Consider the following 48,876-nt stretch of genomic DNA (forward strand, 5'->3'; position numbering starts at 1 on the left):
CTGTCCCCCTGTCTCTGCTGTCTCATTAAGATTTCTTTACAATTACATGAAGATGCTCTGTAGCATCTCTATACTGAGGCAGTTCACAAAATTCTGCAGCTTTTTTTAAATAGTTTTCATACACTTCAGGCATATACAAATATAGATTTTTCACCTGAGTACTGAGTCCTGCCAAAAAACTTTCTGCACCGGCATAAGATACTATTTCAAATCCAGATTTCTTGATTTCTTCTAAAGCTAAAGGAGGTGTAGTAAAATATGTAGAAGTAAAGCTTTCCTCTGGAGAAAACTTTAGATCTCCATTTTTATACCTGTCAAAATGCCCTACATCTTTAAAGACGTCTGGAAATTCCCCTACACTTGCCTTGAGTGCTCCCCATGTGTTGATATATGATATGAGCGCAATACCATTGTTTTTTAATATCCTATAAGTATCACTTAATACCTTAATCCTATCTTCATGACTATGCAAATGATATAGTGGGCCCATTACTAAAACTCCATCAAAAGACTCAGCCTCTAAAAACTCAAGCTCTAATGCACTTTTACAATAGTAGTTTTCTGCAGTTAAATTAGCTTCTTCAATCTTCCGTTTTGCAATGTCTAGCTCATTTTTTGATAAATCCAAAAGGCTAACCCTATATCCCCTTTTGAGTAACTCTAAAGAGTATCTTCCCGGACCTGAACCAATATCAATGATTTTACCACTTTTAGGAAAGTGCTTTTTAATTAGATACATTGTAGAACAAAATTCTACCCTTGAATATGGATTATTTAATCGCTGCCACTCAAGTTCTGCATTCTCGTCATAATATTTTCTTACTTCACTTGTCATAAAAATTCCCCCTGTTATTATTATAAAAAAACCTACAGAATCAGCATTATGGTGACTCCGCAGGCTTTATTATCCGCGTGTAGGATTTCTCCCTGTATCGCTCACAATTACTAAGTATTTGCTTAGATACACTCACTATATACGAATATAATTCACTATATATGAATTTTTATATATTATATTTACTTTCATATCTTTTGTCAATATTGAAGATACTCTACTTTCCCTACTAGCAATAAATCCTTACACTCTAATTTTATAGGCATTATAATTTTTCCTTTAACTAAATCCTTTCTATAGTATAGCTATCTTGCATTAGCTAGGTAATAGGTTTTCTTTCAAATCATAGAATTAGCAACATATCTAGCTAACAAGTAAAGGAGTAGCCATGCTACTCCTTTACTTAGTAAGTTGCTATTGGTCCATTAGGACTATTAATAATTTCTATTTTTGTTTCAAAAATATCTGTCAGTATTTTTGAGTCCATAATCTCTTCAACTGTTCCAAAAGCAGCTATTTTCCCATTCTTCATGGCACATATTCTATCGGAATATTTCGCTGCAAAATTTATATCATGCAAAACAGTCAAAATTGTTCTCCCAAACTTATCAGCGGCGTACCTTAAATGTTCCATCATCTGAACAGAACGTGCCACATCAAGATTGTTCAAAGGTTCATCCAATAATACATATTCTGTTTCTTGACACAATACCATGGCAACATAGGCCCTTTGCCTTTGACCTCCAGAAAGCTCATCTAGATATCTATTTTCTAAGTCAGTCAGGCCTAAAAAGTCAATATATTTAGAAATTATATCCTCATCCTTATCTGTTAGCCTTCCCTTAGAATATGGAAAACGCCCAAAACCAACTAATTGTCTAACCGTAAGCCTTGTAACAAAATGATTTTCTTGTCGTAAGATAGTCAATATTTTCGCCAAATCTTCTGACTTAGAGGCAGTAACATCCATATTTGCCACCTTAATCTGACCTTCATCCATATTCAACAATCTTCCAATCATCAAAAGAGTCGTTGATTTCCCAGCACCATTTGGACCAATTAAAGAAGTAATCCCAGCTTTTGGTATCGTAATACTCAAAGGCCCTATCGCTACCTCATCAGTATAAACCTTTTTTACATTATCTATATTTATCATAAAGTCCCCTTCCTCAACAATACTATTAAGAATGTAATACCACCAAACATTTCGATAATTATTGAAACTACACCCTGTGCATTGAAAACATGATACATAAAGAAATATGAAGTAGTTATTATCAAGAATCCTATGGCAAGGGACATTGGAAAAATATATCTATGGTCATATGTTGACGCTACTTGATAAGTCAAAGTCGCAACTAAGAACCCATAAAAAGTAAGGGGTCCAACTAAGGCTGTTGAAATTGACATTAGTATAGATACTAGTACTAGTCCTAATATTACACCTATTTGATGCTTAACACCCAAGGCTGTAGAAACATGTTTTCCAAGGGACAATACATTTAGCTTTTTAGAATATCTAATAAGAATTATGGCAGTAATTATTACAATTGGAATTGCAATAGGAAAATATGAAGGATCTGCATTATTAACAGAGCCAAATAATCTTGCTTGTAAAATATCAAACTCAGATGGAGCAAGTAGCCTTCTCATAAAAGTTGACAAAGATCTCAAGCCAGTTCCAATAATAACTCCTACTAATAACATTAGCTGTAAATCTCCATACTTCCCTGAAAGTAGCCACCCGTAAAGTATTAAACACATTAAAACCATAGCAATAACTTGAAATAAAAACGATCCAACACCACTAAAACTTATAAAAGCACTAACTCCAAAGAAAAACATTGTACTTGTCTGAATTGTAGAATAAAGTGCTTCAAAACCCAATAGGGAAGGTGTTATAACCCTATTACCCGTAATTGATTGAAAAGCAACAGTGGATAAACTCTGACAAATTGCAGCTATGACCATAGAAATAATAGCTACCATCCTTCTTTTAACTACTGGGATAAAAGAAGGTGAGCTGACTGGAACTGGATTGTTATAAACCAGAAGTCCATAAGATGCCAAAAGTCCCAAGGCAATAAATGTTATAAGTAAGAACCAATAACGTTTTTCTTCTTTCTTAGAACGAAAAGCTCTAGCAGATCTATTTTTAGTATTTAGTCCTGAGTCTATTTTTGTACTTTCTTTATTTCTATATACGAGTTCGCTCATCTTGACCTCCTTTGTCTCAATAAAACTACTATAAATACCACCGAGCCCAGTGTTCCAAGTATCATTGAGACAGGTACTTCAAAGGGCATTATAATAGTTCGAGAAATTATATCACAAACAGTTATAGTTCCCATTCCTATAACACATACCCAAGGCAAATTACTCCTAAGATCATCGCCTCTATACATGGAAACAATATTTGGAACAATTAACCCTAAAAAAGGTAAATTCCCAATAACAGCTGCAACAATTCCTACAGCAAGAGCAATAAGACCAGTACCCAAAAGAACTATATTATTATAGTTCAATCCGAGACTTGTTGTCATATCTTGTCCTAGTCCAGCTAAAGTAAATCTGTCAGCATAGATAAAAATAAAGAAAGTAACTATAACAATTAACCATAAGTATTCATATCTACCAACTTGAACTGGTGCAAAGGATCCCACAAACCATGTTTCAATATTTTGTGTCATCTGAAATACAAGTCCAATAAAAGTAGAGAATGCAGAAATCACCGCACCAAGCATCATCCCAATAATAGGTACTATTAAAGACGAACGGAGTTTTACTCTTCTTAAAAAGAAAAAGAAAATCATAGTTCCAGCAAAAGAAAAGATAATAGCACCAGTCATTCTTTGAACTAAGGTTGGTGCAGGAAATAATAGATAGACAATTGTAAGTCCCAAGCCTGCCCACTCAATAGTTCCAGTTGTAGTAGATTCAACTAAACGATTCTGTGTAATAAGTTGCATTACTAGTCCTGACATAGACATTGCAGCACCAGTAAGCATTAGTGCAATAGTTCTTGGAACACGAGTTATGAAAAACATTCTCATTCCATCTTCTTGTCCTCGTATATCGTAAACTCCTGTAAACAGTGATATAATGCCCAAAATCACAACAAGCAAAATCGCTAAAATAAAAGGTTTCGTCCATATTCTATTGTTATTACAGCGTTTGGGCTGAGAACTCTCAGCCCTTGCCATTGTTTGAATTGTATTTTTTTGCACTTAATATACCCCTTTACTACTTAGCTAGAGCATTTGCAATATCTTGAAATAATTCTAGATAAGTTTGAATTGATTCATTAGTGTAAGTATCTGCTGGTGCATAAACTATATTTCCTTCTCTTACTGCTTTTGTGTTTTGAAGAGCAGGTGAATTATCTATCACATCTTGTGCAGGAACTGCATCAGTTGTAGAAGATACTGCAGCATCACGATCTAGCACGAATATCCAATCAGGATTACTTTGAGCAATAGCTTCAACAGAAATTTCATCCCCTTGATGATCTGAAGTAGCACTATTGATATCTAAGGCTGGAACCCATCCAAAGATTTCATACATTGGCCCCCAAACACGTCCAGAATGAGGTGCTGAGAAGCCAATATTTCCAGCAGAAACTATGACACTCATGATTTTATCTGTTCCGTTATATGAAGTCTTCACATCTTCTATAGCTTTGTCAAATTCAGCTACTAATTTTTCAGCCTCTTCATTTTTATCAAAGATTTTTCCTAATGCGATTGTAGAATCCTTTAGTCCACTTACTAAGTTTTCACCAGGCGTAGCAGCAGTCTCAGAAACATCAAAATTTAAATCAATAACTACTGCATTGGGAACTAGTGCCTTTATGTCTTCATAGAAGCTTGCAAATCTTTGACCGATAATTACAAGTTCAGGTTCTACAGCAGCTATAATTTCAAGATTTGGTTCGCGGTGATTTCCAACATCTAGTACTGACTCATCAGCCACATATGGTGAATCTGCTGGCATTACTCCCTTAGGAACTGCTGCTAATTTAATTCCCCAATCAGATAATGTTTCAAATGTCCTATTGTCTAATGCAACTACGTTCTTAGGATTTACAGGAACAGTAACAGTTCCATGAACATCTGTAATTTCTACTGTTGTAGGTTCAGATACTGTTGGTTGCTCATTGCTTGTTTGCTCGTTAGCTACAGGTTGAGTAGTTTCATTACTTGAGCTTGAACAAGCTGTAATCATTAAAGCAAAAACTGTAATGACAGAAATAAGTATAAATAACTTTGATTTTTTCATAATTTCTCTCCTTTTGTATATTCTGATTATGTAGCAATTATTGAAATGATGAACTAATATCAAGGCAATATTTATATGCTATAGTAAGCTAATCATTTTCCATTAAAATCTCGTATATATAACACGGGGTTATTTGATAATAATTCTCATTGTCAATAACTTATTTTAATATAACAAATCCAATATAAACTGTCAACTCTTTTTCTATATCATTTTCTTTCCATATAAAAAGTGGACCTAGAAAAAAATATTCTAAGTCCACCTACCTTGCAATTTAAACAACTACCTTGAAAAGTTACAATGCATCTAAAAATATTGTCATTATTCGCCATTATCTTTTAATAGTAATATGAGCCTAGCATCTTGAAGTTGGTCATAATTATAGTTCAAATATCTGGTACTATTGCCCAATTACGTTTCCTTCTTTAAAAAAACATATGTGTTTTTATTCGATAAATGCTCTTTAAAAACATAATTTAGTCTATCAAAGCTTTTAATATCCTCTATATATTCAATCTTATTTTCTGCCATAAACCTTACCATTTCTCCTCTTGCCATCTTTACTAGTGTGCCTTTTTCTATTATCTTTTCATCAATCATTTCACCAAAGACACAAGTAACAAATCTTATATTTTCATTTAAATATTTAGATATACATTTGCTGTATTCTTTAGATGCCAAGTTTACAATACAATTACTCTCTGAAAAAAGCTTATTTGCTATCTTACTATTCCAAAATTCGTAAAGCGTGCTTAAGTTATATCCTTTTAACTTTGCCTGCATTTCCAACCTGTATGTCACCACCCCATCAAATGGACGCAGCATACCATAAAAACCTGAAAGAATACGAAGATGTTCCTCAATATATTCATATTCTTCGGTTTGAAACACCACTGGAGCCATATATTGATACTGAATACCTTCAAATGAAAGAATTGCTGGAGTCAAATTACGGTACAAATTCATACTCTGTATTCTTTCATAATTAAGAGTAGCTATTTTATCATTGCAATCCCAAATTGATTTCAAATCTTCATAACTTAATCCTTTTAAATATTCCATCAGTATCTTAGTGTCATCTATAAAATAAGGAAGTTGATTATAATTTAAAGTATCTGTATCTACTTTCATCTTCTTTGCAGGTGAAATAATAATTCTCATAATTACCTCCACGAGACAAGGGGACGCTTCATCTGTCTCGAGACAAGGGGACGCTTCATCTGTCTTATCTCGCGAGACAAGGGGACGCTTCATCTGTCTTATCTTGCATTCATCTCGATTACTCTCCTCGTTTTTAATACCTTACTTAGTTTTCATATACTAATACCCGTCTCATAATTAAATTTACTTGATTATCACATTTTTTACATTGAAAAACTTTGTTATATCAGCTAAATTATACTGTTTGCTAATTTTTTCAATTGGTAACATCATAATGTTTTTTCATCTATCTCTACTTTCTAGACATTGATAATATTCATGCGACTACAAAACCTATTATTAATGTCCTGATTAATTATGTATCAACAAAAAAGCCATACCTACGATATTAAAGCAAATATTACTGAGTATTCCTACTCCATATTTAATTTTCTAGTTGGAGCATTTTCTCAACTTAAACTGGATTTTGATAAAAGCATCTTAATATTTTTATTAAATAATCTTCTATCTCAACTGCTTCGCTCTTATACCTGTTCTAATACAAATGGCCTAGCCTTTCATTCTTATTGTTATTCCAACTAGCATATTTTACTGTCCTACGTTTATAATTACTACTAATTTTTCATTTTTCTTAACTAATATATAGAGAATTTATCCATAAGACAAAAACATATATTTCAAATTCCCCAGTTTTTTTCACTTTTATAGTTGCTTTTCTAAACTAATCTTCATATTATATCCACAAGACATTTGAAACGTCCCCCTGTCTTCGAGACATTTGAAACGTCCCCCTGTCTTCCCGTCCCCCTGTCTTCCTTAGACTTAATGAAGCTTAGGCAGGAACTATAGGTTCAATCTGATTTAAATTTCTCTTTAGACATTTATGTGGGTATAAAGTTAGACTTGAAATTATATATAAACTAAGGCTCTGCTTAACAAATCATAGCTAGAAACTAAATTTTATTAAAACTTCTAACCATATATAGTACACAATGACTTAGTTTTAGGCCATAACTCTCATTGGAGATTTTGTTAAATATTTTTAGCGTAAATATACTGGCTAAAATTCATCTATAGGAAAAGTGTTTTTGTACTATCTAACGAACAAAAAGGGGAAAATTGTTAAAAACACTTGGTTTCACCCAAGTGTTATATTTCCTTTTATCCTTATCAAATTATGCAGCTCACTAATTCATCTATAGTCACCATATGGAAAAAGTCAGCAGCTCTAATTTCGTCAAGTTTAGCTCTTATGCCCTCTTCTTTATAAGGGCAACCTATTAATGAATCAGCAACTATTCTAACATCACCCTTACTAAAGAAGTCCCCAAATATTGTACATTGCTCTATATATCCATTTTTCACATTAAGCTTAAATTCTACTTTACCACCACTAAACCTCTTGCTTTTTGTGATATTGAACTCAGGTGATTTACCATAATTCCACTCCCAAGTTCTAAATTTGCTATCCGCTATTTCTTTAACTCTTAAAATATCTTTTTCATTTAATTTATAGGTTCCTTTAGCATCCTTAAGTAAATAGCTCACCATCAAGTCTCTAAATTCTATTGTACTGATCTTTTTATCCAAGTTATCTGCTACATTAGTAACTCTTTCACGTACTGATTTTATCCCCTTTGAAACAATTTTTTCATCAGATACAGTTATTGATCTGACTAGCTCATCTAAGTCAGTATTAAATAAAATGGAACCATGATGTAAAAGGCAATTATTATTGCTATATTGGGCATTGCCAGAGATTTTCTTTCCATTTATTAATATATCGTTTCTACCGCTTAGCTCTGCCTTTACACCTAATTCATTCAAGGCTTTAATAACTGGAGTTGTATAAGTGCTAAAATCAATATCACGAGATTGTTTATTTTTTACAATAAAGCTAAATTGCCACCCATTAGGGTCCGTATATATAGTTCCTCCCCCACTGATACGTCTAACAACATGAATGTTTTTCTCTTTTACATAATCTTTATTGATTTCTTCTAAGGTATTTTGGTGTTTTCCAATCATCAGTGTAGGTTCTGTTCGCCAGAACATGAAATATTCATCACTTATATCCAGCTCATTTATCAAATAACATTCAAGGGCAAAATTAAAAAATGGATCTAAAGAGTTATTTTCAACATATATCATATGATTATAGCCCCCTAATCCTCTTAATCGCTTCTAGGGCATTATATGAGCTTCTTACTAGTGGCGAGCTTGCTACATATTTTATTCCTTTTTCTTCACCAATTCTCTTGTATTCTTCAAAGGTCTCTGGGGTTACATATTCTTTTACTTCTATATGTTTTGATGAAGGTCTTAGATATTGTCCTAATGTAAAAATATCACAATCTATTTTAACTAAATCATCCATTAGTTTAAGTACTTCTTCTTTTTCTTCACCTAATCCTAACATTATTCCTGTTTTAGTCAATATGTCGGGGGACTTTTCCTTTACATATTTTAAGACATTAAGTGATCTACTATAAATAGCACCTGGTCTAACAGTTGAATAAAGAGATGGAACTGTTTCAACATTATGATTTATAACATCTGGTTTTGCATCTATAACTATATCTAGACTCTCTTTTACTCCCTTCAAATCAGGTATCAACACTTCTACAGTAGAATCTGGTATAGCTCTTTTAATAGCACGAATTGTTTTTGCAAAATGTACCGCCCCACCATCTTCTAAGTCGTCTCTAGTTACAGAAGTTACAACTATATGCTTTAAGCCTAACTTTTTTGATGCTAGAGCCACATTTTCTGGCTCATTTGGATCTAAAGGAAATATCTCTCCTTTTGTAACATCACAAAATTTACAATGTCTTGTACAGTTTGGACCCATAATCATAAAAGTTGCTGTGTTTTTCTTGAAGCACTCACCCATATTAGGACAACTAGCTTCTTTACATACAGTATTTAATGATAGATCTTTAAGCATTATATTCATTTCTCTAATAGCTTCTTTAGCTTCTCTATCCTGTACTGTTTTTAGCCATTCCGGTTTTCTCATATTCATAATTATCACCTTATCCTTCCTGTTAGCTTTCAAAGTTGAATAAAAACATTAAGTTTTTCTCACCACATTTTTATAGTTATTCAATTACACTCTTAAAATATAACATTCACTAATAAAATTATCAAATTAGTTATTTTATTGTCAAAAAAGTTGCCAAGTATATCTGGCAGCTATGCAACTTCTATGTAATTAGCGCTTAGCATCGTCTTGTACTAGGAAATTAGAAAATCAGCTCCCTTGGTGTATAGATTTTTTACTTAAGAATAATCTATTATGATACACTTGGACGTAAAGCTATTATGTGATAAGATATCTAGTGTATATTTAACTTAATATATACATATGAAAGGTAGTGCATCAGAATGGATAGTTTCTTTAAATCAAGATTCAAATACGAAGAAGATGATTATGATAAACTAAAACGTATAAGTAAAAGTAAAAATAAATACAAAGCTTTTACTAATAAATCTACTATGAAAAAAACAGAGTTCGATTATGAAGAAGACCCCTATGAACCTGAAAAATGCTAAAGGAGATTATTACCCAAGTCCTCTATTGTTATGTTTGATATGTATTTTTAGGGTATATCAAATATAGTTTTGGCACCGGTATGTCCTTCTTTACTAAATCTGTAAATCCCCCTTGCATAAACCATTAGTATACTAGCAATAAATTCAGAATTGCTATCGCTATCCAGCTTTAGAGAAAATTCTGATTTTATTATTCAATAGATTCACTCCCAAATCTAATATTTAATATTATAGTAAATATATTCAAACTCGAAGTTAAAAATAAAAATCTCAATAAAAATACTCTCCTTTTAGTATCAGATTCTTATTCCATAATTTACCTACCTTAAGGAGAGTAAACTTATTTCTTAACATTTAATTATTTCTAGTACATTAACTTATTAATATTAATTTGCTTAATAGCAGGACATTTTTTCTTCTCTTTAGGTCTATAAAATTCAATTAAAACTTTTCTTTCATCTTTTTTATCTTCTGTTTTTTTGTCCTCTATTATGTCACTTATAGCTTCATTGCATGTTCCACAAAGCTTGTCCGTAGGTACACGATATAAAATGTACTCCTCATTTGCTAATCTTATAAGCTTAGCATCATCTTTATTTGCTATAAACATCATTTTTAATCCCCCTAATATCAATAATATCTTTACTGAATTTCTATGTATGCCAAATATGCTATCCTGTTTATAAGTAAGCCAATTTACCTCAATAATATTATAACTCAATAAAAAAATATTGTAAACCTCTTTACATTTATTTTTATATGTGATATTCTAATCTAAAGTAAAATTAATTATATTTAGGTTGAAAGGTTGATTGTTTTGGAAGAGCATTTTGAAGTTACTGTAGGTCAAAATCTAAAAAGAATAAGAAAAGATCTAGGTCTAAGGCAGCATCAGATTGCTGGTGAGGATATTACTAGAAACCTGATTAGTCTTATTGAAAATGATAAGGCTACATTATATGACACTGCAGCTAATATAATGGCTAGAAATATTAATAAAATTATGAGTGAAAAAAACTTAAACATTTTCATTAAACCAGAAGATTTGCTTAACCCTAAAAGATACAATGCAAGAAAAAAAGCTGATACATATATTGAAAGATTAGAAGATGACTTAATCAATAAAAAATTTGACATTAAATCGAACGAGCTTAATGAAATTGAAGCTTTTTTAAATGAATGGGATTTAACTGATAAGAAGGTAAAGATATATGAGCTATTAGGAGACATTTTTTATGCTTCTAATAATTCAAACAAGGAATACTACTATTATTTTAAAGCTTTAGAATCCTCTTATGATTTTCCGAATATGAAGGGCCGCTATAAGATTGCACTTAAATTAGTTTTTAATTGCATAGTCACAGGCAAATGCGATGAAGCCATTAATTTATGTAAATATATGTTACTCAGTCAAAATGACATACCAGATATGTATAAAGGTGTGTTTTATTATAACAGTGCTTTAGCTTACAAAAAATTAAAAGAATATGATAATTGCTTAAATAATTTAGATATTGCCAAAAAATACATTGATGATACTAGTGATAATTTTAAAAAAATATTAATGCTAGAAGGCATTTCTTATTATGAAACTAAAAACTACAATAAAGCCTTAGTAAGCTATGAGAAATTTTTAGAAATACTCGGTGAAACAAATCGTTTTGACGAAATTTGTGCAACATACATAAATATAGTTCAAATTCATATAAAGAGAAACGATAAAGAAAGTATTCTGAAATACTTTGATAAAATTATGACTACTCTTCCATACATAGATGATGATTCATTTTATCTTACCGAAATATACTATGAAATATCAAATGTTTTTTTATACTTAAATAATTATGAAGAGTCTGAGAAGTATTTAAATACGGCTTTAGCCTCATCAAAAAAATTTGGAATGCATAATCTCTATAAAAAGTTTCTAGGTAAACTAATGGAGCTATATATTAATACAAACAGCTTAGATAAATTATCTGATCTGTTAAAAACAATAGATGATGAGATTATTAATATTAGATTCAAAGAAGATTTTATATTAGTACTCAAACTTTTACTATATTTCATAAAGCAAAATAACTATAAAGAAGCAGAAAACTTAATAATAGATTTATTACAAAAAAAGGAGGTATAATTAATGAAAAAGAAAATTCTTGTTCTATTATCAGTTTTAACTCTTATTACAACTCTAAGCAATATAGCCTTTGCAGGTACAGTAGATCCACCACCTATTAGAGAACTATCTATTAGAATTTCTGACAACATCATAAAATTATCAGAGTAATGAATACCAAAAGCATTACACCTATTGATAAAACCTGAAAAATTAGATGAACTTCACAGCCCACTTTTATGTAGGTAAAAAACAAGCTTTTCACAAAAAATAAGCCTTAGGACTCTAAGGCTTATTTTTTTCATAGTTATTTTTTTATCTATTTTTAACCTTCTATAATATCAATTTTTATGGTACAATATCACGAGGATTGAATTTAAATAAAGGATGGTAGTTAGATGATTAATGTAACAAATTTAAGCTTGCAATTTGGTGGGCGTAAGCTCTTTTCAGATGTAAATATAAAATTTACTCCGGGAAACTGCTACGGGGTTATCGGAGCAAATGGTGCAGGAAAAAGTACTTTCTTAAAGATTTTATCTGGAGAGATAGAGCCAACTACAGGTGAAGTAAGCATAGCACCAAATGTTCGTATGTCAGTTTTAAAGCAGGACCACTTCCAATATGATGAGCATCAGGTATTGGAAACTGTCATCATGGGTAATGCAAGACTGTATGAAATCATGAAAGAAAAAGATGCTCTTTATGCAAAGGAAGATTTTACAGATGAAGATGGAATAAAAGCCTCTGAGCTTGAGTGTGAGTTTGCAGAGCTAGATGGTTGGGAAGCAGAATCTGAAGCCTCTTCTCTACTCCAAGGATTAGGTATAGGCACAGAATTACATGATAAAAAAGTAAAAGAACTTTCAGGAAATGATAAAATCAAGGTTCTACTAGCCCAAGCCCTATTTGGGAAGCCTGGAATCTTGATACTTGACGAGCCTACTAACCACTTAGATATCAAGGCTATATCATGGCTAGAGGAGTTTTTAATAGAGTTTGAGGGTACTGTCATAGTAGTATCTCACGATAGATACTTCTTAAATAAGGTATGTACACATATGGCTGACATAGACTTTGGAAAGATTAAACTATATGTGGGCAACTACGACTTTTGGTACGAATCAAGTCAATTAGCTCTTCAAATGATGAAAGACCAAAATAAGAAAAAAGAAGAGAAAATTAAAGAGCTTCAAGACTTTATTGCTAGGTTCAGTGCAAATGCTTCTAAGTCTAGGCAAGCAACTTCTCGTAAAAAGCTTCTTGAAAAAATTACTTTAGATGATATACAGCCTTCTAGTAGAAGATACCCATATGTAGGCTTTAAGCCTGAGAGAGAAGTTGGAAACAATATATTATCTGTTGAAGGATTGTCAAAAACCATAGATGGAATAAAGGTATTAGATAATATTAGCTTTACTGTAGCTAAAGATGATAAGATAGCCTTTGTAGGTGAAAATGAAATAGCTAATACTACATTATTTAAAATACTAATGGGTAAAATGGAACCTGATAGTGGCGAGTTTAAATGGGGTGTTACTATAACTACAGCTTATTTCCCTAAGGACAACTCTGAGTTCTTTAATGATGTGGAACTAAATCTAGTAGATTGGATGCGTCAGTTCTCTGAAGAAAAATCTGAAAGCTATTTAAGAGGATTTTTAGGTAGGATGCTCTTCTCAGGTGAAGAAGCTCTAAAACAAGCAAAGGTGCTTTCAGGTGGAGAGAGAGTAAGATGTATGCTCGCTAAGATGATGCTAAGTACAGCAAATGTTTTAGTTTTAGACCAACCTACTAACCACTTAGACTTAGAGTCTATTACAGCCCTAAATAATGGTCTTAGAGATTATAAAAGCAATATATTGTTTACTTCTCACGACCATCAGTTTATACAAACTATAGCTAATAGAATTATTGAAATCACTCCTTCTGGACTAATAGACAAAAGAATGACCTATGACGAATATCTTGAGACAAAAGGACAATGAATATAGTCAGGGATATGCATATAAGCTGCATATCCCTTTTCTTTTCACATATATTAACTTGATTGCTTAAACAGCTTTGACAATATTCCACTACTATGCTTTACCTCTATTTTATGGACTTCATCTATTTCGATATGCTGTTCTAAGCATGTTTTTAAGATTTCATCTTTAAGCTCACATGGAAATTGTGCTGCTGTTCCACAACTTGAGCTAACCTGTCTAGGCACAGGCATTAGTTTCACATCTACTTTATTTTCTTTCATAACTTTTTCAAAGGTAAGAGCATGATTAGTAGTATGAAATGTAACTATACAATAATAATTTTCCACGATTTCACCTATTTTCTTATACTAAGAGTAAATTCATCATCATTTTCCTCAACATTAACTGTGTAGCCTTGGCTTGTTGCAAATCTTTTTATATTCTCAACTGCTACCTTTGCGTCTACAAGCACTTCAAAGTTCGTATTGCCACTATCTATAGCATTTTTAGTCATTATAACTGGCTCTGGGCAAGATCTACCTCTTGCATCAACTATATTAGCCATCTTATTGACCTCCTTCTTTCAAAGCAACTTTCTTCTTATTTTTATTTGCACTGACTACTATTGAAACTGCTATAACTATAGTTACTACAAGTCCAATTATCACAGCTATTCTTCCATTTGGAGTAGTTCCAGCTGCGCTAGATGCTAGCCCAAAGTTGTGAGCAAATGCTGCACCAACTATTAGTCCCAATATAGTAACAGCTGCATCTGTGTCTCCTTCTCCTGCTAAAATAGTTTGTCTAAGTGGACAGCCTCCAAGTAATACTGCTGTCAAACCTACTAATGCCATACCTAAGAAATTCCACACATGATCATTATGTGCTATTGGTTGTTCTATAAAACCAACTTTAAATGCAGCAGGATTAAATATTAAATTTCCAATAAGAGCAAATACAAATACTCCTATTATCCCCCATAGGAAATGAAAATCTTTGATTAAAAATGCATCTCTAAACCCACCTGCTGTACAAAGTCTAGTTCTTTGAAGCATTAAACCTACTATAAGTCCTGCTCCTAATGACATTAAAATAGGTGCTGTTTTAGAGCCAGGTCCCTCAGCACTGAAGAATATAAACGCAGGTGCAACTACTAGTAGTATCAATAATACTACAGCTATAACAGGCATTATATATCCTGATGCTGTAGGTTGTCTTGTACTCTTTCCTAAAGTAAAGCCTTTCTTTAAGAATTGAATTCCTATTAAAATACCAACTATGTAACCAACTAAGCCTACTAGTGAATTTAAATCACCATTTGCCAATCTCAAAATCATTCTAAGTGGGCATCCTAAGAATACTAGAGCTCCTACCATCATAAAAAATCCAAATACAAAGCGTAAAATCGGTGAGGAGCCACCCCTTGCCTTAAATTCACCTTTGGCCTTTGCAAATATAAATGATCCAAGTATAAATCCGACTATTTCAGGCCTTATATATTGCACTACTGCTGCTCTGTGAAGACCTAGAGCTCCTGCAATGTCTCTATAGAAGCAAGCTACACATATACCCATATTAACTGGATTTCCAAACTTTACAAGAAGTGCCGCCAGTACTCCTAACACTGCTCCCGAGCCTATTATCTTCCATTTTGCATTTTTCACGTTATCACTCCTCCATATTTATTTGCTTCCATATATAATTATATAAAGCTTGTCAGTTTATTAACAATAATTTTTTTCTATAACTCAAGCCTGTACTATCGATTTCCCAAATATGTACATACTGGGCGATATTTGTTTTTACTGTGTATTCACCTTTTGCGAATTCATTCATATTATATAATGATAGGTTTTTTTACTTCACTTACATAATTTGGAGGGATAAATTATATGAATGAAAATATCCAAGAAAAAATTAGAGAAGGAATTAGGAAATATAGGTATGCTAAATTCCTACGTAATGGAAGAAGTCTTGAAGAAGGCATTGATTGTCTTGGATTTATAAAGCTTTTTTATAAGGATTTTGGAATAGACATCCCTGGTGATGATGGAAAACCAATAGAAGAAGAATGGTATAGAGCTGATCCTGAAAGGTATATTAGGGGAATAAAAAGCTTAGGCTGCAGAAATGTCGGAATTGACGAACTACAACCCCTTGACTTAGCCTATTTTGTTGTTAATCATGATGTAATCACACATGCAGGAATTATGATAAGTAATAGAGAGTTTGTCCATATGTCTCCAAAAAGTGGTCTCCTTATCAGCAAGCTTGAGCGACATTGGAGAAGACGGTTTAGGGGTGCTATACGACTTATAGAATAGTATCACTGTCTGCCATACTGAGCGAAGCGAATGCATCTCTCCACGAGATACTTCACTACGTTCAGGATGACGAAAAATACCTAGTCAAATTCTTAAGTAGCTATTTCGTAAACTCATATGCAGCTATCCCCACTGCGATGGAAAGATTTAAAGAGTCTATTTCATTGCTATGGGGAATTATTATGCTAGTACCTATATCAGTAAACTCATCTCCTAGCCCACTTCCTTCATTACCAAATACTAATGAAAATGGTCTACTTGTGTTTACTTCAACTTCAGGTAGGCTCTTCTTTGCATTTAGCATAAATGTATATATATCATTACTGTATGTAGTCTGGTAGTTGTTGAAATCCTCAAAGTATTGGAATGATATCCTAAACACAGCCCCCATTGATGCCCTTATAGCTTTAGGGTCAAATATATCAACTCCTGGCCTTATAATTGCTAAATTTTTTATTCCAAAACCTAGAATAGTTCTTATGATAGTTCCCAAGTTTCCCATATCACTTGGATTTACTAATACAACATGATTGTTCTGTTCTTCTAGCCTTTGCTCATACTTTTTAAATACTCCTATGGCATAGCTGTTTTCTTTTTTTGATATTCTATTAATGGCCTTATCATTTATCTGAACTTGAATCTTATGCTCATTACATATATCTATTATCTTTTTTACCCCTTCATTTTCCTGTCCATCGGAACTTAGTAAAACCATTAGCACCTCTTCTTTTTTGTATTTAAGCAGTTCTAGTGTTGGAAATACTCCTATTGCATATGAATATTGAAAGTCCTTCTTATAGGATTTTAACTGGATATCCATGACTTACCTCCTGTTTATTAATGCTGTATAAAGACGACTCTAACACTATTATACTATTATTCGTGTAGCAAAGCATAGATATGTATTTTTTCATTCCCTATATTTTTTCTATATGTTATAATTGAGTAAAATAATGTGGGGGTGAGCGTCATTATAAAGAAAAAAAACTATTTTCATTTGTTGCCTATAATCATTATATCTATACTAATATTTAGGTTTTTTACAGTACCACGCTCATTTGCATCAATTACTAAATTGTTGCAACCTTTTATATGGGCTTTTTCAATTGCATATTTATTAAATCCACTACTTATTAAAGTCGAAGAAAAATTTAAGCTCAAGAGAATATGGAGTATATTAATTGTTTATGCTATTCTAATTATCTGTATAATAATTATAATAACTATTTTTACTCCTAAAATCGGTCTAGGCTTAAGCAATCTAGTTAAAGAATTTCCTAAATTTGTTGAGATTACAGAAAATTATATTAACACTCATACTCTTAATTTAGGTATTCTAGACAGACTTGGAGTCACAAATTATTTATATGAAAACCTTACAAATATCATTAGTCAAATAACAGCTTCATTAAACCCAATATTTAATAAAACAATAACTCAGCTTATAGGTTTTACATCTGCTGTTACCTCTACTCTAACAAATTTTGCTCTAGGCTTGATCATATCTGTATACATGCTAAAGGATAAGGAGTCCTTTAAAAAGCAAGCTAAGGCTCTAATGTATGCGATTTTTACGCCTGAAAGGGCAGAAAAAATAATTGATATAGGTAGAGAGTGTAATATACAGTTTTCCAGCTTCTTAATTGGTAAAATGATTGATTCTGCTATAATTGGAGTATTGTGTTTTATTGGATTATCTTTGTTAAAAACGCCTTATGCGTTAATTTTAAGTACTATAGTAGGTATAACTAATATGATACCTTACTTCGGACCTTTTATAGGTATGATACCAGCTACTATTATTACTTTGTTCTATAGCCCAATTAAAGCTTTATGGGTACTTATATTTATATTTCTATTGCAACAATTTGATGGATTGTATTTAGGCCCCAAAATACTCGGTATGCATGTAGGCCTGACTCCATTTTGGATAATAACATCTGTAACCATTGGAGGAGGAGTTGCTGGAGTTATGGGAATGCTTTTAGCTGTCCCTATTGCAGCAGTTATCAAAACAATGATTCAAAAATATGTAAATACAAAATTAGATGAAAAAAATATAACTCTATGATAGAATTATCCTTCAGAAAAGCTTTTATCTAAACATTACAAAAAATAAGCACTCTTCTTGAGCCACTGTAGAAAAGACTTTTAGAAAATTAGAGATTTCAATAATCTGCTTTAAACATGGTTAATCCTTTATATTAAAAATATATAATATAACTTTCATATACATCATAAAAGCTGCTAATTGACTAATTTAGCAGCTTTTATATGCCCTTTTATGCACACACTCAACACCTAATATGCAAATATATAACCAGATAAAGCCTGCACAAAAGCCCCCTATTATATCCGTAGGCCAATGTACCCCTAGATATATTCTACTAAAGCCCATAAGGCCTATAAAAATAATAGTAATTAGCCAAATAAGTATCTTTCTAGCATCTAACTTCTTGTTCCTTAAATAAAGATATGCAGCCATTCCATAAAAGCTAAGAGTATTCATTGAGTGTCCACTAGGAAAACTAAACCCACCTTGTTCTACTAAAAAATATTCATATGGTCTAATTCTTGCAAAAGATATTTTTAGCAAATGATTTATCATAACACTACCTAATATAGCTATTGCTAATACACAAAGCTCTTTACAATGTTTCTTTCTTATTAAATACCATATTAAAAATGGAGCAATTATGAAATAAAACTTAGCTGAGCCTATAAAACTTATTACTATCATAAATTTCATTATGCCGTGGTTTATATTTTCATGAATAGAAGAAATAATCTTTTGATCAAAATATACTCCGCCATCTGCTGTGGATATCTCAATAGCTAAAAATATAAATATTAACAATGATATTAGAGCTATTATAGCACCTATTACAATAGGTTTATTTCTCATCTTTTAAGCTACCACCTTTTAGTTTAATTTACTATTGAACTTCATGTTTTTACTGCTTATTCCATATTCATATTCTAATATATAGTTTTATATTTTCATAGTCTTATTTCCAAAATACTATCTTAAATCTAAACATTTAAAATAACTAGTATCTTTGTCCTAAATGTTTCAGTTGATATAGATTATCAATTTTCTATCCACCTTATCCACATTATCCACAATTAATAGTGGATAACTTATGTAAACAAATACATTTGCTAAATTATAAGATATGTAGAGTTATACTTTACATAATTGAAGTTTTTCCACAATTATTAAAGTTATCCACAGACTATTATTCACATATTTCTAATGTAGTAAACTATGATACTCATTATCGATTGATACAATTATTAAAAATTTTATTTATATTCATTTATCAATTTCGTTGAAATACCTCATCACTCCAATGTAGATTCCCCAAGCTATTTTTTGCTGATACTTAGGATCATTTAGCCTTCTTTCCTCTTCTAAATTTGACAAAAATCCACATTCAATTAAGACTGCTGGAGCTTCTGACTCCTTTATTACATAAATATCATCTCTTGGCTGGGGCAATCTTTTATTATTTTTGTCTAACACATTTTTAAACTCCTCTTGAATTATTAATGCTAAGTTCTTGCTTTTTTCACATCCTGCTTTATAGAAGGTTTGTGCACCATAGTATTGAGACTGAGTGAAGCTATTTAGATGAATTGATAATAGTACATCTGGTTGACCCTTATTTACTTCTATTCTTCTATTTCTAAGGTCTTCATTCTTTTTCTCTCTAATAGTTTTTGACTTTTCAGTATATAAACCTTCCCCGTCATTTCTAGTAAGTATGACTACTCCACCGTTTTCTTCTATTAATTTTCTAAGCTTTAAGGCTATTTGAAGGTTTACTTCATCTTCTCTTACTCCTTGTTTACCAACAGCTCCTGGATCAATTCCTCCATGTCCTGCATCAATGGCTATTACTTTGTCAGTAATAGGCAAATACATGGTAGGAACTGTTTCATTTCTTTCTACAAATACAAAAACTAATCCTAATACAAGTAAAGGTAATACTAGCAATACTTCTTTTCTAATAACTATAAGCTTCATTTAACTAACACTCCCTAATATGAAAAATAGTCATACTTAATACTATTTTTATATTAGGGGTGATATTACTAATATGTTAAGAGAATATTACCAATCATTCCATTCATCAAAGCCTTTTCTTACCCCTGTATAGAAAAATTCTGTATGCCTGCACCTAGGACATACATATACATCAAAAATCAGATGCTCTTCAATATCAAATAATGCTCCAAATATTCCTCTATTATTATCCTGTGAATCAAAACGATATTCTTTAAGATACTTCATCTGCCCTTTGCATCTTAAGCACTCAAACTGTTTTGCCATTTAAAAACCTCCTTCAATACATTAACCTATATAAAATGAATTTGTAGCCTATATAATGTATCATATAATATTAACGTCATTACTTCCATAGTCTTACAGTGTTATCTCTGCAATACTAAATCTCTGCAGAGCGTTTCCTAGATATGTCATAATACAACAAAAAACCTCGTGTAGGCTATAAGGATTTCTCCTTTATTAGCCCACGAGGCTTAACCAAACTTTATTATATTTAGACAAATTATTTCCCAGGCAATGTCGTACTTACTCAACTGTTACACTTTTTGCAAGATTTTTTGGCTTATCTATATCGCATCCTCTTTTATATGCTACATAATATGACAATAGCTGCAATGGGACTATACTTGGGACTGGTGTGATTTCATCTATTACATCTGGAATATAGATAACTTTATCAGCAGATTTTTGTATTTCACTATTCCCTTCTTTCGCTATTGCTATGACATATGCTCCTCTTGCTTTTACTTCTTTTATATTACTTAAGGTCTTATCATATAACCTATCTTGTGTAACTAGTGCTATGACTGGAGTCCCTTCTTCTATTAATGCTAGTGTACCATGCTTTAATTCTCCTGCTGCGATTGCTTCTGAATGTATATAGGATATTTCCTTTAGCTTAAGTGAACCTTCCCTAGCTACATCATAATCAATACCTCTACCAATATAAAACATGCTTTGTGATCTATATATTTCTTCAGCTATGCTATTTATATTCTCTACATTAGACAATATCTCTTCAACTTTACTAGGGAGGTGTGTTAAATTCTCTATAATACACTCTTTATCTTCATGGGCTATACTTTCATTTTTTGTAGCCATATCTAAGGCTAATAAGGTCAATGCTAATATCTGTGTAGTGTAAGCTTTTGTAGATGCTACAGCTATCTCAGGTCCTGCCCATGTATATAGTACATCGTCTGATTCTCTAGCAATAGAGCTACCTACTACATTAGTTATAGCTAAAGCCCTAGCTCCTTTTTCTTTAGATAGTCTTAATGCAGCTAATGTATCTGCTGTCTCTCCAGATTGGCTTACTACTATGACTAGTGTGTTTTGGTCTATAAATGGGTATCCATATCTAAATTCTGATGCTATATCTACTATTGTTGGAATCCTTACATATCTTTCTAAAATGTCTTTTCCAATAAGTCCAGCATGATATGCAGTTCCACAAGCTACTATATAAATTCTTCTGAGGTTTTTCATATACTCCTTTGATATGTTTATAGAATCCATCTTAATATCTACACCGTTACTTAGTCTAGGTAATAATGTGTCCCTAATAGCCTTTGGCTGTTCATAAATTTCTTTTAGCATAAAATGTTCATATCCGCCTTTTTCTGCTGCTTCTACATCCCATGTTACATTGAATACTTCTTTAGTTATTGGAGTACCATCTGTTTTCATTAAGCTTATACTATCTTTCTTTACTATGGCCATTTCATGGTTTTCAAGTATATATACTTTTCTTGTATATTTCAAAACAGCTGGTATATCTGAAGCTATAAAATTCTCTCCCTCTCCTATACCTACTATTAGTGGACTATCTTTTTTTACAGCTATAAGCATATCTGGATTATCTGCATGGATTATTCCTAGTCCATATGCTCCCTCAATCTTATTTATTGCTTTTTTTACTGCTTCTAAAATATCTCCATTATAATAATATTCTAATAAGTGTGCAATTACCTCTGTATCGGTATCAGATAAAAATTTGTATCCAAAACTCTTAAGCTCTTCTTTTATCTCCATATAGTTTTCGATTATTCCATTATGAACTACTACTATTTTACCATCACTGCTTTTATGTGGATGAGAGTTTACATCAGAGGGCTCTCCATGGGTTGCCCATCTAGTATGCCCTATTCCCATGTTACCTTCTATTGGATTTTCTTCTACATCTAATTTTAATATAGACAGCTTCCCTTTGAACTTTCTAACTTGAATCTTCCCTTCGTCTAATATTGCAACTCCTGCAGAATCATATCCTCTATATTCTAGTTTTTCTAATCCCTCAATTAATATTGGTGAAGCTTTTTTAGCTCCTATATATCCCATTATTCCACACATCTTTATCACTTCCTTATATTTATATGGATGTCTTTCTATTAAAATGCTAATTCTGACATTATATTATTCATATAAATATGTTTTAAAGCACGACAAACAAGCTCATTTTTTAATGAGCTTAAACCTACCTAGTTGTCTTTGTCTCCATAATCACTTATGGGTTTTGTACAACTGTTTACGGTGGTAGTAACACCGCATGGCACCCGCCGAATTTTCGATAAACCATGTCCTCGTCAACTCAAGTTATTGAGTTCTGGCGCTTAGTATTTAATTGTAACATAGTATTTCTATATGCCTCACCTCCCAAATAAATTAATAACTAACAATTAATAGAAAGCAATAGTATTATATGTTATTCTCGCCATTTTGGCAACAGTTTTTAGAAATAAAATTAAGTTAGATTCTTCCTGTAAATACAAAATGCCAGAGGTATTTTTCTCTGACATATTGTAGTTTTTCTATTCCTTTGATAACTAATGTATTGAATCTCATATTCCGTAACACACTATATACCGTAGTATTTTCAATATCCTTAACTCTATAATATTGATATTTCAAAGACTTATTTAATCAACCATGTGAAAATCCTGTGCAAAGGACTTATGACTCCACGACTTTTGATATAGTTATTATGTAACTTTTATTCAACCTTTTGCTCTATGTAAGTAATGTACTTCTATTTCTTCTAGTATATCGATTAGTCAAAGTCGTTAATATGATTTAAATTGGAGCATTACCTTCTTCCACTATTACTGCAACCGATATCATGGTAAATATCATTCACAAAACTTTATTAGTTTTTTGCTTATGGTCTTGTTCCTCTTCGACAAAATTTACTTGGCGTTCCAAAAGTATCTAAATTTCTAAATTTCTTTTCTAACGGAACTAATCTGATTTTATTCAATCTCCAAGAAGTTATTTTTTCTTTGCGTCTAACTCATGGCTCTGCTCATAAAGCACATTATTTCATGTCTATTATATCTTCCTCCAAATAGTCTCTCTGTCTGAAACCTAACATTCCAGCAATCATGGATACCGGAAACTTTCGGATTTCACGGTTTAGCTTAGTCACACTGTCATTGTAAATAAGGCGGCTAGTGCGCACCATGTTTTCAAAGGTTTGCACTGCATCCATGGCTTCGATGTAGGTTTGGTTTGTCTTTAATTCGGGGTACTGCTCCGTTATCATGGAAATCCTATCCAAGGCTTCGGAAATAATCCCCTCCTGGCGCAGCACATCATCAGGTGTTGATTTTGCTGTAATCACGTTCCTTCTAGATTTGATGATTTCAATCAATGTTTCGCTTTCACGCTTGGCATAACCCTTTGTCAAATCCAAAAGAGCCATCAAGACATCAAAACGACTTGACAGCTGCACACCAATTTGAGTCATAGCATTGCTGATATTCTCATCAATCACCACCAGCTTTCGCTGTATAGAGATCAACCATAGAACAATGATAGCTACAGTTGCAATGATCGCGATGAAATTTGATATCATTATCACTTCCTCCTATTTTTTAGAAAGGCAGATGTTAAATACCTGCATCCGCCTTTGTTATGGTATTACTTTTTATGTTTAATCCACTTGAATAAAACAGTAATTGCTATTCTTCGTAAAGCTCACTGACCTTAGCAATTAAATCAGGCATTGCTCCTAAAATAGCCTGATACTGCTCCACAAGGACATCCATATCCTCCTTGGAGGTGTCGCCATACTCACTTGGATCTGCCACACCGTGTTTTCCAGCATCGATCAATGTATAAACAACATTCAACTCCTGTACCGTAATCTCATCTGCTTCCCAGCCATTTTCTACGGCTAATGCAGCTGCTTCATTGTACAAAGGCTCTAGTTCAGCTAGTACATCAGAAAGTGTCTGTATTTGTTCCGGTGTTACATTCTGATAAGGCAAATCAACTGCATCCGTGCTATTTGCAGAAGGATCTGCAATCGTTTCTTCCGCTTCTTGGATATCTTCTCCTCTACATGCTACAAGACTTAGTGTCACTATAAGTGCCATTATAAGTACCAATAATTTTTTCATTTTATATCCTCCCTTCTCTGTTAGTTATTGTATAGAGAACCTTTCCCTGTATTAAGCCTATCATAAACTTTCCTAAAAAAACTTCTGCTGCATGAAACATGGTTTTTTTGACATGAAACACAATTTTTCGACTTCAACATAGTGTTGAATATCTAATTTTATGTTAAAATAAAAATTGAGAAATGGAGGTAGATAAGCGAATGAAAGGGGATACTAAAGAATGATAGTAACTGTTATTGGACTAATACGTTTTGGATTTTCTCTGCTCTTTGGAGTGGTGATATCGGTTCTTTTATCAGGAATAAAATCTACACGAAAGAACAAGTTTATCATTAGCTTCATCTGTATATATTTTCTTTTTGTTCAGTTCGTCAGCTGGTGGATTTTAGGCTTGGATTTGACATCAAAATTATATCCATTAATCATCCATCTTCCGATGATAGTTATTTTATCCCTATATTTTAAATGCCCATGGCACATATCTGCTATTAGCGTACTTACCGGTTATCTATGCTGTCAAGTGCCACGCTGGATAGGCTTCCTTGCTGGAGCAGCTTTTGACAGCAAAATCGCAGACCACGTTTTTTATATTATCACTGTATTTCTGGCTTATTATCTCCTGAAAAGATATGTAGTCAAATCTGTTCGACAGCTTATGATTAAATCTCCAAAATCCTGCCTACTGTTAGGTGGTGTACCACTTTTTTACTATATTTTCGATTACGTTACTGCCATCTATACTAATGTGTTATACAGCGGCGCAGAATGGGCGGTGCAGTTCATGCCCTCTACAATATCTGTTTTCTATTTTGTGTTTGTCATCCTTTATTACATTGAAACTCAAAAACAGGCTGATTTTCAAAGAGAGAGGGACATGTTGGATACGCAGCTTAGGCAAGCAAAAACAGAACTTGAATCATTACGACAGATTCAACAGTATGGTGTAGCCTATAGACACGATATGCGCCATCATCTTGCTCTTTTACAAGGACTTGCCTCTAAAGGGCTTATAGATGAAATCAAGGAATATCTGAAAACCGCTCAGTCTGACATGGATGCCATCACACCCATGCGCTTTTGCGAAAATGAAACTGTAAATCTGATTATATCCTCTTTCGCTGCCAAAGCAAAGCAGTGGGAAATCACTTTAACTGTAGACGTGAAGCTACCTAACTTGCTGACCTTCACAGACACCGAACTTTGTTCATTATTGTCGAACGCTTTGGAAAACGCCATACATGCCTGCCAAAATATAGCCGACATCAGTAAGCGCTATATCAAGCTTCGTATGTATTCAAAAAATAGCAAGCTTTGCATTGACATTCGCAACAGCTACCAGACAGAGCCCGTATTCCATCAGGGGCTTCCTGTATCAAATGAACAGGGGCATGGCTACGGCACCAAAAGTATGGCTCATATCGTGGAAAAACACGGTGGCATATACCAATTTTCAATCAAGGACGGATTGTTTATATTTCAGGCCACTGCATAATAGGTTTTTCTATATTATAGCTAAGGTTATATTAGCACTAACAGCAAAGATCTCTTTGAATATATTGTTATAACCAATGACATCTATACTTGAGTACCAGAAGGAATGTCACCCTGGTACGTAGCTCCCAAAATACCACTATTCCGTTATAAAAAAGTAACACTTTCCTAACGAATAAAAAACGCCAGATTGGTTTCCCAGTCTGACGCTCTGTATCTTTCGTGAACAAACTTTGTAATTTTGAACCGACTTTCTTGTAAGTCGACACCAATTGTCCAGTTACACACGAGTTTGCTCATCCACTGACAATGTTTGCTCGGCTGGTAAGCGAGTAGTTGCAAGGCCTATCGCCCATAAGTTACTTTGAGTGACAAAGATTGTTCGTGGGTTGCATTTACTTAAAAAATAGAAAAAAAGAGATAAAAAATGAGAAAATGACAAGCGAGTTTGCTCGTGAGCAGTGAAGAATGACAAAGTTTGCTCGTGGAAAAATTAGGACAGTGATACGCAGGGTATAACCTACGGGAGGAAATATCGAAACCACCTACACATACGAATTATACAGGCTTACGAGGGATTAAAACTGCGTCCGGATTTCATATTTTTATTTATTTCTATATCTATTTTTGAACACAAAAAAACCGCCAAAGGGAATGAACCCCCCTGACGGTTGGCGATTGCGATAAGCAAACTTTGTAATTCTAAACAAACTCGTGTGTAAAGAAACAATGAACAATTTATTATGTAATAAATAACTACACAATATAGTCCCTATTAATTTGAAATATGGTCGCATATTATGAAGAATGCGAAATACTTTTTTCAATTTAATTTTTAATAAATTTATTTCCATCCCACTTAAAAAAATCTTCAAGATTTTTGTCTTTTGTATTATCATAATACTCTATTTTAAATGTAATATTATCTATCTTTGTAAGTTTTGTAGAGTAAAAACCTGTGGTATCACTTATAAACAACGAAGAATAACCTTCAATAGGCAGTTCTTCTATTTTCCCATCCTTCCTTATTGTAAGCAACTTATAATCTCTGCCATTACTGGATGCATACTGACCTATTGTAAAATCTATATCTTCATCGCTATTATAATCGTCAAATTGAATTTCAAATAAAGTATTAAAAATCAAAGGCTCTTTAAATATTTTACTTAAATCAAATTGGCTTATAACATTACCTGCTTCATCTGACAATTCTATAATAAAATAGCCCTCCCATATAGTGCCCATATATGCTCCTGGAGTCCAATCTTCATAATATTTGCCTTTGACCATTTTTACTCTCAAATATTGATGTTCTCCATTAATAGGGAATAAATCATTATTCGACAATGTCATTGGCGATTGAATTGTAATATCTGGGCTTTCCTCCTTATTTCCACCAAAACCATTCAAGGAAGCAATATCAACTACATTTTTAGAGGAGCAGGATGAAAGTAGCAAAATTAATATCAGAACTGAAATTATTGTACTGGTTGTTCTTTTCAAAAGATTACCCCCTTTTGTTGATTCGATTCGATATTTATTCCATTTACTGCATAATATCATAATATCATTATTATCAATAATTTTCAAAAATAAAAACCGCCAAAGGGAATGAACCCCCCTGACGGTTGGCGATTGCGATAAGCAAACTTTGTAATTGTAAACAAACTCGTGTGTAAATAAACACCAAATGTTCAGTTACAAATAAGTTTGCTCACGTAGTGACAAAGTTTGCTCGTCTGGTAAGCGAGTGGTTGCAATGCTTCTCGCCCATAAGTTACTTTGAGAGACAAAGTTTGCTCGCGGGTTTTATTACCTTAAAAAATATAAAAAAATATATAAAAAATGAGAAAATGACAAGCGAGTTTGCTCGTGAGCAGTGAAGAATGACAAAGTTTGCTCGTGGAAGGTAATGAGTATTCATACGCAGGGTATAACCTACGGGAGGAAATATCGAAACCACCTAAACATCGGAATTCTACTTGCTTTCGAGGGATTACAACTACGTCCGTTTAGCATATTTTTATTTATTTCTATATCTATTTTGAACACAAAAAAACCGCCAAAGGTATTTAAACCAATGACGGTTTTGTAAACTCGCAAACAAACTTTGTAAGTTTGAACAAACTCGAGTGTAATGAAACACCAATTATCTCTTTGAAAATTGTGATGCTCTTCTAGCTTTCTTAAGACCATATTTCTTTCTTTCTTTCATTCTTGGGTCTCTTGTTAAGAAGCCAGCTTTTTTAAGTATTGGTCTTAGCTCGTCATCAGCCTTAGTTAGAGCTCTAGATATTCCGTGTCTTATTGCTCCTGCTTGACCAGTAAATCCACCACCATTTACTGTAACTAATACATCATATTTATCTAATGTATCTGTTATAGTAAGGGGCTCTTTAACTAATACTTTTAATGTATCATAATCAAAGTATTCTTCTAGATCTCTTTTATTTATAGTTATGTTCCCACTTCCTGGAACTAATCTTACTCTTGCTATTGATTTTTTCCTTCTACCTGTACCGTAGTATTGAACCTTAGCCATTTATAGTATCCTCCCTTCCTGAACTATATTTCATAAACTTCAGGTTTTTGAGCTTCATGTTTATGTTCTGAACCTTTGTATACTTTTAATTTCTTGAACATAGCTCTTCCTAAAGAATTCTTAGGTAGCATGCCTTTAACTGCTAAACTAATTATCTTTTCTGGGTTCTTTTCAATTAAAGTGCTGTATGGAATTTCTTTAAGTCCACCTGGATACCCTGTATGGTATCTATATGCTTTTTGTTCTAATTTCTTTCCAGTCATAACAACTTTTTCAGCATTAATTACTATTACATAGTCTCCTGTATCAACATGAGGTGTGTATATAGGTTTATGTTTTCCTCTTAATATGCTTGCAATTTCAGAACTAAGTCTTCCTAGTGTTTTTCCTTCAGCGTCAATAACATACCATTTTCTTTCAATTTCATTAGGCTTTGCAATAAAACTTTTCATCTATTTCCCTCCTTAAAAACCGATGAGTTGAATGTATTTATATAAAAATCCGGGGCTAGTGGATTTTTTATGCTAACATACCTTTATATTTTAATACAACCTACCACGTGTGTCAAGTCATTTTCAATAAATCGGAAAATTATTTCTTAAGCAGATTGCCAAAATCTCTAATTTCCTACAAGTAGTTTATGCAGTGTCTAATAAAGCACCCTTTCTAAGTACAGACCATGTGGAGGTGCAGTGTGACCTGCATTTTTTCTTTCTCTAGATAATATGATTTCTGGAATAGAACTACTACATATCTTTCCCATACCTATATCTACTAGTGTACCTACTACGATCCTAACCATATTATATAAAAAACCATTTCCATTTATTCTAAACTCTATCAGTTCGTAGTTTTTATCTAACTGCACACTATATACTGTTCTAGTGGTATCCTCTACTGAGCTTCCAGAAGCCATAAATGACCTAAAGTCATGTGTCCCAACTATATCTGTGGCTGACTTACGCATTATGTTAAAATCTAGCTTTTGGGGCACATGATATGCAAGGTTTCTAAGTAGTGGACTTGGAACTCTTCTATTATATATAAGATATCTATATTCTTTTCCCTTGGCACTATACCTTGAATGAAAAGCGCTGTCCACCTCTTCCGAATGACTTATTGCTATGTCTTTAGGTAGATTAGCGTTTATGGCATCTTTGAACTTTTCACTAGGTATTCTAGAATCAGTAAAAAAGTTAGCCACTTGTCCCCTAGCATGAACTCCCCTATCAGTTCTGCCGGACCCAATGATATTAACATCTTCTTTAGTTACTTTTTTGATAGAGTCTTCTAGTGTTTCTTGTATAGTAGCTTGATTAGGCTGTTTTTGCCAACCAAAATAATTTGTCCCGTCATATTCTATTATGAGCTTTATATTTCTCATAACTTATCCCTTCTATATATACCTATATGTGATTATTATTGCTACAAAAACTGCGGTTATACTGAGTGCTATGAAATCTAACTTCTCAAACTTTAATTCCTTCATTCTAGTTCTGTTTTCTCCGCCTCTATAGCATCTTGCCTCCATCGCCATAGCTAGCTCATCAGCACGTCTAAAAGCACTTACAAAAAGTGGCACTAATAGTGGAACCAGGCTCTTTGCTCTATTCATTATGTTTCCACTTTCGAAATCCGCTCCTCTCGCCATTTGAGCCTTCATAATCTTATCCGTCTCTTCTAATAACGTAGGTATAAATCTAAGTGCTATAGTCATCATCATAGCCAGCTCATGGGCTGGTACACCTACTTTACTTAGTGGCTTTAGTAAACTTTCTATTCCGTCAGTTAATGAAATTGGTGATGTTGTAAGAGTCAGTAGTGAGGTTCCCATGACTAAGAATATTAGCCTTAAGGCCATAAATGTAGCCTGTATTAGTCCCTCTTTTGTTACATCTAATGGCCCAATTTCAAATAGTATTTCACCCTTTGTCATAAATAGGTTAATTAAAAAAGTAATAGAAATTATCAAAATTAAAGGCTTTAATCCCTTTAATACATAGTTAAGTGGAACCTTTGATAATTTTATCGCTACTAGAATAAAAGCTACCACAAGGATATATGGATAAAAGCTATTTATAAAGAATAAGGCTATAATAAATGCAAAGGTGGCTAGTAGCTTTACTCTAGGGTCTAGTCTATGAATAATTGTATCACCTGGAAAATATTGACCTATGGTTATATTCTTAAGCATTTCCACTTCTCCTTAAATACTTTAATATTTCTTCCCTTGCCTCTTCCACTGTAAGTACATCTTCTTTAACATCAATCCCTTTATTCTTAAATGCCTTCATAAAATATGTTATCTGAGGCGCTCCTAAGCCAAGTCCTTCTAATTCATCAGCTCTTCTAAACACTTCCCTTGGTGAGCCTACCATGGCTACTTTGCTTTTATGCATCACAATAATTTTATTCACTAAACGAGCTATATCCTCCATACTATGGGATACTAATATTATAGTCATCTTGTTTTTCTCATATAGATTTTGGATTTGTCCTAGTATATCATCTCTTCCTTTAGGGTCAAGTCCTGCTGTTGGCTCGTCTAGCACTAAAACTTCAGGCTTCATTGCTAGTACCCCTGCTATGGCTACTCTTCTCTTCTGTCCACCACTAAGCTCAAATGGAGATCTTTCACTAACTGCTTCAAAGTCTAAGCCTACAAGCTCCATTGCTTCTTTCACTCTTCTATCTACTTCTTCTTGTGGCAATCCTAAATTAATTGGTCCAAATGCAATATCCTTATATACTGTTTCTTCAAATAGTTGGTGCTCTGGATATTGAAATACAAGGCCTACCTTTTGACGTATGGCTTTTAAACTAACACCTTTTGAGGTTATGTCTACATCTCCTATTGTGATCTTGCCTGATGTAGGCTTAATAAGTCCGTTTAAATGCTGAATTAATGTAGATTTTCCCGAGCCTGTATGCCCAATTAACCCCACAAACTCACCCTCATTAATCTCAAGATTTATATTATCTAAAGCCTTAGATTCAAAAGGCGTATTTTCGTTATATATAAAAGTTAAGTTTTCTATTTTTATTGACATAGTAATCCCACCAATTCATCTACTGTTAATATGTCTGCTGGAAGGTTAACTCCTTCTTTTCTAAGCTCATATACTAACTCTGTAACCTGTGGTACATCAAGGCCTAGCTTCTTTAGCTTTTCAACTTGACTGAAAACCTGTTTTGGTGTTCCTTCTAATACCACTTGTCCCTCTTCCATAACTATTATTCTATCTGCGTTCACTGCCTCATCCATATAGTGTGTAATATGAACAATTGTCTTTTTTTCTTCTCTATTTAGCTTTTGTATAGTATTCATTACTTCTTTTCTTCCTGAGGGATCTAACATGGCAGTAGGCTCATCTAATACTATACAGTCTGGATTCATTGCTAGTATTCCTGCTATAGCTATTCTCTGTTTCTGTCCACCTGACAGCAAGTGAGGAGCGTGTTTTTTGTAGTGTCCCATTTCTACAATATCAAGTGCCTCATCTACTCTTCTTCTTATTTCTTTAGGGTCTATTCCTTGATTTTCTGGTCCAAATGCTACATCCTCTTCTACTATGGTGGCTACTAATTGATTATCTGGATTTTGAAAGACCATTCCTGCTGTTTGTCTAATGTCCCATATTTTATTATAGTCATTAGTATTCATACCATTTACGTATACATTACCCTTTGTAGGCAATAGTAGTGCATTCATCAATTTTGCAAGTGTAGATTTTCCTGAACCATTGTGTCCAAGAATAACTAAAAATTCTCCTTTTTTAATTTCAAGGCTTACATCCTTTAGAGCCGCAAATTCCTTGTCTTCTGCTGTTGTGTATTCATATGTTACATTATCTATCTTTATCATTGTATCACTCATCTAAATCCCTCTCCAAATACGCATTATGTACCTCTTTAGTCTAACACATGTTTACATATTGTTCAACAAATCTCTATTGTTTCCAACAATTCTATATTATATCATACCGCAAGTAAGGAATAAATAATCAATTTTCATCAGAGTAAAGATATTAAGATAATTTGAAAATATAATAGAAATATACACTAGCCCAATATTTATATTACATTTTCTTAATCAATAAGTAAAAAGGGACTAAGTTTATAATACCCTAACTTAATCCCTATAACACTTTATACTAATTCTAATATTACTATTTCTGCAGCGTCGCCTCTACGTGGTCCAAGTTTTAGAATCCTTGTATAACCACCATTTCTATCTGCATATTTTGGTGCTATTTCATCAAATAAGTTTTTGACTACTGTTTCATCATACACATATGCTAAAACTTGACGTCTAGCATGCAAGTCTCCTCTTTTTGCTAGAGTAATCATTTTTTCTGCCATTCTCTTAGTTTCTTTTGCTCTTGTTTCAGTTGTTTCTATCTTGCCATTTCTAAGTAGGCTTGTAACAAGATTTCTAAGCATTGCTTTTCTGTGATCAGTAGGGCGTCCTAATTTTCTTAGCTTAGCCATCCTTATCCCTCCTTTAAGCTGGTATTACTCATCACTATTCTTTAAACTTAATCCTAATTCTGCAAGTTTTTGTTGAACTTCTTCAAGGGATTTTTTTCCGAGGTTTCTTACCTTCATCATATCTTCTTCACTCTTCTGTGTTAATTCCTCAACAGTATTGATTCCCGCTCTCTTTAAGCAGTTATAAGATCTCACAGAAAGGTCTAGCTCTTCTATAGTCATCTCTAGAACTTTTTCTTTCCTATCTTCTTCTTTTTCAACCATTATTTCTACATCATTAACATGATCTGTTAACGTAATAAATAGATTTAAGTGCTCGTTAAGGATTTTAGCACCTAGAGAAGTTGCTTCATCAGGCTTTATTGTGCCATCTGTCCACACCTCAAGAGTTAATTTATCATAATCAGTAATCTGCCCTACCCTTGTATTTTCAACTTTAAAGTTCACTTTCTTAACAGGAGTATAAATAGAGTCTATAGGGAGAACTCCTATTGGCTGGTTTTCCTTCTTATTTCTTTCAGCAGGAACATAACCTCTCCCTCTTGTCATTTCAAGTTCCATATATAGCTTCGCATCATCTTCAAGAGTAGCTATATGAAGGTCTCTATTTAGTATCTCAACATCACTACCTGTAATAATATCGCCTGCCGTAATCTCTCTTGGTCCTTCTGCTTCAATTTTTAGCATTACAGGCTCATCTGCGTGCATTATGGCAGCAATATTTTTAATGTTTAGTATTATCTCTGAAACATCTTCTAATACCCCAGGTATAGTAGAGAATTCATGTAGTACTCCCTGAATCTTTATAGAAGAAACAGCAGCACCTGGTAATGATGATAGTAAAATTCTCCTTAATGAATTTCCTAGAGTAGTTCCATATCCTCTTTCTAGCGGTTCAACAACAAACTTACCATAAGTGTTGTCTTCATTTATGTCAACAATCTCTATTTTTGGTTTTTCTATTTCTATCATTTACACTTGACCCTCCTCATAATCTTTATTAGGATATCTTGAGGGTAACTGATTCTAATAGTTATTATTTAGAATATAGCTCTACAATTAAGTGCTCTTGTATTGGTAGATCGATATCTTCTCTAGATGGCTCTGAAACAACCTTGCCTAACATATTTTCAATGTCCATTTGTAGCCAAGCCACTACATTCCCTTGGAATCCCTCTTGAAGTTCCTTAAATCTTGGTGATGACTTGCTTCCTTCTTTAACTTCTATAGTATCGCCAACTGAAATTAAATATGAAGGGATGTCAACCTTTTTACCGTTTACTCTAAAGTGACCATGAGTAACAAGTTGTCTTGCTTCAGGTCTTGATGCTGCTAATCCTAGTCTATATACTACGTTATCTAGTCTAGATTCTAGTATCTTTAATAGGTTTTCACCTGTAATTCCTACTGTTTTTTCTGCCATACCAAAGTATTTTCTCATTTGTGTTTCTGATATACCATAGTATCTACGAACTTTTTGTTTTTCTCTTAATTGCATACCATAGTTAGATAATTTTTTCCTGCCTTGACCATGCTGTCCAGGAGCATAATTTCTTCTTGTTACTGGACATTTGTCAGTAAAACATTTATCTCCTTTTAAGTAGAGCTTTTGTCCTTCTCTACGGCAAAGTCTACAAACAGGACCAGTGTATCTTGCCATTCTTGTGCACCTCCTATATCAATTCACTAGACTCTTCTACGTTTTGGTGGTCTACAACCGTTATGTGGTACTGGAGTTGTATCCTTAATCATACTAACTTCAAGTCCAGTTGCTTGTAATGATCTGATCGCTGCTTCTCTACCAGCTCCCGGTCCTTTAACGAACACTTCTACAGTTTTAAGTCCATGTTCCATAGCTTTTTTTGCTGCTTCTTCAGCAGCCATTTGAGCTGCAAATGGAGTGGATTTTCTTGAACCTTTAAATCCTAATTGTCCAGCACTAGCCCATGATAATACATTTCCATTAGAATCTGATAATGTAACTATTGTATTATTGAAAGTTGATCTAATATGTGCTTGACCTCTTTCAATATTTTTACGTTCTCTTCTTTTTACACGTGTTTTTGCACCTTTTTTAGCTACCAATCAAAGTCCCTCCTTTACTATTACTTTTTACCTTTTTTCGCTGCAAGCTTCTTAGGACCTTTTCTAGTTCTAGCATTATTCTTAGTATTTTGTCCTCTTACTGGTAGACCTCTTCTATGTCTTATTCCTCTATAACATCCAATTTCTCTTAATCTCTTAATGTTAAGAGAGACTTCTCTTCTAAGGTCACCTTCAACCATATATGTGTCTATAACAGTTCTTAGTTCATTAACTTCTGATTCTGTTAAATCCTTTACTCTGGTATCAGGATTAACACCGGCTTTAGCTAGTATTTCATTTGATCTAGCTCTTCCGATTCCATATATATATGTTAGTCCTATTTCTACCCTTTTATCTCTTGGTAAGTCAACACCGGCGATTCTAGCCATTAAAGTTTACACCTCCTAAAACTATGCATTCTAGTAAAGTTACTTAACTGTACTATTTGCTTTTGAAATCTGAAAGTAAATATATTTTAAGCAGCCGCAATGATAACTTGTATCAACTAAAATATTATACTAAAAAATAGACAATTTAACTAGCTTTTTTTAGCCTTGTTTCTGCTTATGTCTTGGATTTTCGCAGATCACCATAACTTTGCCTTTTCTTCTGATGATTTGGCATTTTTCACAAATCTTTTTAACTGATGGTCTTACTTTCACCGTAAACCCTCCTTGCTACTTATTACGCCATGTAATTCTACCTCTTGTCAAATCATAAGGTGATAATTCTATAGTTACTTTATCTCCTGGTAAAATCCTTATGAAATTCATTCTGAGTTTCCCAGAAATGTGAGCTAGTATTTCATGGCCATTTTCTAGTTTTACCTTAAACATGGCGTTTGGTAGAGCTTCTGCTACGGTCCCTTCTACCTCAATAACATCTTCTCTAGACATTAGGTAATCGAACCTCCTGTTCAATAGGTATTATATCTCTTTATTAAATGGATCTAAAGCCTTTCTGATATATGCGTTATTTATCTTTTGTTTAGTCCTTAATTTCTCGTTAAGGTCTTCTATAATAGCCTTATAGACTATTAAGTGCTTTATCTTTTTCTTCTTAGGAGCATCTAATCTCCTATAGTCTCCATCAACTATTAACACATACTCATTGTCAACAATATCTAATACGACAAAGACTTTTCCTTTATCTCTTCCTGCCTTAGATCTAACCACCTGACCTAAATGTATATCACTAGTGGTTTCCATGTAATTCACCTCTTCGATGGAATTAAACTCTAGTTAAGATCAATGGCTCATCATTTGTTATGGCTATTGTATGCTCATAATGCGCAGACTTCTTGCCATCTATCGTAACTACTGTCCAGTTGTCACTTAGTACTTTTACATGGTAAGTGCCTGCATTAACCATAGGTTCTATAGCTAGCACCATTCCCGCTTTTAGTCGAGGCCCTTTTCCTGGTAGTCCAAAGTTTGGTATCTGTGGGTCCTCATGCATTCTCTGACCTATCCCATGTCCTACAAAGTCTCTAACTACTGAAAAACCATTACTTTCGACGTACTTTTGTATTGCATGAGAGATATCGGATAATCTATTGCCTACTTTAGCATATTTTAGACCTTCATAAAAAGATTGTTTTGTCACTTCTATTAGCTTCATATCTTTTTCTGAAATTGTGCCTACAGGATAAGTCTTAGCTCCATCTCCATAATATCCATCAACTATCGTCCCGATATCTATACTTATAATATCGCCATCTTTTAACTTGTTTAATCCAGGAATACCATGAACTACTACCTCATTAATAGAAGCACAAATGCTTCCTGGAAAACCGTTATAACCTTTAAAAGCAGGTAATGCACCGCGACTTCTAATAAAATCTTCTGCCGCTTCATCTAATTCCTTAGTAGTCACTCCAGGCTTAATCATGCCTTGGAGAAAGGCATGTGTCTCAGCAACAAGCCTTCCCGCTTTTGACATTAATTCTATTTCTCTATCACTTTTTAAAATAATCATTATTACTCTCTCCCTAAAGATGCTACTATGTCTTCGAATACTTTATCAATATCTTGTTTTCCATCTATGTTAATTAGTATTCCTTTTTTCCCATAGTAATCTATTAGAGGCTCAGTTTGTTCTAAATATACTTCGATTCTTTTTGTCACTGTTTCTACAGTATCATCTTTTCTTTGAATAAGCTCTCCACCACAAACATCGCACATATTTTCTTTCTTTGGTGGATTAAACTTAATGTGGTATGTTGCTCCACAGTCTTTACATACTCTTCTTCCAACTGCCCTGTCAATTAGCTCCTCTTTTTCTACGTCTATGTTTATAACGTGGTCTAATTCATAGCTTAAGTTTTTTAGTTCAGTATCTAAGGCATCAGCTTGATTGACAGTTCTTGGGAAACCATCTAGCAAGAAGCCTTCTTGGCAGTCTTTTTCTGACAATCTATCCTTAACGATAGCTACTGTTAATTCATCAGGTACTAGCAATCCTTTATCTATATATTCCTTTGCTTTAACACCTAAATCAGTACCTTCTTTTATATTTTTTCTGAACATATCACCTGTTGAAATATGTGGTATGTTGTATTTTTTTACTATATTAACCGCCTGTGTTCCCTTACCTGCACCAGGTGGTCCTAGTAGAATAAGTCTCAATAATATCATCTCCAAAGGTTGTATTTATAATATACTATTTTAAGAATCCTTTGTAGTGTCTCATCATCATTTGAGCTTCTATTTGCTTCATAGTCTCTAGACAAACACCCACAACAATTAATATCCCTGTACCACCAAAGTGGATGTTTAGCTTTATAATAGCTTCAAGTACTACTGGCAATGTTGCTATGATTGCTAAAGCTACTGCGCCAGCAAACGTCACTCTTGAAATAACTTTACTTAGGTAATCTGAAGTTGGTCTTCCTGGTCTAATTCCAGGTATAAATCCACCATGTTCTTTTAGGTTATTTGCATACTCAACTGGATTAAACTGTACTGCTGTATAGAAATATGTGAAGAAAATTATTAGTAATATATTTAGTATGGAATATATCCATGCTCCAACAGCACCATTTAATGTAAAGTAATTTGTAATGAAAGCTGCAAATTTACCGTTAGGATTTAAGAACATTGCTAAAATTTGGGGAAATTGTAGTAATGATGTAGAGAAGATTACAGGAATTACTCCTGCCATCAACACTTTTATAGGAATATGTGTGCTTTGGCCACCATACATCTTTCTTCCTACAACTCTTTTAGCATATTGAACAGGTATCTTTCTAGTACCCTCTTGTATAGCTATAACACCAACTATTATAACTAAGGCTACTATTAAGAACCCAATTATTTCTAAAACTTTTTCTCCTGCCAATACTAATTTAAACATATTGATTAATGCGCCAGGCGCTCTTGAAATGATACCGACAAATATAATAAGAGAAATACCATTTCCAATACCTTTTTCAGTAATAAGCTCTCCTAGCCACATTAAAAATGCTGTTCCAGCAGTTAATACTAAAACAATTACTGCTACTGGTAGAAATTCTTTACTAATAAGAGCTCTGTTAAAAAATCCAACACTAATACCAATTGCTTGGACTAGAGCAAGGATAATTGTACCATATCTAGTGTACTCAGCGATTTTCTTTCTTCCTTCTTCGCCTTCTTTTGCTAGAGCTTCTAAGCTTGGAATAGCAATTGTCAATAACTGTATAATAATTGAAGCAGTTACATATGGGTAAATATTAAGAGCAAAAATCGTAAAATCTTTAAAAGCTCCCCCAGCCATTAAGTTTAGAAAATCTAGCATTCCCCCAGAGCTAGCAGCAAACATAGAATCTATAACAGTCCTGTCTATTCCAGGTACTGGAATACTAGAGCCTAATCTAAACACTACAAGCATGGCAAATGTGAATAATATTTTCTTCCTTAAATCAGGAATTTTCCATGCGTTCCTTAAAGTGGATAGCATTTTAGATCACCTCTACCTTTCCCCCATTAGCCACTATTTTTTCAGCAGCTGATTTGCTGAATTTGTGGGCTTTAACAGTTAATTTTTTGTTTAATTCACCATCACCAAGTATTTTAACTCCATCTTCAAGCTTTTTGATGATGCCTGCTTGAATAAGAAGTTCAGGTGTTACTTCTACATTATCTTCAAATATATTTAAATCATCAAGGTTAACTATTGCGTATGTTTTAGCAAATATATTTGTAAAACCTCTCTTAGGTAATCTTCTATATAATGGCATCTGTCCACCTTCAAAACCTGGTCTTACTCCACCGCCTGAACGAGATTTTTGTCCTTTTTGTCCTCTACCAGCAGTTTTTCCTTGACCTGAACCAGTACCTCTACCTAATCTTTTAGTCTTTCTGCTGCCGCCACCTTGATTTGGTCTTAATTCATGTAGTTTCATGGTTGCACCTCCTCTTATCAAAAAGTTCTACTCAATAACTTCAACCATATAATTAACTTTTTCTATCATACCTCTAATTTGAGGAGTATCTTCTTTTTCTACTATTTGACCTATTTTCTTAAGTCCTAAGGCCTGTATAGTTCTTTTGTGAGCCTCTATCCTACCGATTGGGCTCTTTATTAGTTTAATTTGAATTTTAGCCAAGGTATTTCCCCCCTAACCTAATAACTCTTCAACAGTTTTTCCTCTAAGTCTAGCAACATCTTCTGCTCTCTTAAGTTGTTTTAGAGCTTCCATAGTTGCATTTACCATGTTTCTAGGATTATTGGAACCTAAGGATTTACCTCTTAGGTCTCTAATACCTGCAAGCTCAATAACTGCACGTACAGGACCTCCAGCTATAACTCCAGTACCTTCTGAAGCTGGCTTTAGTAACACCTTTCCTGCTCCAAACTCTCCTACTGTTTCATGAGGAATTGTTGTACCTACTGTTGGTACTGCTATTAAATGTTTTTTAGCATCTTGTACTGCTTTTCTAATAGCTTCTGGAACCTCTTGGGCCTTAGCCATACCTACTCCTACATGCCCATTTTCATCTCCTACTACTACTAGTGCACTAAATCTAAAGTTTCTACCACCTTTAACAACCTTAGTTACACGATTTATACTAACAACTCTTTCTTGTAAATCTAATTCGTTAGCATCTATACGACCATGTTGCATTATTTTCCCTCCTTCATTTAGAACTTTAATCCGCCTTCTCTTGCTCCTTCTGCAAGTTCCTTAACTCTTCCGTGATAAATATATCCGCCTCTATCAAATATAACTTCTTCGATGCCTTTTGCTAGAGCTTTTTCTGCTACTAGTTTTCCAACAGCCTTAGCAGCCTCTTTGTTGCCAGTCTCCCCTAGCTTTCCTTTTAGTTCTTTATCGAGTGTAGAAGCAGACACTAAAGTTCTTCCTGCTTTGTCATCGATTATTTGCGCATATATGTGATTTAAACTTCTATACACATTTAATCTTGGTCTCTCAGGAGTTCCAGTTACAGTCTTTCTGATTCTTAAATGCCTTTTTTGTCTTTTTACATTACTATTTACTTTTTTAAGCACCTGTTTTCACTCCTTTCCTACTTACCTGTCTTTCCTTCCTTGCGTCTTACATTTTCGCCTTCATATCTTATACCTTTACCTTTATAAGGCTCTGGTCTTCTCCAGTCTCTAATAACTGCAGCATAGTTTCCAACCTGTTGCTTATCTATACCCTTAACAATTATCTTGTTAGGTGCTGGTACCTCTACTTCTATACCTTCTGGATCCTCCATTTCAACTGGATGAGAAAATCCTAGGTTAAGTACTAGCTTTTTACCTTGTTTTTGAGCACGATAACCTGTTCCTATGATCTCAAGGCTTCTAGTATACCCATTAGTAACCCCTTCGATCATATTAAATAATAATGTTCTTGTTAAGCCGTGTAGTGATTTGTGTCTCTTTTGTTCTGTTGGACGAGACAAATGAATCACATTATCTTCTATATTAATTTTAATCTCTTTATCAAGCTGTTGTTCAAGTTTTCCTTTTGCGCCTTTAACTACTACATAGTTGTTTGCATCAATTTTTACTTCTACGCCACTTGGTATAGTTATCGGCTTTAAACCTATCCTTGACATGACTTATACCTCCTTTTCCATTAAATCAGTCTTTTATCTATTACCAAATGTAGCAGATTACTTCTCCGCCTACGCCTTCTTTTCTTGCTATTTTATCTGTTACAATACCTTTTGATGTTGAAAGAACTGCTATTCCTAGTCCGCCCAATACTCTAGGTATCTCATCACTTTTTACATAAACCCTTAAACCTGGTTTAGATATTCTTTTAATACCAGAAATTATTTTCTCATTATCTTTTCCATATTTAAGTTGTATTCTTAGAATACCTTGTTTTCCATCTTCTATTACATCAAATCCTTTTATAAAACCTTCTTCTAAAAGGATGTTAGCTATTGATTTCTTCATATTTGAAGCTGGGATATCCACAGTCTCATGTTTTGCATTATTTCCGTTTCTTATTCTTGTAAGCATATCTGCAATTGGATCAGTCATCACCATTCGAGTCTACCTCCTTCCATTTTAACAATCTATTACCAGCTCGCTTTTTTTACTCCAGGAATCTGTCCCTTGTAAGCTAGTTCTCTGAAGCAAATACGGCAAACTCCGAACTTTCTTAGGTAAGCATGTGGTCTTCCACAAATCTTGCATCTGTTATATTCCCTGGAGCTGAATTTCTGCTTTCTGCTTTGTTTAACTATCATTGATTTTTTAGCCACTCTTTTTCGCCTCCTCTTTTACTTTCTAAAGGGCATTCCCATAAGTGCTAAGAACTCTTTCGCTTCCTCATCAGTTTTAGCTGTTGTAACTACGATTATATCCATTCCTTTTATTGAATCAACCTTATCATATTCTATTTCAGGGAATATTAGCTGTTCTTTAATTCCTAAAGCATAATTTCCTCTACCATCAAAAGATGTACTTGATACTCCTCTAAAGTCCCTAACTCTTGGTAGTGCTATATTCATTAGCTTGTCAAGGAACTCATACATCTTATCTCCTCTTAGAGTAACCTTTGAACCAACTGGCATACCTTCACGAACTTTAAAGTTTGCTACAGATTTCTTTGCTCTAGTTACTATTGGTTTTTGTCCTGATATAATACCTAGCTCTTCTACAGCTGATTCTAACAATTTTGGGTTATCTCTCGCTTCTCCAAGCCCCATATTTATAACTATTTTTTCAAGCTTAGGAACTTCCATTATATTATCGTATTTAAATTTTTCCATTAATGCTGGAATAACTTCATTTTTATATTTATCTCTAAGGCGTGTTGCCATTTTGTAAACCTCCCTTCAACTGTAGCTTATTATAAAACTTCACCACATTTTTTGCAGACTCTTACTTTATCACCGTTTTCTAAAACTTTATATCCAACTCTAACGCCTGTCTTATCTTTATTACAGTATAACATCACGTTTGACACATGAATTGGTCCTTCTTGGTGTATTATTCCACCTGGTTGCATTTGTCCCTTTGGTTTTTGATGCTTTGTAAGCATATTTACACCTTCTACAATTACTCTATCTTCCTTTGGCATAGCAGTAAGAATTTTTCCTTTTTTTCCTTTATCTTTACCTGAAATAACTACTACTGTGTCACCTTTTTTAACATGCATTGTCTACACCTCCTCTTATAACACTTCAGGTGCTAGTGATATTATCTTCATGAAGTTACCTTCTCTTAATTCTCTTGTAACTGGTCCGAAAATACGAGTACCTATTGGTGATTTATCATCTTTTATTATAACAGCTGCATTCTCATCAAATTTAATGTAGCTTCCGTCTTGTCTTCTAACACCTTTTTTACTTCTAACGATTACAGCCTTAACTATATCTCCTTTTTTAACAACACCACCTGGTGTTGCACTTTTAACAGTAGCTACTACTACATCGCCTATGTTAGCATATTTTCTACGTGTTCCACCTAAAACTTTTATAATCAATAATTCTTTAGCTCCAGAATTATCTCCGACTTTCATACGTGATTCTTGTTGTAACATTTATTACCCTCCTTTCGTCGATACCAAGGATTATTTTGCTTTCTCTATTATCTCAACTAGTCTCCATCTTTTTTCTCTACTTAATGGTCTAGTTTCCATTATCTTAACTTTATCGCCTATTCGGCATTCATTGTTTTCATCATGTGCTTTAAATTTTGTAGTTCTTTTAACCATTTTTCCGTATAAAGGATGTGCTACAAATGTTTCAATGGCAACTACTATTGTCTTATCCATTTTGTCGCTAACAACTCGACCTATTCTAACCTTCCTATTACCTCTTTCCATTAGGTTGGCCCTCCTTTCCCGTTAAGCTATGCGTTAATCTGTTTTATTTCTCTTTCTCTTATTATTGTCTTAACACGCGCAATATCTTTTCTAACAGATTTAATTCTCATTGGGTTATCAAGCTGTCCTGTAGCTAATTGAAATCTTAAATTAAACAGTTCAGCCTTTAAATCGTTAAGTTTGTTATCAAGTTCTTGAGCAGTCATTTGACGAATTTCATTAGCTTTCATTAGCTTCACCACCCTCTTCAATTACATCTTGTCGAGTGACAAATTTAGTTTTAATCGGTAATTTATGTGCCGCTAGTCTCATTGCCTCTCTAGCAGTTTCTTCTGGAACTCCTGCCATTTCGAATAATACTCTTCCTGGTTTAACTACTGCTACCCAGTATTCTGGTGAACCTTTACCAGAACCCATACGAGTTTCAGCAGGTTTTTGAGTTATTGGCTTATCCGGAAATATTTTTATCCAGATCTTACCGCCCCTCTTAACATATCTTGTCATCGCTCTTCTTGCTGCTTCTATTTGATTGGATGAAATCCAAGCTGGTTCTAATGCTTGCAATCCATATTCACCGTAAGAAATCTTATTGCCTCGAGTAGCTTTACCTGTCATTCTTCCTCTTTGTACTCTACGGCGTTTTACTCTTTTAGGCATTAACATATTAACTTCCTCCTTCCTACACTACTTTATTTCTCAGCAACCTCTTCTTTTTGTTCTACCTTTGCAGTAGGAAGAACCTCACCCTTGTATATCCAAACTTTAACACCTAGCTTTCCATATGTTGTGTCAGCTTCTGCAAATCCATAGCTTATATCTGCTCTTAAAGTTTGAAGAGGTATTGTTCCTTCACTATATCCTTCTGTTCTAGCCATATCTGCACCACCAAGTCTTCCAGATACAGCTGTTTTAATTCCCTTTGCTCCTGATCTCATAGTTCTTTGAATAGCTTGCTTCATAGCTCTTCTAAAAGATACTCTTCGCTCAAGTTGGCTTGCAATATTTTCAGCAACTAATTGTGCGTCTAACTCAGGAACTTTTATTTCTTCAACGTTCACAGTTACATTTTTCTTAGTTAACTTCTCTAGATTTTTTCTTAGCTCTTCTACTCCTTGACCGCCTTTACCTATAACCATACCTGGTTTAGCAGTGTTTACAGTAACTTTAACTCTATTAGCTGCTCTTTCTATTTCAATTCTTGATATTCCAGAAGTAAACAATTGTTTTTTTACAAACTCACGTATTTTATTATCTTCTACTAGAAGATCTCCGAACTGTCTACTATCAGCATACCATTTTGAATCCCAATCTTTTATTATACCTACTCTCAATCCATGTGGATTAACTTTTTGACCCATCTGTTTATCCCTCCTTTTCTATTCTCTCTCTCTTAGTACGATTCCAATGTGACTTGTTCTTTTTAGAATTGGATACGCTCTACCTTGTGATCTCGGTCTCCATCTCTTTAGCGTAGGTCCTTGATTACCGTAAGCTTCGTGCACATATAGTTTTTCTCTATCCATATCAAAATTATTTTCAGCATTTGCAATAGCTGAACTAAGAACTTTCTCTAACTCTTTAGCGCCTCTCTTAGGTGTGAATTTTAAGATAGCAAGTGCTTCATCAACGTTCTTGCCTCTTATTTCAGCAGCCACTAAGTTCACCTTTCTTGGTGCAATACGAATATATTTGGCGATAGCTCTAGCTTCCACTCGAAGTTCCCTCCTTCTTACTTACTTTCTAACTGATGTTGTTTTTTCTGAACCTGCGTGTCCTTTAAATGTTCTAGTAGGAGCAAATTCACCTAGCTTGTGACCTACCATGTCTTCTGTTATATATACTGGTACATGTTTTCTTCCATCATGTACAGCTATAGTGTGTCCTATCATTTGCGGAAATATAGTTGAACGACGTGACCATGTCTTAATAACTTTCTTTTCATTTTTAGCATTTAATTCTTCAACTTTTTTTAGTAAATGATCGTCGCAAAATGGTCCTTTTTTAAGGGATCTACCCATTTAAGTTCCTCCTCCCAATGCGATATTATTTGTTCTTTTATAAGCATAAGCCGAGGCCGATTAATCAATTTAAGAAGATTATTTCTTTCTCGCTCTAACGATATATTGATTTGATTTTTTGTTTTTCTTACGAGTCTTGTATCCTAATGCTGGTTTACCCCATGGTGTTACAGGAGATGGTCTACCTATACCTGTTCTTCCTTCACCACCACCGTGTGGGTGATCGTTAGGGTTCATAACGCTACCTCTAACTGTTGGTCTAAAGCCCATGTGTCTCTTTCTTCCAGCTTTACCTACTGTTATATTTTCATGGTCTATGTTTCCTACTTGACCTATTGTTGCTCTACATTCTACTCTAATTAGTCTAAATTCACCAGATGGTAGTTTAACAGTAGCATAGTTTCCTTCTTTACCCATAAGCTGTGCTTCGTTTCCAGCTGATCTAACTAGCTGTCCGCCTTTTCCAGCTTTTAATTCTATATTATGGATTATTGTACCTACTGGTATATTTCCTAATGGTAGTGCATTACCTACTTTAATATCTGCATCTGGACCTGATTCTATTACATCTCCAACTTTTAAACCAAGTGGAGCAATTATATATCTTTTCTCTCCATCAGCATAGTTTATTAATGCAATGTTTGCTGTTCTGTTTGGATCATACTCTATTGCAGCTACCTTTCCAGGTATGCCATCTTTATTTCTTTTGAAATCAATTATTCTATATTTTCTTTTAGCTCCGCCGCCTCTGTGTCTAACTGTAATCTTTCCGTGGGCGTTTCTTCCCGCTTGTCTATTTAAGCTTACAACTAATGACTTTTCAGGCTCTTTTTTTGTTATTTCTTCAAATGTTGAAACAGTCATTTGTCTAATTGCAGGCGAAGTCGCTTTGTATTTCTTGATACCCATTTATTTCCCTCCTCTTACTTGCAATTAAGAATTACATGCCTTCAAAGAACTCTATGCCTTTACTATCTTTAGTAAGGGTAACAATTGCTTTTTTCCAATCCGGTCTTTTACCCTCATGAATTCCTTGTCTTTTCACTTTACCTTCCATAAGCATAGTGTTTACCTTTTCAACCTTTACTCCAAAAATCTTTTCAATAGCATTTTTGATTTCCGTTTTATTGGCTTTTTTATCTACAACAAAGGTATATTTACCTTCTGCCATATCATTCATACTTCTTTCTGTTACTACTGGTTTTCTTATGATGTCGTGTGGATTACGCATTATGCATACACCTCCTCCACTTTTTTAACAGCATCCTTAGTTATGATGAATGAATCGTATTTAAGAATGTCATATACATTAAGAGTATTTGTTAAGCTAGTTTGAACTCCTGGTATATTTCTTGCTGACTTAATTACATTTTCATTCTTTTCAGCCATAACGATTAATGCCTTTTTGCTAGAATTTATGTTCTTTAAGATATTTACCATATCTTTTGTTTTAGGTTGAGTTAGATTTAATTCATCTAATACAATAATTTCTTTGTTTTCAACCTTTGAGCTTAATGCGCTCTTCATAGCTAATCTCTTAACCTTTTTAGGAATAGCATAGCTATAATCTCTTGGTTTTGGAGCAAATACTACTCCACCACCTATCCATTGAGGTGCTCTTATGCTTCCTTGACGAGCTCTACCTGTTCCTTTTTGTCTCCAAGGTTTTCTTCCTCCACCTCTTACTTCTGCTCTTGTTTTAGCTGATTGAGTACCTTGTCTTTTATTTGCAAGCTGGTTCTTTACAGCTTCGTATAAAACGTGTTGGTTTACTTCAACTCCAAATACCGCATCGCTTAACTCTATATCACCAATTTGTTGGCCTGATACATTATATAAAGCTACCTTTGGCATCTAACTTCCTCCTTTCCTAAGAACTTACTTTGAAGCCTTTACAGATTCTTTTATTGTAATTAGTCCGCCTTTTGGTCCTGGAACAGCACCTTTAACTAATATGAAGTTCTTCTCTGCATCTACTCTTATAACTTCTAGGTTTTGTACTGTTACTCTCTCATGTCCCATGTGACCAGGCATTTTCTTGCCCTTAAATATTCTCGATGGAGTAGCTGAACCACCCATTGAACCTATTCCTCTATGATATTTAGAACCGTGTGACATAGGTCCTCTACCTTGGTTATGTCTCTTAATAGCACCTTGGAATCCCTTACCCTTAGATATTCCAGTTGCATCTACTCTATCTCCTGCTGAGAATACATCAGCTTTTATTTCTTGGCCTATTTCATAAGCATCTATATCATCAACTCTAATTTCTTTTAAATATCTTTTAGCTTCTGTACTTGCCTTTTCAAAGTGGCCTTTTAATGGTTTATTAACTCTTTTTTCTTTAACATCACCATAGCCTACTTGGATTGCATTGTAACCGTCTTTTTCTACGGTTTTTTTCTGAACAACTTTTATTGGACCAACTTCGATTACTGTAACCGGAATTACTATTCCTTCCTCAGTAAATACTTGTGTCATTCCAATCTTTTTACCTAATATACTTTTCATCTTTACACCTCCTGAAATCTTACAGCGGATTACACTTTCGTGCAATCATACTAAGCAGAGTGTATTTATTTTAATTCTCTACTTGTATTCTTATAATTTAATTTCAATGTCTACACCTGCTGGTAGATTAAGTTTCATTAATGAATCTACTGTTTTTGGTGTAGGATTTAAGATATCGATTAATCTCTTATGAGTTCTTTGCTCAAACTGCTCTCTAGAATCCTTATACTTGTGAACAGCTCTTAGTATTGTTATGATTTGTTTTTCAGTTGGTAGTGGAATTGGGCCTGAAACATTTGCTCCTGTTCTTTTTGCAGTTTCCACAATTTTTTGTGCTGACACATCAAGAATTTCATGATCATAAGCTTTTAATCTGATTCTTATTTTTTGTTTGTTTGACATTAAAATTCCCTCCTTACTATCGCATGTTTTGATTTACATGCGACAACGAGCGCCGATACACTTAACCGGGTGTTTTGTGGTTTTTTGTGCACAGCTATCCCTTGTCGCCCGAGTCTAAGCCGGACATTCTCCGCAAAAATTCCCTTATTAATTTTTTAATAAGCAACCTCTTGCTTCATCGCATGTCAACTACATACCATAATATTTTATATTATATTAAGCCAAAACTCAAGTACTTTATCTAATTTTTTTCATTTTTTAAGTAATTTTTATGATGTTTATTTTTTTCCAATTTTTTATCATATTAGACATTAAAAGAAGGGGATCCCCCCTCTTTTAATATCTGCATTTAT

At 33.7% G+C, this 48,876-nt stretch carries 65 protein-coding genes; 7 read left to right on the plus strand and 58 right to left on the minus strand.

The features are described from left to right. Positions 1 to 25: 25 nt before the first annotated feature. From DW1_RS12300 to lipA, 8 genes are all read right to left on the minus strand, one after another. Complete coding sequence (locus tag DW1_RS12300; RefSeq protein ID WP_074350924.1) at positions 26 to 835, minus strand: class I SAM-dependent methyltransferase; 810 nt, start codon at positions 833 to 835, stop codon at positions 26 to 28. A 403-nt stretch (positions 836 to 1,238) separates the two neighbouring features. Further along, on the minus strand, positions 1,239 to 1,991 hold the full coding sequence (locus tag DW1_RS12305) for an iron ABC transporter ATP-binding protein (RefSeq protein WP_074350925.1): 753 nt from the start codon (positions 1,989 to 1,991) through the stop codon (positions 1,239 to 1,241). After that, the gene (locus tag DW1_RS12310; protein WP_074350926.1) at positions 1,988 to 3,052 is read right to left on the minus strand and encodes an iron chelate uptake ABC transporter family permease subunit; all 1,065 of its coding nucleotides are present in this window, start codon (positions 3,050 to 3,052) and stop codon (positions 1,988 to 1,990) included. Before DW1_RS12310 ends, DW1_RS12305 begins: the two co-directional genes overlap by 4 nt. Next, positions 3,049 to 4,062: an ABC transporter permease gene (locus tag DW1_RS12315; RefSeq protein WP_074350927.1), complete on the minus strand. Its 1,014-nt coding sequence runs from the start codon at positions 4,060 to 4,062 to the stop codon at positions 3,049 to 3,051. Before DW1_RS12315 ends, DW1_RS12310 begins: the two co-directional genes overlap by 4 nt. Positions 4,063 to 4,078: 16 nt before the next feature. Then, positions 4,079 to 5,113, minus strand: a complete 1,035-nt coding sequence (locus tag DW1_RS12320) for a siderophore ABC transporter substrate-binding protein (protein WP_074350928.1) — start codon at positions 5,111 to 5,113, stop codon at positions 4,079 to 4,081. Positions 5,114 to 5,524: 411 nt separating this feature from the next. Continuing rightward, positions 5,525 to 6,274 (minus strand): peroxide stress protein YaaA, encoded by a 750-nt coding sequence (gene yaaA, locus DW1_RS12325; RefSeq protein ID WP_074350929.1) that lies wholly within the window; start codon positions 6,272 to 6,274, stop codon positions 5,525 to 5,527. A 1,170-nt stretch (positions 6,275 to 7,444) separates the two neighbouring features. After that, positions 7,445 to 8,425, minus strand: coding sequence for a lipoate--protein ligase (locus tag DW1_RS12330; RefSeq protein WP_074350930.1), 981 nt, complete (start codon positions 8,423 to 8,425; stop codon positions 7,445 to 7,447). Between the two features lie 4 nt (positions 8,426 to 8,429). Further along, complete coding sequence (gene lipA / locus DW1_RS12335) at positions 8,430 to 9,308, minus strand: lipoyl synthase (protein WP_278335761.1); 879 nt, start codon at positions 9,306 to 9,308, stop codon at positions 8,430 to 8,432. Between the two features lie 353 nt (positions 9,309 to 9,661). On the opposite strand from lipA, the gene DW1_RS15585 reads away from it, so the two are divergent. After that, a complete protein-coding gene (locus tag DW1_RS15585; RefSeq protein WP_159433592.1) occupies positions 9,662 to 9,829 on the plus strand; it encodes a hypothetical protein in 168 nt (55 codons plus the stop codon). A gap of 364 nt (positions 9,830 to 10,193) precedes the next feature. On the opposite strand, the gene DW1_RS12340 is transcribed toward DW1_RS15585, so the two are convergent. After that, complete coding sequence (locus DW1_RS12340) at positions 10,194 to 10,442, minus strand: hypothetical protein (protein WP_074350932.1); 249 nt, start codon at positions 10,440 to 10,442, stop codon at positions 10,194 to 10,196. Positions 10,443 to 10,646: 204 nt separating this feature from the next. On the opposite strand from DW1_RS12340, the gene DW1_RS12345 reads away from it, so the two are divergent. From DW1_RS12345 to DW1_RS12350, 3 genes are all read left to right on the plus strand, one after another. Then, the gene (locus tag DW1_RS12345; protein WP_074350933.1) at positions 10,647 to 11,963 is read left to right on the plus strand and encodes a helix-turn-helix domain-containing protein; all 1,317 of its coding nucleotides are present in this window, start codon (positions 10,647 to 10,649) and stop codon (positions 11,961 to 11,963) included. Positions 11,964 to 11,966: 3 nt separating this feature from the next. Beyond that, the gene (locus DW1_RS15590) at positions 11,967 to 12,113 is read left to right on the plus strand and encodes a hypothetical protein (RefSeq protein ID WP_159433593.1); all 147 of its coding nucleotides are present in this window, start codon (positions 11,967 to 11,969) and stop codon (positions 12,111 to 12,113) included. A gap of 227 nt (positions 12,114 to 12,340) precedes the next feature. After that, a complete protein-coding gene (locus DW1_RS12350) occupies positions 12,341 to 13,930 on the plus strand; it encodes an ABC-F family ATP-binding cassette domain-containing protein (RefSeq protein ID WP_074350934.1) in 1,590 nt (529 codons plus the stop codon). A gap of 53 nt (positions 13,931 to 13,983) precedes the next feature. Here DW1_RS12350 and DW1_RS12355 read toward each other — a convergent pair whose 3' ends face one another. Genes DW1_RS12355 through yedE form a run of 3 tightly spaced genes read right to left on the minus strand, consistent with a single transcriptional unit; the run spans position 13,984 to position 15,576 of the window. Beyond that, the gene (locus tag DW1_RS12355; protein WP_074350935.1) at positions 13,984 to 14,259 is read right to left on the minus strand and encodes a putative Se/S carrier protein; all 276 of its coding nucleotides are present in this window, start codon (positions 14,257 to 14,259) and stop codon (positions 13,984 to 13,986) included. Positions 14,260 to 14,267: 8 nt separating this feature from the next. Then, positions 14,268 to 14,477 (minus strand): sulfurtransferase TusA family protein, encoded by a 210-nt coding sequence (locus DW1_RS12360; protein WP_074350936.1) that lies wholly within the window; start codon positions 14,475 to 14,477, stop codon positions 14,268 to 14,270. A gap of 1 nt (position 14,478) precedes the next feature. Then, the gene (gene yedE, locus DW1_RS12365) at positions 14,479 to 15,576 is read right to left on the minus strand and encodes a YedE family putative selenium transporter (RefSeq protein WP_074350937.1); all 1,098 of its coding nucleotides are present in this window, start codon (positions 15,574 to 15,576) and stop codon (positions 14,479 to 14,481) included. A 228-nt stretch (positions 15,577 to 15,804) separates the two neighbouring features. On the opposite strand from yedE, the gene DW1_RS12370 reads away from it, so the two are divergent. Next, complete coding sequence (locus DW1_RS12370; RefSeq protein ID WP_074350938.1) at positions 15,805 to 16,236, plus strand: C40 family peptidase; 432 nt, start codon at positions 15,805 to 15,807, stop codon at positions 16,234 to 16,236. A gap of 100 nt (positions 16,237 to 16,336) precedes the next feature. Here DW1_RS12370 and DW1_RS12375 read toward each other — a convergent pair whose 3' ends face one another. Beyond that, entirely contained in the window at positions 16,337 to 17,056 is a 720-nt protein-coding gene (locus DW1_RS12375) for a TrmH family RNA methyltransferase (RefSeq protein WP_200800528.1), read from the minus strand. 177 nt (positions 17,057 to 17,233) lie between these two features. Between DW1_RS12375 and DW1_RS12380 the strand changes: the two genes are divergently transcribed. After that, positions 17,234 to 18,307, plus strand: coding sequence for an AI-2E family transporter (locus tag DW1_RS12380; protein ID WP_242942499.1), 1,074 nt, complete (start codon positions 17,234 to 17,236; stop codon positions 18,305 to 18,307). Between the two features lie 189 nt (positions 18,308 to 18,496). Here DW1_RS12380 and DW1_RS12385 read toward each other — a convergent pair whose 3' ends face one another. From DW1_RS12385 to DW1_RS12410, 6 genes are all read right to left on the minus strand, one after another. Further along, positions 18,497 to 19,141: a phosphatase PAP2 family protein gene (locus DW1_RS12385; protein ID WP_074350939.1), complete on the minus strand. Its 645-nt coding sequence runs from the start codon at positions 19,139 to 19,141 to the stop codon at positions 18,497 to 18,499. A gap of 411 nt (positions 19,142 to 19,552) precedes the next feature. Continuing rightward, positions 19,553 to 20,266: an N-acetylmuramoyl-L-alanine amidase CwlD gene (gene cwlD, locus DW1_RS12390; RefSeq protein ID WP_074350940.1), complete on the minus strand. Its 714-nt coding sequence runs from the start codon at positions 20,264 to 20,266 to the stop codon at positions 19,553 to 19,555. Positions 20,267 to 20,353: 87 nt separating this feature from the next. Further along, positions 20,354 to 20,572, minus strand: a complete 219-nt coding sequence (locus tag DW1_RS12395) for a hypothetical protein (RefSeq protein WP_074350941.1) — start codon at positions 20,570 to 20,572, stop codon at positions 20,354 to 20,356. Positions 20,573 to 20,833: 261 nt separating this feature from the next. Further along, entirely contained in the window at positions 20,834 to 22,660 is a 1,827-nt protein-coding gene (glmS, locus tag DW1_RS12400; protein WP_074350942.1) for a glutamine--fructose-6-phosphate transaminase (isomerizing), read from the minus strand. Between the two features lie 961 nt (positions 22,661 to 23,621). Further along, on the minus strand, positions 23,622 to 24,161 hold the full coding sequence (locus DW1_RS12405) for a LemA family protein (RefSeq protein WP_074350943.1): 540 nt from the start codon (positions 24,159 to 24,161) through the stop codon (positions 23,622 to 23,624). A gap of 106 nt (positions 24,162 to 24,267) precedes the next feature. Continuing rightward, positions 24,268 to 24,696 carry a hypothetical protein gene (locus tag DW1_RS12410; protein ID WP_242942500.1) on the minus strand — a complete coding sequence of 143 codons (429 nt, stop codon included), beginning with the start codon at positions 24,694 to 24,696 and terminating at the stop codon, positions 24,268 to 24,270. A 232-nt stretch (positions 24,697 to 24,928) separates the two neighbouring features. Between DW1_RS12410 and DW1_RS12415 the strand changes: the two genes are divergently transcribed. After that, a complete protein-coding gene (locus DW1_RS12415) occupies positions 24,929 to 26,200 on the plus strand; it encodes a sensor histidine kinase (RefSeq protein ID WP_074350945.1) in 1,272 nt (423 codons plus the stop codon). Positions 26,201 to 27,027: 827 nt separating this feature from the next. On the opposite strand, the gene DW1_RS12420 is transcribed toward DW1_RS12415, so the two are convergent. The 39 genes from DW1_RS12420 to rpsJ all read right to left on the minus strand — a co-directional run bounded on the left by DW1_RS12420 (position 27,028) and on the right by rpsJ (position 48,523). After that, entirely contained in the window at positions 27,028 to 27,702 is a 675-nt protein-coding gene (locus tag DW1_RS12420; RefSeq protein WP_074350946.1) for a hypothetical protein, read from the minus strand. 646 nt (positions 27,703 to 28,348) lie between these two features. Beyond that, the gene (gene rpsI / locus DW1_RS12425) at positions 28,349 to 28,741 is read right to left on the minus strand and encodes a 30S ribosomal protein S9 (RefSeq protein ID WP_074350947.1); all 393 of its coding nucleotides are present in this window, start codon (positions 28,739 to 28,741) and stop codon (positions 28,349 to 28,351) included. 23 nt (positions 28,742 to 28,764) lie between these two features. After that, positions 28,765 to 29,193 carry a 50S ribosomal protein L13 gene (gene rplM / locus DW1_RS12430; protein ID WP_074350948.1) on the minus strand — a complete coding sequence of 143 codons (429 nt, stop codon included), beginning with the start codon at positions 29,191 to 29,193 and terminating at the stop codon, positions 28,765 to 28,767. Between the two features lie 197 nt (positions 29,194 to 29,390). Next, positions 29,391 to 30,125, minus strand: a complete 735-nt coding sequence (gene truA / locus DW1_RS12435) for a tRNA pseudouridine(38-40) synthase TruA (RefSeq protein WP_074350949.1) — start codon at positions 30,123 to 30,125, stop codon at positions 29,391 to 29,393. A gap of 12 nt (positions 30,126 to 30,137) precedes the next feature. Further along, complete coding sequence (locus tag DW1_RS12440) at positions 30,138 to 30,935, minus strand: energy-coupling factor transporter transmembrane component T family protein (protein ID WP_074350950.1); 798 nt, start codon at positions 30,933 to 30,935, stop codon at positions 30,138 to 30,140. Then, a complete protein-coding gene (locus tag DW1_RS12445; RefSeq protein ID WP_074350951.1) occupies positions 30,928 to 31,791 on the minus strand; it encodes an energy-coupling factor transporter ATPase in 864 nt (287 codons plus the stop codon). Before DW1_RS12445 ends, DW1_RS12440 begins: the two co-directional genes overlap by 8 nt. After that, positions 31,782 to 32,618, minus strand: a complete 837-nt coding sequence (locus tag DW1_RS12450) for an energy-coupling factor transporter ATPase (RefSeq protein WP_074350952.1) — start codon at positions 32,616 to 32,618, stop codon at positions 31,782 to 31,784. Before DW1_RS12450 ends, DW1_RS12445 begins: the two co-directional genes overlap by 10 nt. A 272-nt stretch (positions 32,619 to 32,890) precedes the next feature. Then, the gene (gene rplQ / locus DW1_RS12455; protein ID WP_074350953.1) at positions 32,891 to 33,232 is read right to left on the minus strand and encodes a 50S ribosomal protein L17; all 342 of its coding nucleotides are present in this window, start codon (positions 33,230 to 33,232) and stop codon (positions 32,891 to 32,893) included. Positions 33,233 to 33,256: 24 nt separating this feature from the next. Further along, entirely contained in the window at positions 33,257 to 34,204 is a 948-nt protein-coding gene (locus tag DW1_RS12460) for a DNA-directed RNA polymerase subunit alpha (protein WP_074350954.1), read from the minus strand. A gap of 64 nt (positions 34,205 to 34,268) precedes the next feature. After that, entirely contained in the window at positions 34,269 to 34,892 is a 624-nt protein-coding gene (gene rpsD, locus DW1_RS12465; RefSeq protein WP_074350955.1) for a 30S ribosomal protein S4, read from the minus strand. A 26-nt stretch (positions 34,893 to 34,918) separates the two neighbouring features. Further along, positions 34,919 to 35,317 (minus strand): 30S ribosomal protein S11, encoded by a 399-nt coding sequence (rpsK, locus tag DW1_RS12470; protein WP_074350956.1) that lies wholly within the window; start codon positions 35,315 to 35,317, stop codon positions 34,919 to 34,921. A gap of 20 nt (positions 35,318 to 35,337) precedes the next feature. Next, positions 35,338 to 35,706 (minus strand): 30S ribosomal protein S13, encoded by a 369-nt coding sequence (gene rpsM, locus DW1_RS12475; RefSeq protein ID WP_074350957.1) that lies wholly within the window; start codon positions 35,704 to 35,706, stop codon positions 35,338 to 35,340. Positions 35,707 to 35,865: 159 nt separating this feature from the next. Further along, positions 35,866 to 35,979 carry a 50S ribosomal protein L36 gene (gene rpmJ, locus DW1_RS12480; RefSeq protein ID WP_041701799.1) on the minus strand — a complete coding sequence of 38 codons (114 nt, stop codon included), beginning with the start codon at positions 35,977 to 35,979 and terminating at the stop codon, positions 35,866 to 35,868. 15 nt (positions 35,980 to 35,994) lie between these two features. Beyond that, complete coding sequence (gene infA / locus DW1_RS12485) at positions 35,995 to 36,213, minus strand: translation initiation factor IF-1 (protein ID WP_074350958.1); 219 nt, start codon at positions 36,211 to 36,213, stop codon at positions 35,995 to 35,997. Between the two features lie 30 nt (positions 36,214 to 36,243). After that, the gene (locus tag DW1_RS12490; RefSeq protein ID WP_074350959.1) at positions 36,244 to 36,525 is read right to left on the minus strand and encodes a KOW domain-containing RNA-binding protein; all 282 of its coding nucleotides are present in this window, start codon (positions 36,523 to 36,525) and stop codon (positions 36,244 to 36,246) included. Positions 36,526 to 36,547: 22 nt separating this feature from the next. Next, complete coding sequence (gene map, locus DW1_RS12495) at positions 36,548 to 37,294, minus strand: type I methionyl aminopeptidase (protein ID WP_074350960.1); 747 nt, start codon at positions 37,292 to 37,294, stop codon at positions 36,548 to 36,550. Positions 37,295 to 37,296: 2 nt separating this feature from the next. After that, positions 37,297 to 37,944, minus strand: coding sequence for an adenylate kinase (locus tag DW1_RS12500; RefSeq protein WP_074350961.1), 648 nt, complete (start codon positions 37,942 to 37,944; stop codon positions 37,297 to 37,299). A 34-nt stretch (positions 37,945 to 37,978) separates the two neighbouring features. Further along, positions 37,979 to 39,256 carry a preprotein translocase subunit SecY gene (gene secY / locus DW1_RS12505; RefSeq protein WP_074350962.1) on the minus strand — a complete coding sequence of 426 codons (1,278 nt, stop codon included), beginning with the start codon at positions 39,254 to 39,256 and terminating at the stop codon, positions 37,979 to 37,981. 1 nt (position 39,257) lies between these two features. Then, positions 39,258 to 39,701, minus strand: coding sequence for a 50S ribosomal protein L15 (rplO, locus tag DW1_RS12510; protein WP_074350963.1), 444 nt, complete (start codon positions 39,699 to 39,701; stop codon positions 39,258 to 39,260). 27 nt (positions 39,702 to 39,728) lie between these two features. Next, positions 39,729 to 39,905 (minus strand): 50S ribosomal protein L30, encoded by a 177-nt coding sequence (rpmD, locus tag DW1_RS12515; RefSeq protein ID WP_074350964.1) that lies wholly within the window; start codon positions 39,903 to 39,905, stop codon positions 39,729 to 39,731. Between the two features lie 12 nt (positions 39,906 to 39,917). After that, entirely contained in the window at positions 39,918 to 40,424 is a 507-nt protein-coding gene (rpsE, locus tag DW1_RS12520) for a 30S ribosomal protein S5 (protein ID WP_074350965.1), read from the minus strand. Between the two features lie 17 nt (positions 40,425 to 40,441). Continuing rightward, on the minus strand, positions 40,442 to 40,810 hold the full coding sequence (gene rplR, locus DW1_RS12525; RefSeq protein WP_074350966.1) for a 50S ribosomal protein L18: 369 nt from the start codon (positions 40,808 to 40,810) through the stop codon (positions 40,442 to 40,444). Positions 40,811 to 40,827: 17 nt separating this feature from the next. Continuing rightward, positions 40,828 to 41,367 carry a 50S ribosomal protein L6 gene (rplF, locus tag DW1_RS12530; protein WP_074350967.1) on the minus strand — a complete coding sequence of 180 codons (540 nt, stop codon included), beginning with the start codon at positions 41,365 to 41,367 and terminating at the stop codon, positions 40,828 to 40,830. Between the two features lie 40 nt (positions 41,368 to 41,407). Then, positions 41,408 to 41,806: a 30S ribosomal protein S8 gene (gene rpsH, locus DW1_RS12535; protein ID WP_074350968.1), complete on the minus strand. Its 399-nt coding sequence runs from the start codon at positions 41,804 to 41,806 to the stop codon at positions 41,408 to 41,410. A gap of 32 nt (positions 41,807 to 41,838) precedes the next feature. Next, a complete protein-coding gene (locus tag DW1_RS12540) occupies positions 41,839 to 42,024 on the minus strand; it encodes a type Z 30S ribosomal protein S14 (protein ID WP_074350969.1) in 186 nt (61 codons plus the stop codon). Positions 42,025 to 42,042: 18 nt separating this feature from the next. Continuing rightward, positions 42,043 to 42,585 carry a 50S ribosomal protein L5 gene (gene rplE / locus DW1_RS12545; protein WP_074350970.1) on the minus strand — a complete coding sequence of 181 codons (543 nt, stop codon included), beginning with the start codon at positions 42,583 to 42,585 and terminating at the stop codon, positions 42,043 to 42,045. A 29-nt stretch (positions 42,586 to 42,614) separates the two neighbouring features. Next, positions 42,615 to 42,923, minus strand: coding sequence for a 50S ribosomal protein L24 (rplX, locus tag DW1_RS12550; RefSeq protein WP_074350971.1), 309 nt, complete (start codon positions 42,921 to 42,923; stop codon positions 42,615 to 42,617). A gap of 15 nt (positions 42,924 to 42,938) precedes the next feature. Continuing rightward, positions 42,939 to 43,307 (minus strand): 50S ribosomal protein L14, encoded by a 369-nt coding sequence (gene rplN, locus DW1_RS12555; protein ID WP_074350972.1) that lies wholly within the window; start codon positions 43,305 to 43,307, stop codon positions 42,939 to 42,941. Positions 43,308 to 43,337: 30 nt separating this feature from the next. Then, complete coding sequence (gene rpsQ, locus DW1_RS12560) at positions 43,338 to 43,592, minus strand: 30S ribosomal protein S17 (protein WP_074350973.1); 255 nt, start codon at positions 43,590 to 43,592, stop codon at positions 43,338 to 43,340. 26 nt (positions 43,593 to 43,618) lie between these two features. Beyond that, positions 43,619 to 43,822: a 50S ribosomal protein L29 gene (rpmC, locus tag DW1_RS12565; RefSeq protein WP_074350974.1), complete on the minus strand. Its 204-nt coding sequence runs from the start codon at positions 43,820 to 43,822 to the stop codon at positions 43,619 to 43,621. Beyond that, positions 43,812 to 44,255, minus strand: a complete 444-nt coding sequence (gene rplP / locus DW1_RS12570; RefSeq protein WP_074350975.1) for a 50S ribosomal protein L16 — start codon at positions 44,253 to 44,255, stop codon at positions 43,812 to 43,814. The genes rpmC and rplP overlap by 11 nt, the downstream gene beginning before the upstream one ends. A 26-nt stretch (positions 44,256 to 44,281) precedes the next feature. After that, a complete protein-coding gene (gene rpsC / locus DW1_RS12575) occupies positions 44,282 to 44,950 on the minus strand; it encodes a 30S ribosomal protein S3 (RefSeq protein WP_074350977.1) in 669 nt (222 codons plus the stop codon). Between the two features lie 18 nt (positions 44,951 to 44,968). After that, positions 44,969 to 45,304 (minus strand): 50S ribosomal protein L22, encoded by a 336-nt coding sequence (gene rplV, locus DW1_RS12580; RefSeq protein WP_074350979.1) that lies wholly within the window; start codon positions 45,302 to 45,304, stop codon positions 44,969 to 44,971. Positions 45,305 to 45,325: 21 nt separating this feature from the next. After that, a complete protein-coding gene (gene rpsS / locus DW1_RS12585) occupies positions 45,326 to 45,610 on the minus strand; it encodes a 30S ribosomal protein S19 (RefSeq protein WP_074350981.1) in 285 nt (94 codons plus the stop codon). A 78-nt stretch (positions 45,611 to 45,688) separates the two neighbouring features. Beyond that, positions 45,689 to 46,519 (minus strand): 50S ribosomal protein L2, encoded by an 831-nt coding sequence (gene rplB, locus DW1_RS12590; RefSeq protein ID WP_074350983.1) that lies wholly within the window; start codon positions 46,517 to 46,519, stop codon positions 45,689 to 45,691. Positions 46,520 to 46,550: 31 nt separating this feature from the next. After that, positions 46,551 to 46,844 carry a 50S ribosomal protein L23 gene (gene rplW / locus DW1_RS12595; protein ID WP_278335762.1) on the minus strand — a complete coding sequence of 98 codons (294 nt, stop codon included), beginning with the start codon at positions 46,842 to 46,844 and terminating at the stop codon, positions 46,551 to 46,553. Further along, the gene (gene rplD, locus DW1_RS12600; RefSeq protein ID WP_074350987.1) at positions 46,841 to 47,464 is read right to left on the minus strand and encodes a 50S ribosomal protein L4; all 624 of its coding nucleotides are present in this window, start codon (positions 47,462 to 47,464) and stop codon (positions 46,841 to 46,843) included. The genes rplW and rplD overlap by 4 nt, the downstream gene beginning before the upstream one ends. A 24-nt stretch (positions 47,465 to 47,488) precedes the next feature. After that, the gene (gene rplC / locus DW1_RS12605; RefSeq protein ID WP_074350989.1) at positions 47,489 to 48,121 is read right to left on the minus strand and encodes a 50S ribosomal protein L3; all 633 of its coding nucleotides are present in this window, start codon (positions 48,119 to 48,121) and stop codon (positions 47,489 to 47,491) included. 90 nt (positions 48,122 to 48,211) lie between these two features. Beyond that, positions 48,212 to 48,523 (minus strand): 30S ribosomal protein S10, encoded by a 312-nt coding sequence (gene rpsJ / locus DW1_RS12610; RefSeq protein WP_074350991.1) that lies wholly within the window; start codon positions 48,521 to 48,523, stop codon positions 48,212 to 48,214. Positions 48,524 to 48,876 lie beyond the last annotated feature (353 nt).

It is taken from the genome of Proteiniborus sp. DW1, from assembly GCF_900095305.1.
Taxonomy (GTDB): domain Bacteria; phylum Bacillota; class Clostridia; order Tissierellales; family Proteiniboraceae; genus Proteiniborus.

Excerpts from the sequence above, each read along its gene's own strand:
- rpsI (WP_074350947.1), bottom strand. The coding sequence starts at position 28,741 with ATGGCTAAGGTTCAATACTACGGTACAGGTAGAAGGAAAAAATCAATA.
- rplC (WP_074350989.1), bottom strand. The coding sequence starts at position 48,121 with ATGAAAAGTATATTAGGTAAAAAGATTGGAATGACACAAGTATTTACT.
- DW1_RS12305 (WP_074350925.1), bottom strand. The coding sequence starts at position 1,991 with ATGATAAATATAGATAATGTAAAAAAGGTTTATACTGATGAGGTAGCG.
- rplN (WP_074350972.1), bottom strand. The coding sequence starts at position 43,307 with ATGTTACAACAAGAATCACGTATGAAAGTCGGAGATAATTCTGGAGCT.
- DW1_RS12375 (WP_200800528.1), bottom strand. The coding sequence starts at position 17,056 with ATGGATATCCAGTTAAAATCCTATAAGAAGGACTTTCAATATTCATAT.
- DW1_RS12310 (WP_074350926.1), bottom strand. The coding sequence starts at position 3,052 with ATGAGCGAACTCGTATATAGAAATAAAGAAAGTACAAAAATAGACTCA.
- cwlD (WP_074350940.1), bottom strand. The coding sequence starts at position 20,266 with ATGAAGCTTATAGTTATTAGAAAAGAAGTATTGCTAGTATTACCTTTA.
- yaaA (WP_074350929.1), bottom strand. The coding sequence starts at position 6,274 with ATGAGAATTATTATTTCACCTGCAAAGAAGATGAAAGTAGATACAGAT.
- rplD (WP_074350987.1), bottom strand. The coding sequence starts at position 47,464 with ATGCCAAAGGTAGCTTTATATAATGTATCAGGCCAACAAATTGGTGAT.
- DW1_RS12370 (WP_074350938.1), top strand. The coding sequence starts at position 15,805 with ATGAATGAAAATATCCAAGAAAAAATTAGAGAAGGAATTAGGAAATAT.
- rplM (WP_074350948.1), bottom strand. The coding sequence starts at position 29,193 with ATGAAAAGTTTTATTGCAAAGCCTAATGAAATTGAAAGAAAATGGTAT.
- rpsM (WP_074350957.1), bottom strand. The coding sequence starts at position 35,706 with ATGGCTAGAATCGCCGGTGTTGACTTACCAAGAGATAAAAGGGTAGAA.
- rpsJ (WP_074350991.1), bottom strand. The coding sequence starts at position 48,523 with ATGTCAAACAAACAAAAAATAAGAATCAGATTAAAAGCTTATGATCAT.
- rpsE (WP_074350965.1), bottom strand. The coding sequence starts at position 40,424 with ATGCAACATGGTCGTATAGATGCTAACGAATTAGATTTACAAGAAAGA.
- rpmC (WP_074350974.1), bottom strand. The coding sequence starts at position 43,822 with ATGAAAGCTAATGAAATTCGTCAAATGACTGCTCAAGAACTTGATAAC.
- DW1_RS12340 (WP_074350932.1), bottom strand. The coding sequence starts at position 10,442 with ATGATGTTTATAGCAAATAAAGATGATGCTAAGCTTATAAGATTAGCA.
- DW1_RS12360 (WP_074350936.1), bottom strand. The coding sequence starts at position 14,477 with ATGGCTAATATAGTTGATGCAAGAGGTAGATCTTGCCCAGAGCCAGTT.
- rplP (WP_074350975.1), bottom strand. The coding sequence starts at position 44,255 with ATGTTAATGCCTAAAAGAGTAAAACGCCGTAGAGTACAAAGAGGAAGA.
- rplB (WP_074350983.1), bottom strand. The coding sequence starts at position 46,519 with ATGGGTATCAAGAAATACAAAGCGACTTCGCCTGCAATTAGACAAATG.
- DW1_RS12330 (WP_074350930.1), bottom strand. The coding sequence starts at position 8,425 with ATGATATATGTTGAAAATAACTCTTTAGATCCATTTTTTAATTTTGCC.
- map (WP_074350960.1), bottom strand. The coding sequence starts at position 37,294 with ATGATTATTTTAAAAAGTGATAGAGAAATAGAATTAATGTCAAAAGCG.
- DW1_RS12405 (WP_074350943.1), bottom strand. The coding sequence starts at position 24,161 with ATGATATCAAATTTCATCGCGATCATTGCAACTGTAGCTATCATTGTT.
- infA (WP_074350958.1), bottom strand. The coding sequence starts at position 36,213 with ATGTCTAGAGAAGATGTTATTGAGGTAGAAGGGACCGTAGCAGAAGCT.
- glmS (WP_074350942.1), bottom strand. The coding sequence starts at position 22,660 with ATGTGTGGAATAATGGGATATATAGGAGCTAAAAAAGCTTCACCAATA.
- rplX (WP_074350971.1), bottom strand. The coding sequence starts at position 42,923 with ATGCATGTTAAAAAAGGTGACACAGTAGTAGTTATTTCAGGTAAAGAT.
- rplE (WP_074350970.1), bottom strand. The coding sequence starts at position 42,585 with ATGGCAACACGCCTTAGAGATAAATATAAAAATGAAGTTATTCCAGCA.
- truA (WP_074350949.1), bottom strand. The coding sequence starts at position 30,125 with ATGAGAAATATAAAGCTCATAATAGAATATGACGGGACAAATTATTTT.
- DW1_RS12395 (WP_074350941.1), bottom strand. The coding sequence starts at position 20,572 with ATGGCAAAACAGTTTGAGTGCTTAAGATGCAAAGGGCAGATGAAGTAT.
- rplQ (WP_074350953.1), bottom strand. The coding sequence starts at position 33,232 with ATGGCTAAGCTAAGAAAATTAGGACGCCCTACTGATCACAGAAAAGCA.
- DW1_RS12415 (WP_074350945.1), top strand. The coding sequence starts at position 24,929 with ATGATAGTAACTGTTATTGGACTAATACGTTTTGGATTTTCTCTGCTC.
- DW1_RS12350 (WP_074350934.1), top strand. The coding sequence starts at position 12,341 with ATGATTAATGTAACAAATTTAAGCTTGCAATTTGGTGGGCGTAAGCTC.
- DW1_RS12445 (WP_074350951.1), bottom strand. The coding sequence starts at position 31,791 with ATGTCAATAAAAATAGAAAACTTAACTTTTATATATAACGAAAATACG.
- rplO (WP_074350963.1), bottom strand. The coding sequence starts at position 39,701 with ATGAAACTACATGAATTAAGACCAAATCAAGGTGGCGGCAGCAGAAAG.
- DW1_RS12385 (WP_074350939.1), bottom strand. The coding sequence starts at position 19,141 with ATGAGAAATAAACCTATTGTAATAGGTGCTATAATAGCTCTAATATCA.
- DW1_RS15590 (WP_159433593.1), top strand. The coding sequence starts at position 11,967 with ATGAAAAAGAAAATTCTTGTTCTATTATCAGTTTTAACTCTTATTACA.
- DW1_RS12490 (WP_074350959.1), bottom strand. The coding sequence starts at position 36,525 with ATGGAAACCACTAGTGATATACATTTAGGTCAGGTGGTTAGATCTAAG.
- DW1_RS12460 (WP_074350954.1), bottom strand. The coding sequence starts at position 34,204 with ATGATAGAAATAGAAAAACCAAAAATAGAGATTGTTGACATAAATGAA.
- rpsD (WP_074350955.1), bottom strand. The coding sequence starts at position 34,892 with ATGGCAAGATACACTGGTCCTGTTTGTAGACTTTGCCGTAGAGAAGGA.
- DW1_RS12300 (WP_074350924.1), bottom strand. The coding sequence starts at position 835 with ATGACAAGTGAAGTAAGAAAATATTATGACGAGAATGCAGAACTTGAG.
- rplF (WP_074350967.1), bottom strand. The coding sequence starts at position 41,367 with ATGTCAAGGATAGGTTTAAAGCCGATAACTATACCAAGTGGCGTAGAA.
- DW1_RS12450 (WP_074350952.1), bottom strand. The coding sequence starts at position 32,618 with ATGAGTGATACAATGATAAAGATAGATAATGTAACATATGAATACACA.
- DW1_RS12440 (WP_074350950.1), bottom strand. The coding sequence starts at position 30,935 with ATGCTTAAGAATATAACCATAGGTCAATATTTTCCAGGTGATACAATT.
- rpsC (WP_074350977.1), bottom strand. The coding sequence starts at position 44,950 with ATGGGTCAAAAAGTTAATCCACATGGATTGAGAGTAGGTATAATAAAA.
- DW1_RS12320 (WP_074350928.1), bottom strand. The coding sequence starts at position 5,113 with ATGAAAAAATCAAAGTTATTTATACTTATTTCTGTCATTACAGTTTTT.
- secY (WP_074350962.1), bottom strand. The coding sequence starts at position 39,256 with ATGCTATCCACTTTAAGGAACGCATGGAAAATTCCTGATTTAAGGAAG.
- rpsS (WP_074350981.1), bottom strand. The coding sequence starts at position 45,610 with ATGGGTAGATCCCTTAAAAAAGGACCATTTTGCGACGATCATTTACTA.
- rpsH (WP_074350968.1), bottom strand. The coding sequence starts at position 41,806 with ATGGTGATGACTGATCCAATTGCAGATATGCTTACAAGAATAAGAAAC.
- rpsQ (WP_074350973.1), bottom strand. The coding sequence starts at position 43,592 with ATGGAAAGAGGTAATAGGAAGGTTAGAATAGGTCGAGTTGTTAGCGAC.
- DW1_RS15585 (WP_159433592.1), top strand. The coding sequence starts at position 9,662 with ATGGATAGTTTCTTTAAATCAAGATTCAAATACGAAGAAGATGATTAT.